This window comes from Campylobacter sp. BCW_4321 (genome assembly GCF_001763075.1).
Taxonomy (GTDB): domain Bacteria; phylum Campylobacterota; class Campylobacteria; order Campylobacterales; family Campylobacteraceae; genus Campylobacter_D; species Campylobacter_D jejuni.
In genome coordinates this window covers 1-57,401 of record NZ_MJYA01000063.1, presented here as the reverse complement: position 1 = coordinate 57,401, position 57,401 = coordinate 1, and the positions used below count along the sequence as shown (strand labels likewise).

Here is a 57,401-nt window from a genome sequence, read left to right as displayed (position 1 = left end):
TATTAAATGGGTAGATGATTTTTCAAAATTTAACGATCAAAAGAGCAATTTCTTTGAAAGTAAAGTAACGAATTATTCTAAGGGTAGTATAAGCTTTGATGACTTCTAAAACTTCTTTAGCCTTACTTTGTGATTTTTATGAATTTACAATGTCTCAAGGCTATTTCAAAAACAATAAAAAAGATCAAATTTGTTATTTTGATATATTTTTTAGAAAAATTCCAGATTCAGGATCTTTTGCTATTTTTGCAGGTCTTGAAGATATTTTAGACTTTGTTGAAAATTTGAGTTTTGATGCAGAAGATATAGAATTTTTAAGAAAACAAGGTATTTTTGATACAGAATTTTTAGATTTTTTAGCTAACTTTAAATTTAAAGGTGAAATTTATGCTATGCGTGAAGGAGAAGTGATTTTTCCAAACGAACCTTTGCTATGTATTAAAGCTACAACCATAGAAGCACAGCTTTTAGAAACTTTTTTACTTTTAAGTTTAAACCACCAAAGCCTTATTGCTACCAAAACCAATCGTATCGTGCGTGCAGCTAAAAACAGTAAAATTTTAGAATTTGGCTCACGCAGAGCACAAGGAAGTGAAGCGGCCTTAAAAGGGGCAAGAGCAGCTTTTATAGGAGGTTGCATAGGAAGTGCTTGTACTTTAGCAGGAAAAATTTATAATATCCCTATCAATGGAACTATGGCACATTCTTGGGTGCAAATGTTTGAAAATGAACTTGAAGCTTTTAAAGCTTATGTGAAAATTTATCCAAAAAATCCTGTTTTTTTGATTGATACTTATGATTGTCTAAATAGCGGACTTAAAAATGCAATTAAAGTTTTTAAAGAATTTGGTATCCAAGAAGGCGGTGTGAGAATAGATTCTGGAAATTTATTTGAGTTGAGTTTGAAAATCAGACAAGAACTTGATCAAGCAGGACTTCAAAAATGTAAAATCATAGTTTCTAACGCCCTTGATGAATGGAGCATTAAAAAACTCAAAGAACAAAACGCACCTATTGATATCTTTGGTGTAGGCGAAAGATTGATCACTGCTTCAAGCGATCCTATTTTTAGTTGTGTTTATAAACTCGCAGCCTTAGAAGATCAAGGTATAAAACCTAAAATAAAAATCAGTGAAAATAACGAAAAATCAACCCTACCTCATTTTAAAAAACTTTTTAGAGTTTATGATAAAAACACGCAAAAAATCCTTTTTGATGAGCTTTATGTTTTTGACGAAAACCCAAATCAAGATGAAAATTTAGAACGCAAAGAACTTTTAGAATTAGTCTACAAAGAAAAAAGACTTCTTAAAAAGTCATCTTTAAATACTATTCAAGATTATACAAAAGAGCAAATCTCAAAACTCGATGAGAGTTTTTTAGATCTTGATCGTTTTGTGAAATTTGAAGTAAAACTCTCGCCTAAACTTCAAAATATCACTGAAGATCTTTTAAAAACTCGTTTTTAAAATCCACATAATTTAAAGCGGATTGTTTTAGAAAGCTTATTTCTTCATCGTTTAATTCACGCACAAATTTTGCAGGATTTCCAAGTATCAAAGAGCGTGGCGGAAATTTTTTACCCTTTGTTACAACGCTTCCAGCACCCACTATGCTATCTTCTTCTATCAAAGCATTATCCATGACAACAGCATTCATTCCGATTAAAACACGATTTTTTATCACACAAGCATGGATAACGCAATTATGTCCTATGGTTACATCATCTCCTATTATTGTAGGAAAACCAGCATCTTTTAACTTTCCTTTTTCGTCAAATTCCCTATGCCAAACATGCACCGTGCTAAGATCTTGAATATTGGTTCTTTTGCCAATTTTTATAAAATTAACATCAGCTCTTAAAACACAATTAAACCAAATGCTACTTTCATCTCCTATTTCTATTTCTCCTATGATTTTAGCTCCCTCTGCAACAAAAACATTTTGACCTAGTTTGGGACTATGATTTTTAAATTTTATAAGCATTTTTTTCCTTTTTATTTAAGTATAGCTAAGTTTAACTCTATTTCAACTTTTTTAGTTACAATTTTTATTTAAATTTATAGGAGAAGTAATGAACGCATTTGAACAAAAAAGATGTCAAAATATGGCTGAAGAAATTGCACAAAAAGTTTTTATCAATGAAGAGCTTTTTAATGCTTTTTGTCAAATTCCGCGTGAAATTTTTTCTCCTTTAAAAGCCCATGCTTATCGCCTTGATGCTTTGCCTTTGGCAAATTCTCAATGGATTAGTTCACCTTTAACTGTAGCTAAAATGACTATGGCTTTAGATTTTAAAAATGCTGATAGTATTTTAGAGATAGGTTGTGGAAGCGGCTATCAAGCTGCGATTTTAAGCAAAGTCATAAGGCGTGTTTTTACCATAGAACGCATAGAAAATTTAGCCAAAAAAGCCGCTCAAACTTTCAGAGAATTAGAACTTTTTAATATCAATGTAAAATTTGATGATGGACAAAATGGCTGGAAAAATTATGCTCCTTATGATAGAATTTTATTTTCTGCTTATGCGACACAAATTCCTGAAATTTTACTCGATCAATTAAGCGATGGCGGGATTTTAGTCGCTCCTATTTTACACAATGGCAAACAATTCATCACACGCCTTAGAAAAAATGGCACAAATTTACAAAAAGAAATTTTAGAAGAATGTTTATTTGTGCCTATAGTAGATGGAAAAGAATAAACTTTTTTTACAAAATTTATTAAAAACTCTTTAGAGCCTTTCTTAACTTTTCACTCATTTCATCAATATGTTCTTTTTGCAAAATCAAAGGAGGTAAAAATCTCAAATCATTCTCCCCGCAACTTATCAGCAAAAGTGCATTTTCTTGGCATTTTTGAATGACCTTGGACACTTTTACACTTTTATCAAGACTAAGCCCTTGCATAAACCCTAAGCCTTTGCGTTTTTTACAAAAATCAAATTCTTTTATCAACTCATCTAAACTTTGCTCTAAATAAGGCGTGAGTTTATTGACATTTTCTAAAATTTTTTCTTCTTTAAAAATTTCAAAAACTGCATTCACTCCTGCGCAAACCAAAGGATTTCCCCCATAAGTGCTACCATGATCGCCTGCTTCTAAAGAATTGCTTGCTACTTTTTGATTTATTACAAAAGCACCCACACTAAGCCCACAACCTAAGGCCTTAGCTGAAGTCATAATATCAGGCAAAATTTGTGCGTGCTCATAGGCAAAAAATTTTCCACTTCTACCCATGCCACATTGAATTTCATCAGCGATTAATAATATATCTTTTTCATCGCAAAGCTTTCTTAAGGCTTTGTAAAAATCTTTATTTGCAGGATTTATCCCACCTTCTCCTTGCACGCTTTCTAAGATAATGGCGCAAGTTTTTTCATTTACTAGTTTTTCAACGCTTAAAATATCATTATATTTTGCAAATTTAACCCCTGAAATTAAAGGTTTAAAAGGCTTTTGATATTTTTCATTAGCAGTAAGCGATAAAGCCCCTAAAGTACGCCCATGAAAAGAATGCTTAAAAGCGATAAATTGTCCGCCCTTAATACCTTTGTTAAAGGCGTATTTTCTAGCTGTTTTCATCGCTCCTTCTATACTTTCTGTGCCAGAATTTGTAAAAAAAACACGCTCTAAAGCACTAGCTTTGGCTAAATTTTTAGCTGCAGCGGCTATGTTTTCATTATAATATAAATTGCTAGTATGTAAAAGCTTATCCACTTGAGCTTTGATTTTAGCATTAAATTTAGCATGATTATATCCTAAAGCACAAACGCCTATACCACTTGAAAAATCAAGATATTTTTTAGCCTTATCATCAAAAAGATAAACCCCCTGCCCTTTTTCTAAAACTATATCAAAACGCTTATAAGTAGGGATAATATGACTTTGTTCTTTATAATCCATTTTCATTCTTTAACCCACCAAAGTGCCTATACCTTCATCAGTAAAAAACTCAAGCAACAAAGAATGCTTCACGCGCCCATCTAAAATATGCACCTTTTTAACTCCATTTTCACAAGCATCAATGCAAGATTTTAATTTTACATGCATACCGCCTTCTATTTTAGGAGCTAAAATTTTAGCTTGTTCAAGACTGATTTTAGAAATCAAAGAATTTTTATCATTAAAATCCTCATAAAGCCCTGCAGTATCGGTTAAAAAAGCAAGTTTTTCAGCCCTTAAAGCCTTAGCAATCGCACAAGCTGCGTCATCAGCGTTAATATTATAAGTATTAAAATCCTCATCCATGCCAATAGGAGCAATGATAGGTAAAAAATCTTTTTCTAAAAGCTCTTCTAAAATTTTCGAATTTACCTTTTGTATCGTGCCAACAAAAGCTAAATTTACATCTTTTTTCACACATTCTAAAAGTGCACCATCTTTACCACAAAGCCCTATGGCTTTAACTCCTAAATTTTGCAAACTATGAACTAAATTTTTATTGATATGATTTAAAACCATGCTTGCTACTTCAGTAGTGGCTTTATCACTAACTCTAAGACCGTTTTTAAACTCACTCTTTACGCCTAATTTTTCACACATAGCAGAAATATCTTTTCCTCCGCCATGTACAATGATAGGCTTTAAACCCACGAGTTTTAAAAGAGCTATATCTTGCATCACACAATGCTTTAGCTCTTCATCTTCCATAGCTGATCCACCGTATTTTATAAGTATAATCTTAGAATTAAATTTGCGTATATAAGGTAAAGCTTCGATTAAGACATTGGCTTTTTCTAAATATTTTTGCATGATCATTCCTTAAACATTAAAGCTAGTTTGATTATACTCATTTAAAGAAAGATCGTAATAATTCGCATCTTCTCTTAAAGTAAAACCATAATGTTTCCAAAACTCATTGCCCAAATCATTGTTTTTAAAGGCGATTAAGGCGATTTTATTGATCTTTTGAGCTTTTAAAGCCTCAAGACAAAATTTCGTCATCTCGTGTGCTATACCCTTTTTTCTATGATCTTTATGTACACATACATGATAAAATCCCCCTGTGCGTCCATCATGCCCGCAAAGTATACTTCCTACAATTTCTTCATCAATCACTGCTACAACGCTAAGATTTGGGTTTCTATCTAAAAAATTTTCTATATTTTCTTTGCTATCATCAATGCTTCTTATCCCAAAGCCTTTTATCTCGCACCAAAGCTTATAAACGACTTCATAATCGCTTTTTTGCATAGCTCGTATTAACATTTTTATCCTTTACAAATTTGCAAAGAATTTAAGTCCTTCATCTTCATCAAAATCAAACATTAAATTCATATTTTGAACAGCTTGTCCTGCTGCGCCTTTAATTAAATTATCAATAGCACCAAGCACAATAACACGCCTTGTGCGTTGATCTATACTAACATTGATATCCGCAAAATTGCTTGATTTAACCCACCGAGTCTGCGGAAACGACTGCGGCGGTAAAAGCCTTATGAATTTATTGTTTTGATAGTATTTTGTATAAATATCGCGTATATCTTGTTCTTGCAAATTCTCTTTTAAATTTGCATAAGCACTGATTAAAATTCCTCTTTGCATAGGTACAAGATGAGGGGTAAATTGTAAAGTGATTTTCTCTTTGGCCGCATAGCTTAAATGTTCTTCAATTTCAGGAGTATGACGGTGTGAAGCCAAACCATAAGCTTTGATATTTTCATTAACTTCACAAAAAAGATTTTCCACCTTTGCACTTCTTCCTGCTCCGCTTACCCCACTTTTTGCATCAATAATAACTGAGTTAAAATCAATGATTCTTTCTTTAAAAAGCGGATAAAGACTTAAGATCGAACAAGTGGTATAACAACCTGGATTTGCCACTAAACTTGCTTTTTTTATCTCTTCTTTATAAAGCTCGCAAAGTCCATAAACCGCATTTTGCAAAAGCTCTTGATTAGGATGAGTGAATTTATACCAAAGCTCATAATCTTTAGGATTTTTAAGACGAAAATCTGCGCTTAAATCAATGATTTTCATCTTTTTTAACAAATTCTCATTTAAAAGCTTAGCGCTAAATTCATGCGGAGTAGCCAAAAACAAAAGATCAAGTTCAAGCTCATCTAAATTTTTATTTTCAAAACATAAATTTAAAGGGATATTAGGATAAAGATCTTGATAATTTTGCCCCACGCTAGAACTCGAACATAGATAAGAAATTTCAACTTTGGGATGATTAAGCAAAATGCGTACAAGCTCATTACCTGCATAACCACTCGCTCCTAAAATCCCAACTTTTATTTTCATCTTTATCCTTCAAATGTAAAAGCAAGTATTATAAACAAAAAAAGTTAAAAATTTTAACTATTATTCTCTTTAACCTTATCTTTATTGCTCGAAAATCAAAACATCTGAAAAAATAAAATTAATTTAATCATGCAAAATAAAAAATAATTTTAGCAACAAGAATTTAATTTTTAACTAAAATATAAAGTTGTTCATGAAGATGGATATTACGATTTTTAAGATTGCGAGAAGCTCTAAAAGTATTATATTTTTGTTCTAAAATCCGACATTTTCCAAGAGTACTTAAACGCTTTAAAAAAATTTCTTTTTTTACAAAACCTTCACAATTATAAGAAAGTAAAATCACTCTTGCTTTTAAATCATTAATAAGTTCAAATAAAGCATCTTGGGCAAATTTTGACTTATTAAAAGTACTACGATTCCAATCTTTTGGAATGCCACTGATTTTAGAAATTTCTTCAGGTTTTTTATAATTTGCGATTAAATTTAACATAAAGTAATTAGAGCTATAAGGATGTTGATTATAAGGAGGATCAAGATAAACCACATCAAAAAAATCAAGTTCTTTTGCAAGCATGCTTGCATCCTTTTGCATCACTTCAAATTCACAAGAAAAATTTGAAAAAATAGGCATTTTAAGCTCTATTTCCCCTTTAATGCGTTTAAGTGCATTTTGTCCTTCGCCACCAAATTTTCCGATGCCATCCTTACCCTTATAAAAACCTTTAAAAACTCCACTAGTATTTGAATGCACACTAGCTTCATAAATTAAAGGGGCTATAAAAAAATGCTTTAATTCTTTTGGAATTTCATTTTCAATTCTTTGTCTCATAGTATCAAGATATAAAGCATTTTTAAAAGTATAAAAAACCCTTTCATTTTTTTTAATATTATCATCATCTTTTGGAGCATAAAGCTCACTGATAAAACCTTTTTGAAAATCTAAATTTTGGGTTAAATTTTTATAACACTTTTTTAGATTTTGGAGCAAATCTTTATCTTTATTAGCAAGATAACACTTATTGATAAGTTTTGAATAATCTTCTAAATCATTAGCTAAAATATAACTCGAGTATGCCTTTGCAAAACGACTGACAACACCTGAGCCACTAAACATATCACAAAAACTAAATTTATCCTTGCCGAGTTCTTTTTTAGCTACATTAAAGCCCTTATTTAAAAAACTTAAAAGTGCTCTTTTATTTCCAAGATAAGTTATGATTTGCTCTTTTAAAAAAAAAGGATTTTCTTTCAAAATTTAAAACCTTTAAAAGCTTTATCCACAAAAATGGATTAAGCTTTTTTTGGAGTTACAAGCATATTTACATAGCGACCTTCAAAATTTGGCTCTTTATCACGATTAGCTTCATTTTCTATCATGATCCAAATTTTTTTAAGTAAGGCTACACCTGCTTCAGGAGTTGCCATTTCACGACCTTTTAAGAATACACGAAATTTCACATGCTTACCTTGTTCTAAAAATTCTAAAGCATGTTTTACCTTGTAATTAATATCATTTTGAGCAATTTTTACAGAAAGTTTGATTTCTTTTATATCAATCACTTTTTGTTTTTTCCTTGCTTCTTTTTGTTTTTTCTCTTGTTGATAACGGAATTTACCATAGTCCATGATCTTGCAAACAGGCGGCTTAGCGTCCGCGGCTATCATTACAAGATCAAGCCCTAAACGGTTTGCAATTTCTAAAGCTTCATTGCTACTGATAATACCATAAACCTTACCATCATCGCCAACACATCTGATTTCATCCGCTCTTATTTCTTCATTAAGCAATACTTCTTTTTCCTTACTCAAAAGTGCACCTCACTCATTTTCTCCTTAACTAATTTAATAAATTCGTCCAAGCTAAGATTTTTTTGTTCTTTAGCTCTTCTATCTCTTAAAGCAACGCTACGCTTTGTCACCTCATCATCACCTAAAACTAGAATCATAGGTAATTTTTGTTTTTCAGCGATACGAATTTTTTTACTCAAGCTCTCATTTTTTTCATACACCTCACTATCGATATTAAGCTCTAATAATTCTTTTTGAATTTCTTTTGCATAAGCAATATGTGCTTCGCCTATTGGTACTATACCCACAGCAGTTGGTGCAATAAAAAATGGAAACTCGCCCGCACAATGCTCGGTTAAAATTCCTATAAATCTTTCAAAAGAACCTAAAATCGCACGATGCAACATTACAGGTTGTTTTTTTTCATTATCACTATCAGTATATTCGAGTTTAAAACGACTTGGCAGGTTAAAATCTACTTGTATGGTTCCGCATTGCCACTTTCTTTTTAAAGCATCGGTGATTTTAATATCGATCTTTGGACCATAAAAAGCCCCACCACCTTCGTCAATACCGTATTTTAAACCTTGTTCATCTAAAGCTTCTTTTAAAGCCTTAGTTGCTACTTCCCAAATTTCATCATCACCTATGGCTTTTTCAGGTTTAGTTGAAATTTCCATCTCATAGCTAAAATCAAATAATTTCATCAAATTATCCACAAAAGCTAAAATTTCTAAAACCTGCTCTTTAATCTGACTTGGCATACAAAAAATATGTGCATCATCTTGAGTGAATTCTCTCACTCTAAAAAGCCCATGCAAAACCCCACTTTTTTCATGACGATGTACCACGCCATATTCAAAAAATTTCAAAGGCAAATCACGATAACTTCTTACATCACTTTGATAAATTTTAATATGTCCCACACAGTTCATAGGCTTAATGCCATATTCTTGTTCATCAATTTGTGTAAAATACATATTTTCTTTATAGTTTGCATAATGCCCACTGATTTTCCATGCATCTGCTTTTAAAAGTTCAGGCCCACGCACAGGCTCATAACCATGTAAACGATGGATCTTATAAAGCATATGTTCAAGTTTAGATCTAAGTCTTGCACCGTTACTCAACCAAATAGGAAGACCTCCTCCGATCTCATCATCAAAAGTAAAAAGCTTAAGCTCTGTTCCAAGCTTTCTATGATCGCGTTTTTTAGCTTCTTCGATAATGGTTAAATACTCTTTTAAACTTTCCTTATCTGCAAAAGCGGTACCATAAATTCGAGTAAGCATTTCTCTTTTTTCATCGCCACCCAAATACGCTCCTGCAACACGAGTGAGTTTAAAAAAGCGTAAAAATTTCGTATTTGGAACATGAGGACCACGACACAAATCTTCAAATTCACCTTGTTTATAAATACTTACAGCTCCATCAGGAATACGCAATAAAACTTCTTGTTTTAAATCATCATTTTGAAATTTAGCCAAAGCTTCGTTTTTTGTGATTTCATATTTTAAAATTTCAATCTTTGCTTCAGCAAGTTCTTTCATCTTTTTTTCAATTTTTACTAAATCTTCTTCGCCAATCTTACTTTCCACACGAAAATCATAATAAAATCCATCTTCTATAACAGGACCAACGAAAAATTTAGCCTCAGGATACAAACTCTTAATCGCCTGTGCCATTAAATGCGCACAAGAATGACGGATTACTTCTAAACTTTCTTTAGAATTATCAAAATAAATTTCTTTTAAATTTGTATTTTTCACACTTTGAGAGTCAATTATTGTCTCATTGTCCAAATACGCAATAACTTCTTTTTCCATATTTTTAACCCTTTGTCGCTCACTTACCCTGTGAGTGTTTATAAAGTTCTAATTTTAACTTTCTAAGACTTAATTATTTTTGAAATTCAGCTTATTTTTAAAAAAATCTTAGAATAAATTTAATATTTATTTATAGCTTAAATTCACTTCCAGCATTTAAAATCCCACTATAATACAAATAAAAGAAAACAAATCCTAAAATAATACGATAAATTCCAAAAGGGATAAAGTCGAATTTAGAAATAAATTTTAAGAAAAATTTTATAACTAAAACTGCAACAATAAAAGCAGTGATAAAACCTATGCCTAAAGGAATTAAAGAATTTGCATTGCTAAGAAGCTCAGGCTCTTTATAAATGCTATAAGCTGTAGCGATAATCATCGTTGGAATGGCAAGCAAAAAACTAAACTCAGCCGCAACTTTTCTATTAAATCCTAACAAAAGCCCACCAATAATACTTGCTCCACTCCTTGAAGTGCCAGGAATCATGGCTAAAGATTGAAAAATACCTATACAAAAAGCTTGTTTAAAGCTTATTTCTTCTAAAGAATTGATACGATATTGTTTATTTTTGTGCGCAAGTTCTATAAGAATAAGCACAACACCACCAAAAATGAGCATTCCAACCACAACCCAACCATTAAATAAAGCATTTAAGTATTTTGCCACAAAAAGCCCTATAACTCCAGTAGGAAAAAATCCCACTGCAAGTTTTAACCAAATATCAAGCCCTTGAAACAATTTACGCCAAAATACAAAAATTACCGCCAAAATAGAACCAAGCTGGATAATAATCAAAAAACTTTTCCAAAACTCATCTATATCAATACCTAAAATAGTCGTACCTAAAATCATATGTCCTGTTGAAGAAACAGGTAAAAACTCAGTCAGACCTTCTATAATTCCAAGTATTAAAGCATATAAATTTTCCATTTTAATCCTTGAATGATAATTGCAAAAGAAAAATTATATCAGAATGGATTAAATGGGGTTTTAACCCCAAAAATTAAGCATCTTTTTTAACAATACGCTTAATGAAATATAATACAACTCCCACAAAAAAGATAAGTGCTAAAAGCTCGCTATCATGAAAATTTGTTAAATTTAAAGCTAAAGGATTTTCACTACCACCCATGCTTACTGAAAATACAGTAATTCCTGCGATAATTACCCCAAAAATACTTTCACCCACTATAAGCCCTGAAGCAAAAAGCGTGCCTCTTTGCTCACAACTTGCAAGTTTTTCTTCTTTATGAGAATTTTTTGCATATTTTTTAGTTAAGTATTGCATTACAATATATTTTAAAATTCCGCCTATAACTAAAGGTATATTTACAGCAGGTGGAAGGTAAATACCTATTCCAACGGCTAAAGGTGGCAAAGACATCTTCTGTGTTCTTCTTAAAATTTTATCTATAATAATCATTAAAATTCCTACAAATACACCAAAAGCCATATAACCCCACTCTATATTGTGATGAAAAATTCCTTGAGCGATAGTACTCATTAAATTCGCTTGCGGTGCTGCTAAAGCCGATGAAGCATCCATACCTTCTCTTGGCATTGCCCCAACAAAACCATAGGCTTGATAAAGCAAATTTAAAACAGGAACTATAGCCAAAGCACCAAAAACACAGCCTACAAGTAAAGCAACTTGTTGCTTCCAAGGAGTAGCTCCGACTAAATGCCCTGTCTTTAAATCTTGTAAATTGTCATTCGAAATAGCAGCTGTAGCCAAAATAACACTAGTAGTAAAAATAGCTAACGCTACTGCAAATTTAGAAAGCATAGGATCTTGAAAAAGTTCCACACCTAAAACCAAAAAAACAATAGAAGAAATAATAACACCAATAAGTCCGATTCCAGAAATAGGACTAGAAGAAGATCCTACAAGTCCTGCCATATATCCGCAAGCTGCTGCAACAAAAAAACCTATTAAAACAGAAACTAAAGTTCCAACAAATGAAAATAGCATTTGATAATAAATGCTTAAGTTAGCATCTTCAACAAAACTATAAAAAGTAATAAATAAACCCACAACCATTAAAACAAAAAGTATAAAAATACTTTTTAAAGAAAGATCTATATTTGTTCTTTCATTTTTTTCTTGATTAGTAATTTTAACATTTTTAACAATTTCTTTAATACCTTCAATAACGGGTTTTAAAAGTTCTATTAAAGTCCAAAGCGCTGCTATAGCAATAGCTCCTGTTCCTATAAGCCTTACTTTAGAACTCCATACACTAGAAGCTAAATCTACGGCATTTTTTGCACTATCGAATTCAAAATTTGAAAGATAAGGAGTAAAAATACCCCAAGCTAAAAACATACCTACAAAAAGAGCTATAGCACCTGCTAAACCGACTAAATAACCTGCTCCTAAAAGTGCCAAAGAATATCCCATAGAAAAACCAAAAGCCATTTTATTCCAAATGAAAGCAAAATTACTCTCACTTGCAGTGAGTTTAAAACCATTGCTTAATAAACTAAAAATAGCAGCTATAAAAGAGCCTAATGCTATTTCTTTAATACCTTGTTTTCCTTTTTTATTACTCTGATCTTTATTGGCTACTTTTAAAATTTCAGCTGCGGCCCTACCTTCAGGATAAGCAAGTTTGCTTTCAACTACCATAGCCCTTCTTAATGGTATAGTAAAAAGCACTCCAAGTCCACCACCACAAAGACATATCATAAAAGTTTGCCAAAGTGGAAATTCACTCCAATACCCACACATAAAAAGTCCTGGGATAACAAAAATAACTGATGATAAAGTTCCTGCTGCTGAAGCTTGAGTTTGAACCATATTATTTTCTAAAATATTTGAAGTCTTAAAAAGACTCAAAACCGCCATGGAGATGACCACAGCTGGAATTGATGATGAAAAAGTAAGTCCCACTTTTAACCCCAAATATACATTTGAAGCTGTAAAAATAATAGTTAAAATACTTCCCAAAATCAAACCCCTTAAGGTAAGTTCTGGTAAATTTTGTTTTTTGTACATCATTTCTCCGTTTTAAAATTTACTTTCAACGTTAAAAAATATTCTTATAAGTTTAAATTTATAATTTTTCTCTAAAGCAAAATAAAATAATACAAAAAAACGCTTATATTTTTATAAATTTTTGACTCAAAAATATCATAAAACAATGAACCAATCATTGAAAAATCAAAAGTTTTTTTATTTTAATTATATTATCCCAGCTACCTCAGCAAAAATCAAGCAAATAATACTTATACCCCATATATAAAAAAAGCTTCTTTTGATATGATCTTTAATATTAACCTCTGCTAAACCGCAACCTAGCAAAGTTGCAGGCACAACAGGAGAAATAAATGTCGCACAATTTCTTGCTATCACCATGATAATAGCTATAGTCAAAGGTTCAGCGCCAAAAGCCTTAGTTACACTCAAAACTATAGGCATCACTCCATAAAAATAAGAATCTGTACAAAAAATAATTGCCATTGGAACAGCTAATATCCCTACCATCAAAGGAATATAAGCGCCTAAATAATCTGGAACAAAATTTAAAATCAAAACACCCATTTTCTCCATAATACCACTTTTATCAAATACGCCTATTAATATCCCAGCACCAATTAAAGTAATATACATAAGCATTGCACCAGCACTTGCACGATCTAAAACTTTTTTAGCTATTTTTAAATTAGGATAATTAAGCGGTAAAATTATTGCAAGTCCTATCATAAAGCAAATATAACTAGGAAAAATACCACTAATTAAAAGCCCAATAACCCCAATAGCTACAAGTAAATTTAACCAAAACCATTTTTCATTATGGTGTTCGCTTTTTTCTATATTTAAATTTATTCCCGACAAGTTACCTGCGCCTGCACCTCTTTTTATTTCTATCTTAGCAATCCAAATTGCCAAAAGAAGGGATAATACCAAACCTACAATCTGAATAGGTATAATATGGTGCCAAAGCAAATTTGCATCCATTCCTATATTAGTAGCCGCTCTTAAAGTAGGACCACCCCAAGGAATAACATTCATAACCCCCATAGCCGAAGTAATAATCAATAACATTGAAGTCTTTCTTATACCTAGACGCTCATAAATAGGTAATAATGCAGGTATTACAATAAGAAAAGTAGAAGCACCTGAACCATCTAAATGCACAGCAGCAGTAATAAAAACAGTAAGAATGCAAACTTGATATACATTAGCTTTCATTTTTGATAAAAACGCATTTAAAATTTTAGTAAAAAAACCACTTGCATTTAAAACACTAAAAAAGAGTATAGAAAAAACAAACAAAGCTGCCGTATCCGTTACGCTTTTGACTCCATCTTTAATAAAAGCAACCAATGTTTTAATATCAAAAACACCTCCTTCTTTAACCCCTAAAGCTGCACCCACGCCAAAACCAAGCTGTTCAAGAATAAGTAAAATACAAGCTACACTAATACTTACACTTATAAAAGCTAATGCTGGAGTAGCATAATCTTTTAGCAAAAGCCAAACTATCAATCCTAATGAGAAAAAACCCAATAAAGCTAAAAAAATTTCCATATCCTATCCTTTTGTATCATTTTTATTCAATAATAAAATGGATATTTTAAGTCCAACTTATATGTGTTTAAATTTATAGATTTTTGGAAAAAATATATTTTTTAATGTAACTATTTTAAACAAGAATAAAAAATAATTTTTAATTATTTTTGATAAAGTATTCACTCTTTTAAATTTACAACTAGAAGTAACGATTGGTAAATATGATAAATCACATAATCTTATCAAAACTAAAAAGTCAAAATTTTTAACTTCACATTCACTTCACTTAAAAAGTTTATAATGTTATCACTTTACATTGAAGGAGAAATAATTATGAAAAAAAGTATTTTATTTGCATCAGCACTTTTAGCTAGCTCAATGCTTTTTGCAGATAGTCTAAAACTTGAAGGTACTATTGCACAAATTTATGATAACAATAAAACCTTGCTTATTGACTCAATTTATGGCGGACAAATGGCTATAAAAGTTCTACCAAATACCGAAATAGAAATGGATGATTGTGGTATTTTTGGAACAGATAAAGATGGAACTTTTAAAGACTTAAAGGTTGGAAATTTTTTAGAAAGTAAAATTTCTTATGGAACACCTGCTACGCCAAATACTCAAGCTATTCCAGTAGCTAGAAAAATTGAAATTCAATGTTATAAAAAAGCTTATTAATATAAATCCCTTAACAAGGGATTTATAAAAATCATTCTTTACTAAACTACTTCATCACTCTTAAATAAAAATTTAAACTCTTTTTTAACAAGCAATTTATAAAATAACACTTATATTTTCATCTAAGGCAAATAATGAAAAAATGGATTTTTATTGTTTTTTGTTTTATATTAGGTTTTATTATTCATATATTTTATATAGGATACACTAACGAACTTTTATTTAATAAATTTATTAAAAACAGCAATCCTGATTATACAATTACAGATATTTACTTCAAAAAAGGTTTTTTAACCTCTAAAGGAAGTTTTACTTTAAATCACTCTCATACACAGCTTTCAACTAAAATCAACCTTAAATTTAATAATTATTTTTTCTTAAATAAAATTATAAAAGGAAATTTTACAAATCCTTTTGATTTTTTAGATGAAGTGTTAAAAAACAATAAATTAGGAACTTTTACTCTCAAATTACACGATAACAACTCTAAAATATTTCTAAATATTAAAGATATAAATTTAAGCAATGAAGGCGGAGATACCATCATAAACGGCGGATATATTGAAGCTTTAATAAATAAAAATTTAGAAATTAAAAACATTAAAATACATTTTGATATGATTAATTTTTCTCAATTTTATACTAAATTTGTATTGCAAAATTTAAATTACGAACAATTTTTTAACAATCCTGTACAATTTTATGAGTTAAATTTATTTAGTGATAGCCAACAACAAATCAACTTTGATTATCTTGTACTAGATAACAATAAAATCAATTCTTTTTATAGCAAAAACCAAGTAAATTTTAATGAAGAAAATTCAACAATAAACTTAAACATACAAGGAGAATCCAATGAAATTGATATTGATCTTAAATCTTTATTGGGTCAGAATTTAAATTTTGACAAAACAAAATTTAATATAACCATAAATAAATTTCTTAACTCAAATTTCAATATCTCTCATTTTATTCAAAAAAATCTTGATCTAAAAATACAAAATTTAATTCTTGAAAAAAATAAACAAAACATCAGTCTACAAGGCAATTTAAATATCAACAACTCTTATCAAGCAAAATTACAAGTTATCAGTTTAGATGAGCCTGATGAAATTTTTCCTTGGACAAAGGATTATGGAGGTTTAAATCAATATTTTTTAAAAGAAAATAATAACTTTTTTCTAAATTTATCTTATGATAGCTTAGCCAATCCTCAGCTAAAAATTAATGGTAGTGAATTTTCAAATATGGATTTAAATTAATGAGCCTAGCTTTGACCTTTCGCCCTGAAAATTTTGATGATATTTTAGGACAATATGAGCTTATAGAAATTTTCAAAAAATTTACTGCTTTACAAAAACTTCCTCATAGCATTTTTTTTGGAACAGCAGGTTCTGGAAAAACAACTTTTGCTAGAGTTGTAGCCAAAGAATTTGGCTTAGATTTTTATGAATTTGATGGAGGAAATTTTAAACTCGAAGAACTAAGAAAAATTTTAGATAATTACAAAAATAGTCTTTATAAACCTTTAATTTTTATTGATGAAATTCACCGCCTTAGCAAAACCCAACAAGAAATGCTTTTAATTCCTATGGAAAATTACCGTTTAATTTTAATCGGCGCAAGCACTGAAAATCCCTATTTTGTTTTAAGTTCTGGTATAAGAAGCCGTTCCATGCTTTTTGAATTTAAATCTTTAGGGGTAAAGGAACTTGAAACTTTACTCTTGCGTGTACAAGAAAAAATGAAATTTAATATTGATAAAGAAGCTAAAAATTTTCTACTTAAAAGTGCTGATGCAAGAGCTATGCTAAATTTGCTTGAATTTGTCTTGGTTTTAGATGAAAAACATATCAGTCTTGAAAATCTTAAAAAACTTCGCAACACCATAAGTAGCGAAGGTGCTAGCTCAAAAGATACACATTATATTTTAGCAAGTGCAATGATAAAAAGTTTACGTGGAAGTGACGTTGATGCAGCTATTTATTATCTTGCAAGACTTATTGATGCAGGAGAAAGTGCGGATTTTATCGCTAGGCGTTTGGTAATTTTTTCAAGCGAAGATATCGGAAATGCCGATCCAAATGCTTTAAATTTAGCAGTTTCGACTCTAGAAGCTGTTAAAAATATAGGTTATCCTGAAGCAAGAATTATCCTAGCCCAATGTGTAGTTTATTTAGCAAGCACAATCAAATCCAATGCAAGCTACAAAGCTATCAATGAAGCTTTAAACTATGTAAAAAATAATGAAGCTTTAGAAATACCTAATTATCTTAACAACAATCATCAAGAAAAACAAAACTATCTTTATCCACATGATTTTGGTGGCTGGGTAGAGCAAAAATATCTTAGTAAAAATTTAAAATTTTATCATAGCAAGGGCTTAGGAGAAGAAGCAAAATTGTTAGATAATTTATATAAATTAAAAAACCATAAAGCTTAATTTTATTATTTAAAATTTACAAAATAAATGCTAAAATCAATATTTTATTTTCAAGGAAAAAGATGATTAAAATAGGAATTTATGGCGCTAAAGGACGCATGGGAAAACAGATTGAAGAATGTTTAAAAGGCGAAACGCAAGCACAAAGTTCGATGCTTTATGATAAGGGTGGAAATTTAGAAGAACTTTTTGAAAAAAGCGATGTGATTATTGATTTTTCTTCCCCAAGTGGAACTCATGAACTTTTAAATTATGCAAGAACCATGCCTAAACCTTTGGTAATAGGTACAACAGGACTTGATGAGAAAATTTTACATTTGATGCAAAGTGCTAGTGAAGTGATGCCGATTTTTTATGCGACCAATATGTCTTTAGGTGTTGCAGTTTTAAACTATCTTGCTAGCAAAGCAAGTCAAATGTTAAAAAATTTTGATATAGAAATTTTAGAAATGCATCATCGCCATAAAAAAGATGCACCAAGTGGTACGGCTATGACTTTAGCCCAAAGTGTAGCAAAAGCTAGAAATTTAGAACTTGAAAAAGTAAGAGTAAGTGGAAGAGATGGCATTATAGGTGAAAGAAGCAAAGATGAAATTGCTGTGATGAGTTTAAGGGGTGGCGATATAGTAGGACGCCATACAGTAGGTTTTTATGAAGATGGTGAGTTTTTAGAACTTAATCATACCGCTACTTCAAGGGCGACTTTTGCTAAAGGTGCGATTAAAATCGCTATTTGGCTTAGTAAGCAAGAAGCAAAAATGTATTCAATCAATGATTTTTTAGGAATTTAAAATGTGTGCAGTTGTAGGAGTTATCAATTCAAAAAATGCTAGCACTTATGCGTATTATGCGCTTTTTGCTATGCAACACCGTGGGCAAGAAGCAAGTGGTATTAGTGTGAGTAATGGTAAAAATATTAAGACTATTAAAGCTAAAGGTGAAGTGAGTCAAATTTTTAATCCTGATAATCTAAAAACTTTAGAAGGTGAAATCGCTATAGGGCATAATCGCTATTCTACAGCAGGAAATTCAAGTTTAAACGATGCTCAGCCCATAGTGGCTACTTCAGTTTTAGGTGATATTGCTTTAGCACATAATGGAAATTTAGTCAATAAAGAAGAAGTAAGATCAAGACTTATTCAAGATGGGGCTATTTTTCAAACCAATATGGATACAGAAAATGTTGTTCATCTTATTGCAAGAAGTAAACAAGAAAGCCTAAAAGATAGATTTATTGAGAGTTTAAAAGAATGTATAGGGGCTTATTGTTTTGTTTTAGCAAGCAAAGATAAACTTTATGTTGTAAGAGATCCTCATGGGGTGCGTCCTTTATCTTTAGGCCGTTTAAAAGATGGAGGCTATATAGTTGCTAGTGAAACTTGCGCTTTTGATCTTATAGAGGCTGAATTTATTCGTGATGTTAAACCAGGGGAAATGCTTATTTTTACTCAAGGAAATGATAAATTTGAAAGCATAGAACTTTTTTCTCCAACTCCTAGAATTTGTGCTTTTGAATACATTTATTTTGCTAGACCTGATAGCATAGTAGAAGGCAAAAGCGTGTATGAAGTGCGTAAAAAAATGGGTGAAACTTTAGCTAAAAAATTTACTTATAAAGCAGACTTTGTTGTTCCCGTGCCAGATAGTGGAGTAAGTGCAGCTATAGGTTTTGCACAATATTTACAAATCCCTCTTGAAATGGCAATAGTAAGAAATCATTATGTAGGAAGAACCTTTATAGAGCCAACTCAAGAGCTTAGAAATTTAAAAGTAAAATTAAAGCTTAATCCTATGCGTAAAGTTTTAGAAGGTAAAGAAATTGTAGTCATTGATGATAGCTTGGTGCGTGGCACTACTTCTAAAAAAATAATTTCTTTGCTTCGTGCTGCAGGAGCAAGCAAAATCCATCTTGCCATAGCTTGTCCTGAGATCAAATTTCCTGATACTTATGGCATAGATACTCCAACTTTTGAAGAACTTATCAGCGCAAATAAAAATACTGAAGAAGTGCGTGAATATGTAGAAGCTGATACGCTAAGTTTTTTAAGCATAGAAGAATTAACCCAAAGCATAGGCGATGAAAGGAAATATTCTTTAATCAGTTTTGATGGAGATTATTTTATTAAATAATTTTATTTTAAATTAGGATTAGGCAAGGTTGCACTTGCACTTCCTACATTTATATTTTGAGTTGGTGGCAAAGGAGTATTTGGTGTATCAATTTGACTTAAAAGCTCTAAAGTTTGATTAAATTCAAAACTTTCTTCAGGATTTTGCCCTAAGAATTTTTGCATAAATTCTTTTTTAGAAATAGCTTCATCAAGTTCTTTATCACTTCCTTTTTGATAGGCGCCGATGCGAAGCAATACTTCATTTTCTTTTAAAAGCGAGTTTAAACGCTTAAATTTTCTTGCCCAAAGTTTATGCTCAGGACTTATAATATCGCTCATTACCCTTGAAGCGGAGTTTTGTATATTGATAGGAGGATAAATTCCAAAGTCTGTTAATTCACGACTTAAAACAATGTGTCCATCTAAGATAGAACGACTTTGATCGGCGATTGGATCACTCATATCATCGCCATCCACCAAAACGGTAAAAAAGGCCGTTATAGTGCCTTTACCTTCTTCTTTACCCGTTCTTTCCATGAGTTGAGGCAAAAGACTTAAAACACTTGGTGGATAACCTTTGGTTGTAGGAGGCTCCCCAAGAGCTAGTCCTATTTCTCTTTGCGCCATAGCAAAACGTGTTACACTATCCATGATAAAAAGTACATCTTTACCTTGTTCTTTAAAGTACTCTGCCACACTCATTGCGCAAAAAGCACCGTATTTACGCATTAAAGCACTATCATCACTTGTAGCAACAATAATCACTGTATCATCGAGCTTTCCACCTAAATTTTTTTGTATAAATTCAGGAATTTCACGCCCCCTTTCTCCTATGAGTGCCACTACTTTTATAGGAGCTTTGGAATTTTTAACTATCATTCCCATAAGAGTGGATTTTCCCACTCCGCTTCCTGCAAAAATACCAAGTTTTTGCCCTACACCACAAGTTAAAAGTGCATCTATGGTTTTAACCCCAACAGGAAAAACTTCTTCTATAAGCCCTCTTTTCATCGCATCAATAGGTGCACGCATTATAGGCATATATTTACTTACTTCTATAGCTCCTTTACCATCTTTTGGACGCATAAAAGGATCTACTACCCTGCCTAAAAGTTCATCGCTAACGCCTATTTGCATACCTGCATCACTTATGAAAGCACGATCGCCTATTTTAAAACCTTCTATAAAAGAAAAAGGGCTTAAATAGCTAAATTGTTCTTTGATTTCTACAACCATAGCTAGAGTGTTTAAATTTTCATTTTCATTGGAAACTAACTTCACTATATCTCCAACCCCTGTTTTAAGCCCACGAATTTCTATACTTGTAGCAGAAATTTTTGTAATCTCTCCAAAAATAGCACTTAAATTTTCTTTACCAAGTTTGGAACGTAGTTTTTCAAGATTCATTAAAATCTTACCTGTTTAGCAGAGTTTATGAGAGAAAAAAATTCCTCTCTAGTTTTTTCATTTTTCAAGAAAATTCCACGCAAAGCTGAAGTTGTAGTGGTGGAATTAGCTTTTTGTACTCCACGCATTTCAACACACATATGTCTTGCTTCTATGACTACACCCACACCTTTTGCATCGACATTTTCCATTAAAGCTTGTGCGATTTGTTCGGTAAGTTGTTCTTGAATTTGAAGTCTTCTTGCAAACACTTCTACAAGGCGTGGAATTTTGCTTAAACCTACTACTTTTTTATTAGGGATATAGGCTACATGAGCACGCCCAAAAAAAGGTAAAAGATGATGTTCGCAAAGACTGTAAAATTCTATATCACGCACCAAAACCATTTCATTATTAGAGCTTTCAAATAAAGCATTATTTAAAATATCTTTGACATTTTGCGTATAACCACTAGTAAGAAATTCATAAGCTTTAAAAACACGATTTGGTGTTTTAATCAGTCCTTCACGATTTGGATTTTCTCCTATAATTTCAAGCATAGTTTTAACACAATCTTCAAATTTTTTTTGCAAACTTTTCTCCAAAAATATTTTTATTATTTTAATAATAATGTAATATTGCAATTTTATCATAAATTACTTTAAAATTTTATGCAAGTAATAAGGAAAAATTTGCTATGATTGAAAGCAAATTTTATTTTATAAGGAAAAAAACTATGGAAGTAAAGGCAAAGCAACTAGATTCTGTTAATGCGACTGCTAGTGTAAAAATTCCTTCAGGAATCATTAAAAATGAAGTAGAAAATTTAGCAAAAAAAGCTTCTAAAAGCGTAAAAATGGATGGGTTTAGACCAGGAAAAGTTCCTGTAAGTGCTGTGCTTAAAAGATATGAAAGAGAACTCACTCAAGACGCGGAACAAAATCTTTTTAAATCTGCTGTAAATAGTGCTTTACAAGAACTTAAAAAAGAAAGTAAAGAGCTTGTAGGTGAGCCATATTTTGAAAAATTTGATCGTAAAGATGGAGAAATTATTGCTGAGTTAATACTTTCTTTTAAACCTGAAATTAAACTTGAGGGTTATGAAAAACTCATCCCTGAATATCAAACTCCAAAAGTAAGTAAAAAAGAAATTGATGAGAAAAAAGACGAACTTTTAAAGCGTTTTGCTACTCCTGAAGCTATAAAAACAAAAAGAGCTTTAAAAGAAGGTGATTTTGCAAAATTTGATTTTGAAGGTTTTGTAGATGATAAAGCTTTTGAAGGTGGTAAAGCTGAAAATTATGTTTTAGAAATTGGTTCTAAGCAATTTATTCCAGGTTTTGAAGATGGTATGATAGGAATGAAAATAGGTGAAGAAAAAGATATCAAAGTAACTTTCCCTAAAGAATACGGTGCAGCGCATTTAGCGGGTAAAGATGCGGTATTTAAAGTAAAACTACATGAAATTCAAGAGCTTAAAATTCCAGAGCTTGATGATGAAATGCTTAAAAAACTTTTACCAGGAGAAGAAAAAACTAGTGTTGAAGTTTTAGATGAAAAATTAAAAGAGCAAATCAAAAATGAAAAACTTTTTAAACTTGTAAATGACGAATTAAAAGGTAAATTTGCAGATGCTTTGATTGAAAAATATAATTTTGATTTACCTAAAGGGATAGTAGAACAAGAAACTGATATGCAAATGCGTGCAGCTTTTAATACTTTTAGTGAAAAAGAAATTGAAGAGCTTAAAGCAAGTAAAGAAAAATATCAAGAAAAACGTGATTCTTTTAAAGAAGAAGCGCAAAAAAGTGTAAAACTTACTTTTATTATTGATGAGCTTGCAAAATTGCGTAAGATTGAAGTAAATGATCAAGAATTGATCCAAGCGATTTATTTTGAAGCATATCGCTATGGTATGAATCCAAAAGAGCATTTAGAAAACTATAAAAAACAAGGAGCTTTACCTGCTGTGAAAATGGCTTTAATTGAAGAAAAACTTTTTAATGATATTTTTATGCCAAAAACAGAAAAATCGGAAAAAGCGAGCAAAAAAGAGAAAGAAGATAAATAATGTTTATTCCTTATGTTATTGAAAAATCCAGTCGTGGTGAAAGAAGTTATGACATTTATTCACGCCTTTTAAAAGATAGAATTATTATGCTAAGTGGCGAAATTCATGATGAACTTGCTGCTTCTATCGTAGCACAACTTCTTTTTTTAGAAGCTGAAGATCCTACAAAAGATATTTATCTTTATATTAATTCTCCAGGCGGTGTCATTACAAGTGGTTTTAGTATTTATGATACTATGAACTATATCAAACCTGATGTTTGTACGATTTGCATAGGACAAGCTGCTTCTATGGGAGCATTTTTGCTTAGTTGTGGCGCAGAAGGAAAACGTTTTGCTTTGCCTAATTCACGCATTATGATTCATCAACCTTTAGGTGGAGCTAGAGGTCAAGCCACAGATATTGAAATTCAAGCTAAAGAAATTTTAAGACTTAAAACTATACTTAATGATATTTTGGCAAAAAATACTAAGCAAAAAGTTACAAAAATAGCAAAAGATACAGAAAGAGATTTTTTCATGTCAGCACAAGAAGCTAAAGAATATGGACTGATTGATAAGGTTTTGGAAAAAAGTTTTAAATGATTTCTTTGGAGATCATTTAAAACAAAGGTTTTTTAATGGTTAGAAAAATTATCACTTATCCTAATCCTAGACTTTTTTTAAACTCTGAAATTGTAAATAAATTTGATACAGAACTTCACACCTTGCTTGATGATATGTATGAAACTATGATAGCAAGTAATGGAGTAGGTTTAGCAGCTATTCAAGTGGATATTCCTTTGCGTGCTTTACTTGTGAATATTTTTGATGAAAATGATGAACAAAAAAAAGAAGATTTGCTAGAGATTATTAATCCTGAAATTATTCCTTTAGATGAAGAAATGATCACTTGCACAGAAGGGTGTTTGAGTGTGCCAGATTTTTTCGAAGAAGTAAAACGCTATAATCATATCTTACTTAAATATCAAGATCGCTTTGGAGAATTTAAAGAGCTTGAAGCAAAAGGTTTTTTAGCTGTGGCCATTCAACACGAAAATGATCATTTAAATGGACATTTATTTATAGAAAAAATTTCTTTTGCTAAGCGTCAAAAATTCGATAAAGAATTTAAGAAAAAGAAGAAAAATCATAAAAAAGAGAAATGAAAAAACTAAAGTGCATAAGCTTTCATGAAGGCTTAGACATTATAGAGGTAGAATCCACTTTTACAAGAGGTTTGCCAAATTTAAGCATAGTAGGACTTGCAAGTGCAGCGATTAAGGAAAGTATCGAACGCATCAAAGCCACGCTTTTAAGTTGTGATTTTGCTTTTCCTGCTAAAAAAATTACTATCAATCTTAGTCCTTCAGGCATCCCAAAAAAGGGATCGCATTTTGATTTGGCTATTGCTTTATTAATCCTTTTGCAAAATGAAGAATTAGATGACTTTTTTGTAGTAGGAGAATTAGGACTTGATGGAAGTATTAAAAGCACAAATGAGCTTTTTTCTTTACTTTTGTTTCTCTCTGCTAAAATTAAAAAAGCTAAAATCGTTGTTCCAAAAAGCATAGCGCAAAAAGCTTCCATGATACCAAATTTGGAGGTTTATGGACTTGAAAATTTAAATGAAGCAATAGAGTTTTTTAAAGAAAAAAATTATGAAAATTTTCACTTCTCGCACAATCATCCTTTATTTACAAACCCTTTGCAAATAGAAAATGAAATTTTTTTACAAAATATGGATTTTAAACTTGATTTTAAAGACATCAAAGGGCAGGAAAAGGCTAAAAGAGCTTGTATGATAGCTGCTTTAGGTATGCATAATATCTTATTTGAAGGAAGTCCAGGAAGTGGTAAAAGTATGTGTGCTAAACGCCTTGTTTATATCATGCCTCCTCAAAGTTTAAGTGAAATTTTAATGCAAAATGCTTATATGTCTTTAGATTCAAAAGATTGTGAATTTACTAAAATTCGTGCTTTTCGTCATCCTCATCATACTTCTACAAGAGCAAGTATTTTTGGCGGAGGAACAAAAAATGCTAGAATTGGAGAAGTCGCACTTGCAAATGGTGGAGTATTGTTTTTTGACGAATTTCCACATTTTAACAAGCAAATCATAGAGAGTTTAAGAGAGCCTTTAGAGGATCATAAAATTCATATTTCAAGAGTAAATTCCAAAATCACTTATGAAACAAAATTTAGCTTTATAGCTGCTCAAAATCCTTGTCCTTGCGGAAATTTATTTTCTAAAAATCTTTCTTGTGTTTGTAGTGAAAATGAGATTAAAAAATACAAAAATCACATTTCAGCTCCTATTATGGATAGGATTGATCTTTATGTAGCTATGGATGAGATTAGTAAGGATGATAAAACAAGTATAAGTTCTAAAGAAATGAGTGAAAAAATTTTGCAAGCTTTTATTTTTGGTAAAAAACGAGGGCAAAAAGAATTTAATGGGAAATTAAAAGATGAAGATTTAAGTCGTTTTTGTGTATTGGAAAAAGATGCTAAAGATACGCTAGATTTAGCAATTTCACGTTATAATCTTTCTTTGCGATCGCTCAATAAAATTTTAAAAGTTTCAAGAAGTATAGCGGATTTAGAACAAAGTTTTAATATTAACAAAACCCATATTTTAGAAGCTTTAAGCTTTAGAGCAAGGAGTTAAAATGGAAAATAAAAGTATAGCTATCTTTATAGATGCAGAAAATATCCCTGCAAAATATGCTAAAAGTATTTTTGATATCGCTTCAGATTACGGAGAGGTTATCATTAAACGCATTTATGGAGACTGGACTCAAAAAAATATACAAGGTTGGAGAGAGCAAATTGCTGAATATTCTTTAATCGCTATGCAACAATTTAATTTTGCAGCCAATAAAAACTCAAGCGATATGTATTTAATCACTGAAATCATGTCTATATTTTATGAAAAAAACATAGATATTTTTGTTATTGTTTCAAGCGATAGTGATTATACTTCACTTATTCAAAAATTAAGAGAAAATAAAAAACAAGTTATAGGAATGGGGCTTGAAAAGTCTATAAAATCCTATGTAAATGCTTTTAGTGAATTTTTTTATTTAGATAAAGATAAAGAAGATATTTTAAGCAAGGATTATTTAAGAGCTTTAATCAATATCACCGAACAGCTCATCGATGAAAAGGGGCGTGCCGAATACGCACTAATACGCACTAATATGAACCGCAAATACTCGGATTTTCATCCGCAAAATTATGGTTTTAAGAATTTTCGTGCTTTGATCCAGAAATTTTTACCTAAAATGAAAAAATTTGAAGAAGAAAGAGAAAAAAATATATATTTTTTGGTGAAAAAAGATTATGAAAGCTATTATTGATAATATAAACATTTTAGAACAAAATACTATAAATAAAGGCTTAGATGAGCTTATTTTAATGGAAAATGCGGGATTAAATTTAGCCAAACTAATTAAAAAAGAAGCTAAAAAAATCTGCATTCAACGCAAGATTAAAAAAGTAAAAATACTTTTTTTATTAGGCGGGGGTAACAACGCTTCAGATGGCTTGGTGGCTTTAAGAAATTTAAAACACGCTAAAGCTTATAAAATAGGATTTAAAGAAAATACGCTTTTTAAAAAACAAGAGCAAATTTTACAAAATTATGCTTTTAAATTTTGTAAAAAAGAACCCAATTTTAAAAAATTTCATATTATTATTGATTGTATTTTAGGTACAGGCTCAAATCGTTGTTTAGATGAAAAAACAAGTTTAATAATTCAAAAAGTTAATCAAAGCAAGGCTTTAAAAATAGCTTGTGATATGCCTACAAATTTGGGATTTTATCCTTGTTTTAAAGCTGATATTACACTTTGCATGGGAGCTTTAAAGGAAATTTTACTTGAAGATTTTGCTAAGGAATTTGTAGGAAGGATTAAAATAGCCAATTTAGGCATTAGCTCTAAGAAATTTTACCCTAATTCTCAAGCTTTTTTGCTTGAAAAAAAAGATTTAAAAACTATAGATAGAAAAATCAACACTAATAAAGGAAATTTTGGCCATATTTATATAGTTGCCAATGCAAGCGCTGGAACTTTAGCAGGACTTGGAGCCTTAAATTTTGGAGCAGGTCTTGTTTCTTTAGTAGCACAAAAAAGTTTCTCACCTCTTTTGATGTTAAAAGAAAAAATTGAAAATAATGCAAGTGCTATTGCTTTAGGTATGGGGCTTGAAAATTTGGATTTTCTAAAAGATGAAATTTTGCAAAACACTCCTTTGATCTTGGATGCAAACTGCTTTTTAAGTGAAGCTTTGCTTTGGTATTTAAACAGAAAAGATGTTGTTATAACCCCTCATCCAAAAGAATTTATAAAACTTTATAAAATGTGCTTTGATGAGGATTTAGATATAGAAGCATTGCAAAAAAATCGCTTTTTCTATGCTAGAAAATTTTCGCAAAATTATGATTGTGTTCTTGTTTTAAAAGGAGCAAATCCTATTATTGCGCAAAAAGAAAAATTATTTGTTGTAAATTTGGGAAATCAAGCCTTAGCTAAAGGTGGGAGTGGAGATGTTTTAAGTGGAATGATTGCTGCACATTTAGGTTTTGGTTTTAGTGCTTTAGAAGCAGCAAAAAATGCTACTTTAGCTCATGGGCTTGTTGCAAAAAAATATAAATTTAATAAAAATAGCTTTGACGCTTTAAAACTTATCAAAGGATTAAAATGCTTGTAAAATTAGCTGTACTTTTTAGCGGAAATGGAAGTAATTTAGAAAATATTTTAGAAAAACTTCATAAAAAAACCATAGGGGAAAATACCTATGAAGTAGTACTTTGCCTTTGCAATAAAAAAGATGCTTTTGGTATACAAAGGGCAAAAAAATTTGGTCTTGATACTGTCATTGTTGATCATAAGGCTTATAATACTCGTGAAGAATTTGATACGATTTTAGTACAAAAAATCAAAGAAAGTGGAGCAAATCTTACTGTATTAGCAGGTTTTATGAGAATTTTAAGTCCTGTTTTTACAAAAAATATTAAAGCGATCAACCTTCATCCTTCTTTATTACCCCTTTTTAAAGGAGCACATGCAATTAAAGAAAGCTATGAAAGTGATATGAAAGTGGCTGGCGTGAGTGTGCATTGGGTCAATGAAGAACTTGATGGTGGGATGATTATAGCTCAAAAAGCTTTTGAAAAAAGAAATTTGAGTTTTGAAGAATTTGAAGAAAAAATTCATAGCCTAGAACATGAAATTTTACCCTTAAGTGTGATTGAAATTTTTTCTTAAAGAATTAAAGGCATTTGCTTTAAAACTATAAAATATCGCTTTAAAAAAATTTTAAAATTTTCAAGGAAATTTATGTTTGAATGGATATTTAGTATTGATGCTTGGATTACTTTAGCTACTTTAAGTGCTCTTGAAATTGTACTAGGGATAGATAATATCATTTTTTTAGCTATTTTAGTAAGTAAACTACCCCCTGAACATCGCGATAAAGGACGTATCTTAGGTTTAGCTTTTGCAATGATTACAAGAATTTTACTTCTTTTGTCTCTTTTTTGGGTGATGAAACTTGTAACACCTTTGTTTAGTGTATTGGGCAATGAAATTTCAGGTAGAGATCTAGTTCTTTTACTAGGTGGGCTTTTCTTGATTGTAAAGTCTATTAAAGAGATTAAAGAGCAAATTTCTCATCAAGAAGAAAGCCAAAGTCATTTTAAAGCAAGCAATAAACTTTGGATAGTTGTAGCTGAAATTGCTGTGATTGATATAGTATTTTCACTTGATAGTGTTATTACCGCAGTAGGAATTGCTCAAGATGTAACCATCATGATTATCGCTGTTATTATCGCAGTAGCTGTGATGCTTTTTGCTTCTAAACCTATAGCAGATTTTGTTGAAAAATATCCAAGCATTAAAATTTTAGCCTTAGCCTTTTTGGTGCTAATAGGCGTAGTTTTAGTTGCTGAAAGTTTTGATATTCATATTGATAAGGCATATATTTATACTGCTATGGCTTTTGCTTTAGTGGTGCAAATTTTAAATATTTTAGATCAAAGAAAGGAAAAAAATGGCTAAAGACGCTAATGGAACAGAACTTAACGCAGGTGATAGCGTGAGTGTAATAAAAGATCTTAAGGTTAAAGGTGCAAGTACAACTTTAAAACGTGGAACTACTATAAAAAATATTAAGCTCACTTCTAAAGAAGGTGAAATTGAGGCTAGAGTAGATAAATTTGGCGTTATTGTTTTAAAGACTGAATTTTTAAAGAAAATCTAGGCAAAGAATGTGCGAATCTTACTTGTTTTAAGAGGGAATTATTACGCAGGACAAGAAGAATTTATCAAAAATAATAAACTTCAAAATTATACACTTGATTTAAATGCTTTGCGTCTTTTATCAGGAAGCGTTAAAAATATAGTCAGTGAATATAAAATTTTAAATGTTAAAAATGATGAAGATTTGAGTAAAATTTTACTCAAACTTCTAGAAATGCGTATGCAAAAAGGTGAGTTTTGCATCATAAACGCTTACAATGAAACATTAAAAATTTACAAAGACTTAGCTAAACAATATCGCTATAAAATGTATGTTATTGTTTTTGATAGCTCTTTAAAACAATGTCAAGAAAAAAATCTTTTAGAAGCTAAAAAAAATGGATATATCATCCCTTATGCTCTTTTGGAAAAAACTCAAGATTTACTCAAAAAAAATCCAAAAAAATATCCAATTTTAGACTCAAATGACTGGAAAAAATGTCTTTACCAAATGCCAAATTTAAGTAAATATAAAAAAATTCATCATATAGGAGATTTACAAGGTTGTTATAGTGTTTTAAAAGAATACATTAAAACAATCAAAGAAGATGAATTTTATATATTTTTGGGAGATTATATCAACAGAGGTATAGAAAATGGCAAAGTAATAAAATTTCTTTTAAAAATTTGCGAAAAAGAAAATGTATGCTTATTAGAAGGAAATCACGAAAGACATCTTATAAAATGGGCTAATGGAGAATTGTCAAATTCCAAAGAATTTAATGAAAATACTTTAAAGGATTTTAGAAAAGAAAAACTTACTCCAAGAGATGCTAGAAAACTCTATCCTCATCTAAAAGAATGTTTATACTACAAATTCCAAAATAAATTCATATTTTGTTCACATGGAGGAGTAAATTTTATACCCTCCAAACCTGAAAAAATAAGCTTTATACCAAGCCATGATTTTATTTATGGTGTAGGTGGATATGAAGACAGTCAAAAAGTGGCAAATCAATTTTGTAATTTCACCTCGGACAATCTTTATCAAATCTTTGGACACAGAAATAAAGAAAAACTTCCTATGAAAATAGCCAAAAGGGTATTTTTATGCGAGGGTAAAATAGATGATGGTGGATATTTACGCGTAGTTACACTAGATAAAAAAGGTTTTGAGTGTATAGAAATTAAAAACCAAATTTACAAAAAGAAATAAGCCTAAAGAGACTTATTCTTCATCTTTATTGGTTTTTTTAACCACCTTAACACGCTCTATAGAATTCCCATTCATTTTTTTAACTTCATAGTAACAAAGTTCATCTTCAATGCGATCTCCTACCATAGGTAAGCGTCCTAAAAGATTAAATACATATCCACCTATAGTAACTTGTTCTAAATCCTCATCATAGTTTATTACAAGCATTTCTTCAACAGTTTCTATATCGCATCGTCCTTGAAATTCATAGATATTTTCAGCAAGTTTTTTATAGCTGTCTTCTTCATGCTCGCTTTTAATTTCACCAATAATTTCTTCCATGATATCTTCCATGGTTAAAATTCCAGCAGTTCCACCATACTCATCAACTACTAATGCAGTATGAGAGCGTTCTTTATTCATCATTACAAGTACTTTTGAAATGCTGATATTTTCAGGAACCAAAATCAAAGGTTTAACAAAAGTATCTAAATTTTGACTTTTATGGTTTAATTCATTTTGTATTATATCTCGTATGTGTATCATCCCTAAAATAGTATCTTTAGAACCGTCAATATAAGGAAAGCGAGTATGTTTATATTCACAAATGATTTGCATATTTTCTTTGTAACTTTTTTGTTTATTTAGACAAATCATATCTTTTCTAGGAGTCATAATCTCTTTAGCAACAGTATCTGAAAAATCAACAGCATTGCGTATGATCTCTGTTTCAAATTCATCTAAAACTCCACCTTTTTGACTCTCACTTGCTATGATTTTAATTTCTTCTTCGCTATGAGTTAGCTCGCTTTCTTTAGCAGGTTTTATTCCAAAAAGTTTCAAACTTATAGCTGCTAAAAAATCGAAAATTTTAATACAAGGCAAAAAGAGTATCCAAAACCAATGAAGCGGTCTAGCTATAAATAAAACCGCTTTATCCGCAACTGCAATAGCTATACTTTTTGGCACAAGTTCTCCTAAAACCACATGTAAAAGAGTAATAATGCTAAAAGCAATAATAAAAGCTATAGTATGGATAACAACAGTGTTAAAACCAAGATTAATAAGCGGAATTTCTAGCATTTTTGCAATAGCAGGCTCACCTATCCAACCAAGAGCTAGAGAACTTAAAGTGATTCCTAATTGACAAGCACTAAGATAAGTATCAAGTCTTGAAGTAACCTCCAAAGCTTTCTTGGCACCAGCTTTTTTTTCTTTTACCATCTCTTCAAGCTTGGAACGACGTACTTTAACAATACTAAATTCAGACAAAACAAAAAAACCATTTAAAAACACTAGAGCAAGTGCAACAACAACCATAAGTATAGAATATCCTGCATCAAAAGATGCTGTAGAAGTTTGGTTTAAATCCAAAACCTGACTGGGGTCCAATGAAGCTCCTTAAGAAATAAAATATTATTAAACCTTATTATACACAATTAAAAGTAAATTTAATATTTGAATTTTTTCTTGTATTTTATAAGAAAAAACTAAGACTTATAAGAAATATTTTTCTCAAATTCTTTTAAACGCTTATATATACTTCTAAGTTGAGTGATAGTTGTCCAGTTTGTGATAAAAACACTAAAAGAGCTTCGTACTTGATCAAAAGCATTGTTAATCTGCATTACAATACCAAGTCCTATAGCTCCAGCAAAAAGCCCTGGTGCCATGATTAAAAATGGCACTATAACTATCATTTGCTCAAATAAAATGAGCCAAATATTAAAATATCCATAATGTAAAAAAAGTCTTTTATAGTTAAATTTAAGCCCTGTAAAAAGCTCTATCATAGTCTCATTTTTAGCGTATTCTTTGCGATTATCCTCAGCATAAACAAGCTCTTTTCTAAAAGCTGCTTCAGCTTTTTGATTGTTATATTCAAGTCCAGGAAGTTTAATACCTACAAACCATGACACAACCAAGCCTCCTAAAGAAATCAAAAGTGCAACATAAACAAGCAAACCATCAATATTTTTTAAAAAATAAAAAGAAGAATTTTCGCTTAAATTTGCAAATAAAGCTTTACTCACAACATCACTTAAACTCCATAAAATCGGAATAAATGCTACAAGGGTCATCAAAGCTTTTATAAAACTAAGTCCTAAACTCTCTACGATTTTGGAAAAATTATAAGTATCTTCTTGAATTCTTTGCGAACTTCCTTCTATATTGTCATCTTTATTTTTCCAAAATTTTAAATAAGAAAAAGTCATAGCCTCACGCCACTTAAAAGCATAGACACTAGCAAAATAGATATTAATCGTAGCGATTAAAACATAAGGAATAGCAATAGCCAAAAAAACTAAAATCAAAGCATAAAAATCATTTGCTGAATAATTTGGCTTTTCAATCATAGCCCTAGAGTTGAAAAAATATTCTAATAAATTTTGATAATAATACAATGCGCCTTTATTGATAAAATTAGCTTTTTGGAAATTTTGCTCAGCTCTTTGATTAGCCTCTTGGATTAAAGTGGCATTATTTTCGAAATTAGTTTCTATTTTTTGCGTAGAATTAGAATCCAAAAGTTCTATTTTTGGCTTTTGTAAAACATTGTAAAAATCACTATACCATGAATTTATAGCAACATTAAGACTTGTTTGAATAAAAAGAAAAAATAAGAGTAAAAAAAGTCCTAAATAAGCCCATAAAGCCCATTTTTTACTTTTAAAAAATGAAGAAAACATGCTACCACCTTTTAAAAGAAAAATTTTAATCAACTTTATTTAATCAAGAGTTTATTAAAAATCATAAATTTATCAATATATGTGTCAAAAATAAACCTCTTTATTCTTTAAAGAAATATAAAAATATAAATATTACGTCATATTTACTTTTTAATATTAATATTTCTTATCAAAATATCTAAAAAAGGAATTAATGTCTATGAAAAAAAATAATTTTATTTTTACTATGCGTTGGCTTTGCTTTTGCTTGCTCTGAACATTCTCATACTGATTTTAAAGATCTTAATAAAACCAAGTATAATTCTCAATAAAGGATAAAATATGAAAAAAATCTTCTTTATGTTTTTAACGGCTTTTTCATTGTTAGGTGCTAGCGAGCTTAATATTTACTCAGCAAGACATTATGATGCTGATTTTGAAATCATAAAAAAATTCGAAGAAAAAACAGGCATTAAGGTCAATCATACTCAAGCTAAAGCTTCAGAACTTATTAAAAGGCTTTCTCTTGAAGGAAATAACTCTCCTGCTGATATTTTCATCACAGCTGATATTTCAAATCTTACAGAAGCTAAAAATTTAGGACTTTTATCCCCTGTTTCATCAAAATATTTAGAAGAATTTATACCTGCTCATTTAAGAGATAAGGATAAAGAATGGTTTGCGATTACAAAAAGAGCAAGAATTATTGCTTACAATAAAAACGCAAATATCGACATTAGCAAAATGAAAAATTATGAAGATTTAGCAAAAGCTGAATTTAAAGGAGAAATTGTCATGAGAAGTGCTACAGCTCCTTATAGCAAAACTCTTTTAGCATCTATTATAGCTAATGATGGAAGTAAAGAGGCTAAAGCATGGGCTAAAGGTGTACTTGAGAATCTTGCGACAAACCCAAAGGGTGGGGATAGAGATCAAGCCAGACAAGTATTTGCAGGCAAAGCTAAATTTGCAGTTATGAATACTTATTATATAGGGCTTTTAAAGAATTCTAAAAATCCAAAAGATGTAGAAGTGGGGAATTCTTTGGGTATTATTTTTCCTAATCAAGACAATAGAGGAACGCATATTAACATTAGCGGTATTGCTATGACAAAATCAAGTAAAAATCAAGATGCGGCTAAAAAATTTATGGAATTTATGTTAAGTCCTGAAATTCAAAAAATTCTTACTGATAGTAATTATGAATTTCCTATAAGAAATGATGTAGAATTAAGCCAAACGGTAAAGGATTTTGGAACTTTTAAAGAAGATCAAATTCCTGTGAGTAAGATAGCAGAAAATATTAAAGAAGCTGTTAAAATTTACGATGAAGTCGGTTTTAGATAATGTATAAAACCTTAAAATACTATAAACTCGGGGCAATTTTACTTGCCCTTTTTCTTGCTTTGCCTATTTTTGGTATTTTTGCTGAACTTTTTTATATTTTATTTCAAAATTTTAACACAAGTGATTTAACCCAATTTTCATCTATTAAAGAAAATTTGAGTCATTTTTTTGATTATTTATTTTTAAAATTCATCAAAGATACTTTTATAATTAGCGTGGGAGTATTGTGTTTAAGCTTGATTTTGGGTGTGAGTTCTGCTTATTTGATCGCAAATTATGATTTTTATTTCTGTAAAATTTTAGAAAAATTACTCATTTTACCCTTGGCCATACCTGCTTATATTTTAGCCTTTGTTTATGTGGGAATTATGGATTTTCAAGGATTTTTTCATGAAAATTTTGGCTTTAGGATAGATTTTTTCAATCATTATGGTGTTATTTTTGTTTTGGCTATTTCTTTATATCCTTATATTTATTTATTTGCTAAAACAGCTTTTAAAAGTGAAGCTAAAGAGGCTTATGAAGTAGCTAAAATCATGAAATATTCTGAATTTAGAATTTTTACACGCGTGGCACTTTTGAGTGCAAGACCTGCCATTTTTTCTGGAGCTTTATTGGTTTTAATGGAAACTTTGAGTGATTATGGTGCAAGTGCTTATTTGGGAGTGGATACTTTTTCGGCTGGAATTTTTAAACTCTGGTATGATTTGAATGATTCTTATTCTTCTAGTGTTTTATCGGGTATTTTAATGCTTTTTGTATTTTTGATTATGTATGTGGATTATTATTATAAAAATAAACATCATTATAGTTTTAATCAAAATTTAGCTCTTTTTATCAAAAAAAGAAAATTAAATCCTATTAAACAAATTCTATCCTGTATTTATTGTTTTATGATTGCTTTTGTAGGTTTTATTTTACCTTTTATTTGGCTAGTTTATTGGGGACTAAAAGATCATAAGCTTTTTGAATCGCAATTTTATATTATCAGTTTTCAAACTATAATCTTAGCTTTAATCACTGCTTTAATTACCACTTTTTTAGCTTATTTTTTGATGTTTAGCTCTAGGATAGTTAAAAATCATTTTTTTAATTTATTTATTTTAAAAATAAGTTCTTTGGGTTATTCTATACCTGCTGCTGCTTTAGGGATTAGCATTATAGTGCTTTTTGTATTTTTGGATAAATTTTTTCACATGAGTTTATTGGAAAATTCTTTACTTGTTCTTGTTTTTGCTTATATAATTCGTTTTTTAGCGAGTGCAATTTATTCTTTAGAGGGAGGATATAATAAAATTCATCTAAATATTGATGAAGCAAGTTTAAATTTAAGAACGAGTTATTTTATTTTATTTTTTAAAATTCACGCACCTTTAATGAAACATTTTTTATTTTTGGCTTTTATTATTGTTTTTATTGATACGATTAAAGAACTTCCTTTAAGTAGAATTTTAGCGCCTTTTGGCTTTGAAACTTTAAGTGTTAAAGCTTTCTGGTTTGCAAGTGATGAAAGAATTTATGATGCAGCTTTGCCTTCCTTGTTTATCGTTTTTCTTTCTTTAATGGTTGTTGTTTGGATGGATAAAATCACAAGGAAAGATGATGTTAGAAATTAAAAATTTATCTAAAAATTTTGGAAAAATACAAGCTTTAGAAAATATCAATCTTCATGTCAAAGAAGGAGAATTTTTAAGCATTTTAGGAGGTAGTGGAAGCGGAAAAAGCACGCTTTTAAGGATTATTGCTAAGCTTGAACAAGCTAGTTCTTATGATTTGTTTTCTTGCAAAGGTGAAGTGGCTTTGATGTTTCAAAATTATGCTTTATTTCCTCATTTAAATGTTGAGAAAAACATACTTTTTGCACTTTACGATAAAAAAGATAAAAATCAAATTTTAAATCATTTGCTTAAAACTTTTGAAATTGAAGATTTAAGATATAAAAAAATCGATGAAATTTCAGGAGGGCAAGCGCAAAGAGTGGCTTTTGCTAGAGCTATAGCAAGAGGATGTCAGCTTTTGCTTTTAGATGAACCTTTTTCTAATTTGGATCAAAATTTAAAACAGGATTTAAGAAGAGAATTGAAAAAAATGATAGAAAATCAAGGCATTACGGCTATTATGGTAACTCATGATATTGAAGATGCTTATTGTATGTCTGATCAAATCGCTTTTTTAGAAAAAGGAAAAATTTTAGCTCATGCAAATCCTAAAGAGCTTTATTTTAAGCCCGATTTTAAAAGTGCGCAAATTTTACCTGATTTAAATATCATAGAAGAAAAACTTGATTTAGAAGATGAATTTTTTGCTTGGATAGCTTCAAAAAATTATATTTTTGGTTATGCAGAACTTAAAATAGGAAATCGCTTTGAGGCTAAAATTTTACAAAAAGAATTTTTAGGGGCTTTTTATAGACTTAAGTTAAGATATAAAAATATAGAATTTTTTATGTTATTAAGCTCAAATTATAACTTAGAAGAAAAAATAAATTTTGATATTATCAATTTTTAGTTAAAATTCCTAAAAATCTTTTAAGGACAAATTTCATGAAAAATCTTTTAATCATAGGCGCAGGTGGAGTAAGTCGTGTGGCTACTGTAAAATGCGCAATGAATTCTGATACTTTTAGCAAAATCACTTTAGCTAGTAGAACAAAAAGCAAATGTGATGAAATCGCTGCTTTTATCAAAGAGCGTTTAGGGGTTCAAATCGAAACAGCGCAAATTGATGCTGATGATAGCAATGCGGTTGTAGAACTTATCAAGAAAACAGGAGCACAAATTTTACTCAATGTTGCTTTGCCTTATCAAGATTTGAGTTTAATGGATGCTTGTATAAAAGCAAGGATTGATTATGTAGATACGGCAAATTATGAACATCCTGATTTAGCTAAATTTGAATACAAAGAGCAATGGGCAAGAAATGATGAGTTTAAACAAGCAGAAATTTTAGGACTTTTAGGAAGTGGATTTGATCCTGGTGTAACTAATGTTTTTTGTGCTTATGCACAGCAAAATTTATTTGATGAAATTTCTTATATAGATATTTTAGATTGCAATGCAGGTGATCATGGCTATGCTTTTGCGACGAATTTTAACCCTGAAATCAATCTGCGTGAGGTTTCTGCTAAAGGGCGTTATTGGGAAAATGGCAAGTGGATAGAAACAGAGCCGATGGAAATAAAAATACAGTGGGATTATCCAGAAGTAGGTGTGAAAGATAGCTATTTGCTTTATCATGAAGAACTTGAAAGCTTGGTAAAAAATATCAAAGGTTTAAAAAGAATACGCTTTTTTATGACCTTTGGACAAAGTTATTTAACTCACATGAAATGTCTCGAAAATGTTGGAATGCTAGGGATTAAACCTGTGATGCACCAAGGAAAAGAAATCATTCCTATAGAATTTTTAAAAACCTTGCTTCCCGATCCTGCGAGTTTGGGGCCACGTACTAAAGGTTATACCAATATAGGTTGCGTAATTCGTGGTAAAAAAGATGGAAAAGATAAGCAAGTTTATATTTATAATGTTTGTAATCATGAAGAATGCTACAAAGAAACTGGCGCACAAGCTGTAAGCTATACTACAGGTGTTCCTGCTATGATAGGCACGAAATTAGTCGCTAAAGGAATTTGGCAAGGAAAAGGCGTATTTAATATGGAAGAATTTGACTCTAAGCCTTTTATGGAAGAGCTGAATTCTCAAGGACTTCCTTGGAAGATTATCGAAATGACTCCAAGTTTAGGAGAGTAAGTGCTTTAGCACTTACTTTTGTCCTATATAAATAAAGTGCTCCACACTGCCTTCAAAATTATACAGATTAATTAATTCATAATCTCCCCAAAATAAAGGTTTAAAAGGCTTAAAATCTTCTTTTAATTCTTCTATGTCTTTAGTAAAGCGTATATATGAAGAACCGCTCAATCTACCACTTGGACATCCTTTTACTTCACGTAATCCATTATCCATAAGTTCTCCTCTTTCATACATACTATAGCCTTTATCACTCATCATAGTTGCAAATATAATAGCTCCTTCATTGCATAATTCATAAAATTCTTGCACAGCTTCTTTAAAAGCTTGCTTTGTAAGATAATATAAGCTTTGATTTGCAAATATAAAATCCATTTTTGTATTGAAGAGTTTTTTAAAGCTAGAATTAGGAGATATGATGTGAAAATTTTTAGAATCTAAGCAAGGATCTTTTTCCCAAAACTTTTTTAAACTAGGAACTATATCAATACCATAAGGCTCTATACCCCCCCCCGTTATATTTTTAAAATACTTAGAATGCACTCCATTTCCACAACCAAAATCAAGTAATTTTCCACTTGTTTTACTTAGTTTGTATTTTAAGATTCTCTCGTAAAATCTTATAACATGACCATCAGGATATTGAAGTCCATAACCTTCTTTGTCATATTTTTGAGTATATGCAGATAAGGAATTATCCATTTTTTGCTCCTTTTCGTATAGAATTTTGACATTAAGCCAAAATTCATTCTAACACAAAAAGGATTAAAATTATTTTACAGGGTGAAGTTCATTTGCATAAAAACTAACTGATCCCATACCTTCTTTTAAAGCCCATTCATAAGCTTTTGCAACAAATTCCCAATTGATATGAGCATAGAATTTCTCTAAATAAGCAGGGCGTGCATTACGATGATCTACATAATAAGCATGTTCCCAAACATCTACAACAAGTAAAGGAACTTTATCTTCAGTAATCGGTGTAGCTGCGTTTGAAGTGCCTACAAATTCTAGTTTTTGATTTTTAGTATTATAAACTAACCAAAACCATCCTGAACCAAAAACTCCTGTAGCACCTTTGATGAATTCAGCTTTGAAATTTTCTAAAGATCCAAATTCTTTTTCTAGTGCCGCTTGTAAATTAGCATCTATACTTTGACATGAACCGCCACAACCACAGCCTGTACTTGGCTTAATGCAATCAAAATAAAAATCATGATTATAAACTTGAGCTGCGTTATTAAATACGCCCCCATTTGAAGTTTTGATAATACTTACAAGATCTTTACCTGCAAATTCAGTATCTTTAATAAGATTATTTAGATTTGTAACATAAGTATTGTGATGTTTTCCATGATGATAGCTAAAAGTTTCAGCACTCAAAAAATCACCAAAAGCATTGGTATCATAAGGTAATTTTCTTAATTCAAACATAATTTCTCCTTTATTTTTAGTTTGATATTGAAAATATTACCATAATAATATTAAAAAGAGTAAAAATATCTTAAAAGCTTAGTGGGTAAAATTTCTATTTATTTAATCTAAATAAAATAAGATATATTTATAATATATTTTAATAATAATTTAAATGTATATAAAAAATTATATTTTTTTGAAATATTTTTACAAAAAATATCTATTTGTTGGTTTTTAATAATTACAATTAATTTGCAACTAAAAATTATTCATAAGGAGGAAAATATGAAAAAAGTTGTACTAATCTCAGCATTACTAGGTGCTCTCGTAGCTAATGTTTTTGCAGCTAATACTCCAAGCGATGTGAATCAAACACATACAAAAGCTCATCATTCAAAAGCTAAAGCTGATAAAAAACATGAAGCTAAAACTCACAAAAAAACAAAAGAGCAAACACCAGCTCAATAATGCCCAGCCTTGATATAAGTCTATAATAGACTTATATCAAAAGCTATCCGTATTCTACAAAATAAATTATTAATATTTATTAAATTTTAATAGAAAAATGAAAAAATAGTTATTTTAAAAGAAAAATTAAAAAGTGGTGACCCATACGAGACTCGAACTCGTGTTACCGCCGTGAAAGGGCGATGTCCTAACCGCTAGACGAATGGGCCACTTTTAAGGAGTAAAAAATAAAAATGAAATTGAATTATATATATTTATTTCTTAAAATTTAATTAAATATATCAAAATTATGTGATTTTTATCTTTGTTTGATTATAATTTCATCTTCAATTTTTTATAAAATTTTAGGATTTATTATGGATTTTTATAGTCTTATTTTTTTATCCTGTGCTTTAGGAATGGATGCTTTTGCTGTATCACTATGCAAAGGTTTTAGTGTTAAAAAACTACATTTAAAACATTATCTTATTGTTGGAATTTATTTTGGTGGATTTCAAGCCTTGATGCCAACTATTGGTTATTTTATAGGTATAACTTTTGCATCTTTTATTGCGAGTATTGATCATTGGATAGCTTTTATTTTACTTTCTTTAATAGGATTAAAAATGATCAAAGAGTCATTGGAAAATGAAAATTGCGATAGTAATGCCAACCAATTTGGCTTTAAAACCATGCTAGCTTTAGCAATTGCTACGAGTATCGATGCACTAGCAGTTGGTGTGAGTTTTGCATTTTTAAATGTAAATTTATTATTAGCCATATTTTTAATAGGTATTATTACCTTCATTTTATGTATCATTGCTCTAAAAATAGGAAATAAATTTGGAATTTATCTTAAAAATAAAGCTGAACTTTTAGGCGGATTGGTTTTAATTATATTAGGAGTAAAAATTCTAGTAGAACATTTATTTTTCGATTGAAAATTTCATTCTTAAAGTAGCTAAAGCTTTATCAAATTCCAAGGCTTTACTTTGAAATTTTTTATTAAAAGTTCTTTGTCTTTTGGCAAGTTGCGTAGTATGTATCGTGATTAAATTTTCAAGCTCTTTAAAGGAAATTTCTCCATCTAAATATTCTTTACACTCTTTCAAACCTATAGAATTTAATGCTTTAAGCTTATGATCAAATTTAGAAAAAAGAATTTTTGCTTCATCTAAAAGTCCATTATCAAGCATTTCTTTTGTTCTAGTTTGAATACGTTTTTTTAAAATTTCTTTATCCCACTCAAGCTCATAAATTTCTATATCTTTAAGCACCCCAGTTTTTTGTGTTCTTTTTAAAAATTCACTAGGAATTTCTCTTGTTTGCTCATAAATACCCAGCCATTTTTTTAATCTATAAGTATCATTTTTTTCTATTTTATAGTTTGGATCAATATTTAATAAAAGAGCATAAATTTCATCGTTATTTAAAGAACTCTTTGACTCTAAGGTTTTTTCACTTAAACCATCTATCATAGTTTTTAAATAAAATCCAGTTCCACCTACTATAATTAGAGGTAAATTTCTAGCTAAAGCAAATTCTTTTGCTTTTTGATATTCTCTTATGAATAACTCAACATTAAAATGTTCATTCACGCTCAATAAATTTACCCCAAAGTATTTTATACTCGCAAGATCATCTTGTGAAGGCTTGGCACTTGCTATATTAATCTCTTTATAAACACAAAGACTATCAAGACTTAAAACAACAGCATTAAATTCTCTTGCTAAAGTATTGGCTATGTATGTTTTTCCACTCGCGGTTGTTCCTATTAATGCTATTTCAAAAAACATTTTAATATTTATCCTAAAATTTATAAAAATTTTAGTAAAATCATAGCAAAAAATATTTTAAAGTAGAAAAATGAACACATTCTGGATAAAATTTAAAGATATTTTAGAACTTGTAGTATTTAAGCATTCTATTTTTGCTTTGCCTTTTTTATTTTCCTCTATGATTGTAGCATCAAAACTTGCAAATGACACTGCTTGGTTTGGTTTTAAGGCGTTGATTTTAGGCATTATTTGTGCAGTAAGTGCAAGAAATTTTGCCATGGCTACAAATCGTTTAATGGATGAAGATATAGATAAGGATAATCCTCGTTGTGCAAATCGCCCTAATGTCAGTGGAAAAATAGGTAGAAAAAGTGTATGGATTTTTATTATTATTAATGCACTTATTTTTATATCATGTTCTTATTTTATTAATACCTTGGCTTTTTATTTGTCTTTTCCTGTGCTTTTGGTATTGGCTATTTATTCAGCTTTTAAGCGCTTTAGTTCTTTAGCACATTTAGTTTTAGGATTTTGTTTAGGACTTGCGCCTATTGCAGGAAGTGTTATAATTATGGGTGAAATTCACATTTATAGCGTTATTTTATGTTTAGGTGTAACTTTTTGGACAGCTGGGTTTGATCTGCTTTATTCTTTACAAGATATGGAGTATGATAAAAAAATAGGACTTCACTCTATTCCTGCTAAATTTGGTTCAAAGGCTACTTTATTTATATCATCTTTTTGCCATATTTTAGCGGTATTATTTTGGCTTCTTTTTGTGTGGGAAGTTTGGGGTGTAGCACTTGGAAAAATAGCACTTATTGGGGTAATTATAAGCGGTATTATTTTAGCCTTGGAACATAAAATTGTTCATAAGAATTTTGCTCATATTGATAGAGCATTTTTTACTCTAAATGGTTATTTAAGTATTATCTTTTTTATTTTTATTTGGATTGATTTATTATGGAATTAGCACTTTTTAAAGCAGGATTTGAAGCTCATTTAGAATGTTGTGAAATAGAAAATAACCGTTTTCTTGGAGAATACCTAAAACTTGGAGCAATTTCTCAAATTTTAAAATGGAAAAAACTTGCTTTACGCATTGATTTTGACGAGGGTGAAAAAATTATTTTTGATCTTCTTTTAAGTCTAAAAGAAGATATTTTAAGACTTGAAAATTCTTTAGATAAAAATAAAGAACTTATACCACTTAAGCAAAAAGGGGTAATAGAATCTTTAAATTTTGAGTATCTAAATTTTTTGGATACTATTTTAGAAGAAGATAAAGAATATTATTTAAGATTTGATTTAAATAATCAAAAAATAGCTATTTTTATCAAAGCTCAAAGTCAAACATTGGCAAAAATTATCAAAATTAAGCCTGAAGACAAAATGGCTTTTGATGCTTTTGTTGTTGAAATCCAAAGAAATATGATAAGAAATAAGAAAGGCCAAGAATGAGTGATGATGTACTTTATTTAGTTTTTATAATTGTGCTTTTAATTGCAATGCTAGCCTACATGAATATCAAAGAAAGAGAAAATAATGCAAAAATAGCAAAACTTCAAAATGTGATAGAAGATATTACCAAAGAACTTCATTATTTTCGTAAAGAATTAGGAGTTAAAGATGATAGCGAAGAGGATGAAGACTATAAAACCTCTCTTTTAAAAGAAGAAATTATGATTGAACTTGATAAACAAATCAGTTCAAAAATCACTCCTGTTTTAAGAACACTAAAAACTATGGAACATATCATAGAAGATTTTCAAAATGAACAACAAAATCGTCTTTTAAATTTGGAACAAAAAGCACAAAGCATGGCTAAACTTACACCAAATTACGATACAGAAGAACAAAAAATAGAAAATCTTTTCAAAGAAGGAAAAAGCATAGAACAAATCGCTAAAGATTTACGCATTGGCACTGGAAATGTAGAACTTGTCTTAAAATTTAAGAAATTAATAAAATAGAATGGAAAATAAATGCTTATAGATCAATTCGGTAGAAAGATAAATTATCTTAGAATTTCAGTTACACAAAGATGTAACTTTCGCTGCCTTTATTGTATGCCAAAAATTCCTTTCGATTATCAGCCAAAAGAAAATTTATTAAGCTTCGAAGAACTTTTTTTATTTGTTAAAGCAGCTATAGACGAAGGAATTGAAAAAATCCGTATAACAGGTGGAGAACCTTTATTAAGAAAAGATTTAAGTATTTTTATAAAAATGATTAGCGATTATAAAAGCGATATTGACCTTGCTATAACTACAAATGGATTTTTACTAAAAGACTTTGCTAAAGACCTAAAAAATGCTGGACTTAAACGACTTAATATTTCACTTGATACCCTAGATCACAAAAAAGCAAAAACTCTTGCGCAAAAAGATGTATTAGATAGTGTTTTATCTGGAATTGATGAAGCTTTAAATCTAGATTTGAAAGTAAAACTTAATACTGTAGCTCTTAAAAATTTAAACGATGATGAACTGATATCTCTTTTGGAATTTGCAAAATCAAAAAAAGCTCAAATTCGCTTTATAGAATTTATGGAAAATACTCATGCTTATGGTAAATTACAAGGATTAAAAAGAGATGAAATTATACAAATTTTGAGTCAAAAATATCAAATTCAACTTATAAAAAAAGATGAAAAAGCACCTGTGAGTATTTACAAGGCAGATGATTATGAATTTGGAATTATAGATCCTCATAGCCATGAATTTTGCGATTCTTGCAATCGCATACGCTTAAGTGCTGAAGGCTTGTTAATACCTTGCCTTTATTTTGATGAAGCATTAAGCATAAAAGAAGCGGTTCGAAAAGGTGATATTAAAGCCGCTGTAGAAATATTACAAGAAGTATTAAGAAATAAACCAGAAAAAAATAAATGGAGTGTTGTTGATAATGAAACCTCATCTCGTGCTTTTTATCAAACTGGAGGTTAATTTTGCAACTTGTTGAAAGTTTCTTAAGCATTCAAGGAGAAGGCAAATATAATGGAAAATTAGCTATTTTTATGCGTTTTGCTGGTTGCAATTTCAACTGTTTAGGTTTTAATGTAAAAATATCAAAAAACGATAAAACTCTCATTGGATGTGACACGATAAGAGCTGTTTTCACAAAAGATTTTAAAGAAAGTTATGAAACTTTAAATGCTAATGAACTTTTAAAAAGAGTGATAAAATTAAAAAAAGACTTTGATCCTATAGTTGTTATCACAGGTGGAGAGCCATTAATCCATTATGAAAATCCTGAATTTATAGAATTTATCCAAATGTTATTAAAAAATAAATTCGAAATACACTTTGAAAGCAATGGAAGCATAGAAATTGATTTTGATAGATATCCTTTTTACAAAGAATGTATTTTTGCTTTAAGCGTTAAACTCCAAAATAGTGGGATAAAAAAAGATAAACGATTAAATTTTAAAGCTTTAAAAGCATTTAAAAATTACGCAAAAGATAGTTTTTATAAATTTGTTTTAGATGCCAATACTCTTGATAATTCATTTTTAGAAATCAATGAAATTCTAAAAGAAGCTCCAAATCAAATTTTTTGTATGCCTATGGGTGAAAATGAGCAAAACCTTAAAAAAAATGCTCAAAAAATTGCTGAATTTTGTATTAAGAATGGTTATAATTATTCTGATAGAATTCATATTCGTCTTTGGAACGATAAAGAGGGTGTATGATTATAAGAAAATTATTTGAATTTGAAAACGCACACATTGTTAGATTTTGTTCTTCTAAGCGTTGCAAAAGTAGCATTCATGGACATTCTTACAAAGTTGAAGTTTTACTTGAAAGCAAATATTTAGATAATGCTGGAATGGTCTATGATTTTGGACTTTTAAAAACCTATATACGCCAAATTATTGATAGTTTTGATCATGCTATCACTCTTTTTAAATATGATGACGCAAAATATTTAGAAGAAATGAAAAAATATTCAAGTCGTTGGATTTGCCTGCCTGTTAATGTAAGTGCTGAAAATTTTTGTCGTGTATTTTTCATACTTATAGATGCTTTATTAAAACAAACAAAAATGGTAAATGGAGAACAAGGAGTGACTTTACAAAGCATCATTGTTCATGAAACAAGAACAGGCTATGCACAAGGTTTTAGAGAAGATGCCTATAGTGAGCTAATGCCAAAAATTTCACTTCAAGACATAGAATTTTCCAATGGCATTAAAGCAGAATGGAATGATATAGATTTTTATAACAAATTAAAAAATGAAGAAATTTTTATAAATCCAAAGGAGATTTAATGCAAAAAGCTAAAATTTTAATTGCCTTAAGTTTTTTTTTATTAGTTTTATCTGCCTGTTCTAATGATGAAAAAAATATTTCCAAGACTCAAAATACAGATCAAGAAGTAGTCCAAATAGAACAAAACGATGAAAAAACAGAATTAAGTGACTCCAACCTGCCTTTACCTGTAGATGATGAAGCACAAAGTTCAAATGATGAACATGAAGTCAATCCTAGTATTATCAACTCTTTATATAAACAAAAATGCGCCACTTGTCATGGAGAAAAAGGGGAATTAAAACCTAAAAACAGCACGGCCATTAAAACCTTGAGCAATAAAATTTTTATACAAAAAATAAAAACGATAAAAGATAAAAACCATAGTTTTTTAAGTGATGAACAAATTCAAAATTTAGCTGATTTTATAAACAAAGGAAAATAATGGATCAAAGTTACGAATTCTTTTTAGCTTTACATCTTTATAGTCTTTATGCGAGCGGTTTTTTAATGCTTTTTTATCTTATACTAACACAAGGAAATTTTAAAACCGAATTCATTTTTATTCGCAGAATACGATTATTTTTACCAATTTATTATTTATTTTTAGCTTTGATTATTTTTACAGGTTGTTTGTTATCAGCAATGAAACAATTTCAAATGAATGTCAATATCTGGGTAATGATTTTTTCTTGGATCTTAATTTTTGCCTTAGCAATTTTTCACTTTGTTTGTTTTAAAAAAGCAAGAAGATTTAGAAAATATGCCACTTTTAGATGGATTAGTTGTTTGATTTTACCTTTTGAAATTTTTTTATTGTTTTTGCCTTTTTTAATAGAAAGATATCTATAAAATGCAATTTTTGTATAACAAGCAAGCTGGAGAAGAGTTTATACAACTTCAAGGTGAAAACTTTAACCATTTAAAAGTAAGAAGAGTAAAGGAAAATTCGGAGCTAAATCTTAGAAATTTACAAGATAATTTTCTTTACAACTATACAATCACAAATTTAACAAGAAATTCTTGCACTTTAAAATTTTTAAACAAAAAATCACAAAATATAAAACAAAGTGAATTAAACTTAGCCTTAGCCATTATAGATATTAAAATTTTAGAAAAAACTCTACCTTTCTTAAATGAACTTGGAGTAAAAAAGTTACATTTGGTTTTTACAAATTTTTCACAAAGAAATTTTAAAATCGATTTAGAAAGATTTGAAAAAATCATTATTTCTTCTTGTGAACAATGCGGTAGAAATACTAAAATGGATTTAATTATCCACCAAAGCACTCAAGAATTTGTTCAAAAATTTCCAAATGCAATTATGGTTGATTTTCAAGGAGAACAACAAAGTCATTTCGATGAAAAAGAATTATATTTTATAGGTCCTGAAGGTGGATTTAACAATGATGAGAGATTATTGTTTAACCGGAAAATCTCTCTTAAAAGCTCTAATATTCTAAAAAGTCAAACAGCTATTATAGCTATAGCTTCAAAAATTTTGCTTTAACTTTTCTTAAATTAATCTCTTTTTTATGTTAAATAATTTATAATCACGGCTTATTGTTTTAATTTTTAAGGAAAACTAATGAAAAAAGAAATTCACCCAGAATATATAGAATGCAAAGTAAGTTGTGCTTGTGGAAATACTTTTACAACAAAGTCAAACAAAGCAGAATTAAGAGTAGATATTTGTTCAAATTGCCATCCTTTTTTTACAGGCAGTGAAAAAATTGTAGATGCTGCAGGTCGTGTAGAGAAATTTAAGAAAAAATACGCAATGCAATAATTATGCTTTATTTTATTCCTACTCCCATAGGAAATTTAAGCGATATTTCTTTTAGAGCCTTAGAACTTTTAAAGACTTGCGATCTTGTGTTTTGCGAAGATACAAGAGTAAGTAAGTCTTTGATTTCGTTATTAAATACCAAATTTCACACTGATATACATATTTCTAAATTTATAGCCTTACACTCCCATAATGAAAAAGAAGTTTTAGCAAGTATTGATTTAAAGATATTTGAAAAAAATGTAGCTTATTTAAGCGATGCAGGAATGCCAGGGATTAGCGACCCTGGAAAGGCTTTGGTAGAATTTGCACAAGAAAATAATATCACCTATGAAATTTTACCAGGTGCAAATGCAGCCTTAGTTGCTCTTGCAAGCTCAGCATTTTGTCAAAAAGAATTTATCTTTATTGGTTTTTTAGCAAATAAAGGCAAAGAAAGACAAAAAGATATAGAAAAAATTTTAAACTTTCCTTATCCAAGTATTATTTACGAATCCCCCAAGCGTATTTTATCTTTGATAGAACAAATTATGATTCTAGACAGCCAAAGAGAAATTTTTTTGATTAAAGAAATCAGTAAAAAATTTGAAAATAAATTTAAAGGCAATGCCAAAGAGCTTTTTGAAATTTTAAAAAAGTCTAATTTAAACGGCGAATGGGTTGTAGTACTGCAATCAAAAGAACAAAATTTTTTGCAAAATACTCTTTGTGAAAAAGATATTATGGATTTAGAGCTGCCTTTAAAAGCAAAAGCAAAATTATTATCAAAGTTCAATGGAAAAAATGCAAAAGAAATTTATCAAAAACTGCTTTTAAGTCAAGATTAGGTAAAATTTTAATATGATAGTTTATGGGAAGCAAATATTTTTTTATATTTTAGAATATCATAAAGACTATATCAATGAGCTTTATTTAGCAAAAGAATGTGATAAAACTACTTTTTCCAAAATCGCAAAATCAGGTTTTAAAATCAAAAAACTTGATTTTAAAACTGCTCAAGCTTATGCGAAAGGTGGAAATCATCAAGGTTTTTTGCTAGATATTAAAGAAAGTTCTTTTGCGAATTTAAATGAGATTAAAAAAAATGATTTTATTGTTATGCTTTATGGAATTAGCGATGTAGGAAATATAGGGGCTATCACGCGTACAGCTTATGCTTTAGGGGTTGGGGCTTTAATTTTTATTGGTGAAAAATTAGCCATGGAAGGAGTAATTCGCACAAGCAGCGGAGCGGCTCTTGATTTACCTATTGTGATAAGCAACGATGCTTTAAGTGTAATAAATGAACTAAAACAAGTGGGTTTTTATTTTTATGCGAGCGATGGCTCGGGAAAAGAAATTCACAGTGTAAAAATAAGCAATGGTAAAAAAGTTTTAGTTTTGGGTAGTGAGGGTTTTGGTTTAAGCTCTAAAATTGTAAAAAAATGCGATGAATGTGTGGGCATTGCGATGAAAAATAATTTTGATAGTCTTAATGTCAGCGCTGCTTTTGCAATACTTTGTGATAGGATGTTAAATGCTTAATTGGAAAAAAATACAAGAATTAAATTTAAAAGAAGTTGCAGCAAAAACGCAAATTGAACTTGATTTTCTTGAAGCTTTAGCAGAAAAGAATTTTGCTGTTTTAAGTCGTTTTAATGTTAAAGGTTTTGTTAAAATTTTAAGCAGAGAATACGAACTCGACTTTAGTGATTTTAATGAAGAGTATGAAGCTTATCTTAACGAAAACAATCCTACTCCACAAACAAAATCAAAAATGATAACCCCAAAACTAGATGCTTATAGTCAAAAATCCTCTAATGCTTGGCCTTTTTTGATTGTTCTTATTGTTTTAGTGATTATAGGAAGTGGAATTTATTATTTTGATACACTTAAAACTTTTTTCAAAGATGAACAAAATAATACTAGCACAACAGTTATAGATATCATAGGACAAGCACAAGAAAATTTAAAATCTTTAGGTGGAAATAATGTTGTTGTTATAGACAACAATAAAGCACAAGAAACAAATCAAACAGAGAGCGTTTTACCAAGCCAAAACATCTCGTTACAAGAAAATGATAAAAACATAAGCATAGAAAATAATATCAGTGAAAATAACACAACCTTACTCGATGAAGAAAAAAATACCCAAATCCAAGAAGACATAAATACACCAAAAACTAATTCTTTAAAAGAAGCACATTTTAAAACCTCTACCAAGATTTGGATAGGTTTGATAGATTTAAAAAGCCTTAAAAAAACAAGCTTTGTTAAAGAAAAAGATTTTAATATTTCTTTAGATAAAGATCAGTTAATTTTAACAGGAGCTGCAGCTTTAACAATATTTGATCAAGAAAATAAAGAACAAAAATTTCCTGCAGGAATTTCAAAACGTTTCTTGATTAAAGACGGAAAAATTACAAGTATTTCAGCTGCTGAATTTGCAAAATTAAATAAAGGTAAAGAATGGTAAAAAAAATTATTATTCTTACTCTTTATGTTAATATATCTTTTGCAATCTCAAGTCTTGATTTGGCAAAAAATTTAATAAACAATCCTAGTAAAAATTCTCAACTAGAATTATTATTTTCAAATAATTCTTACATAGATAATAATGGAAATTGTGATATTGCAAAAATATCTCAAATATTAAAAACCAACTCTTTAATTACCTTAACACTATCAAATCCTCAAAGTCTAAGACTAAATTTTAAAGCAAAAGCTGATGAAGTTATGTTTTTTAAAATTTTATCCGATGTTTTAACAGATGCCGGATATATATATTTTATCCCTACAGATTTGATTTTAAGAGAAGGAAATATTGACTATACCATACAAGTAGAATCTCAATATGTTTTAGATCCTGGAACGCTTTACAATCTCTTAAAAGAAAATTCTGTCTATATAAATAATATTAAGCGTATTGGGGCATATGATTATGAATATGATTTAAATTTTTCCAATGCTGTATTAAAAACCAATACAAATGTTAATTTAAATACTCCAAAATCATTAGAAAAACCCCTTAAAGACTATGTGCTTGATTTAAAAAATGCTACAAATTTGATTATTGATGCAAATGATTTAGACAATTGGTTTCCTAAAATCTTCTTTTTAGATAAAAATCTAAATCTAATTAAAGCAGTAAAAAGTGAAAATAAAAATAATCATTTTTCAGAACTTATTCCAAATGGTGCTATATATGCTATTGTAAGCGATATGTATAGTTTAGATAATATACGCAGGGGTTTAAAAATCACACTTAAAAAATAAAGGATTAAGAAATGTTTGATGAAATCCGTTTTAATACCATAGAAAGACTTCCAAATTATGTTTTCGCAGAAGTAAATGCGATAAAAATGGCAGCAAGACGTGCTGGAGAGGATATCATCGACTTTTCAATGGGAAATCCCGATGGTAAAACTCCACAACACATTATAGATAAACTTTGTGAAAGCGCTAACAAAGATAAAACCTCGGGATATTCTACATCCATGGGGATTTATAAACTTCGCTTAGCAATTTGTAATTGGTATAAAAGAAAATATAATGTCAATCTAGATCCTGAAAATGAAGTTGTAGCTACCATGGGTTCAAAAGAGGGTTTTGTAAATCTTGCAAGAGCGATTATAAATCCTGGAGATGTTGCTATTGTGCCAACTCCTGCTTATCCTATACATACTCAAGCTTTTATTATAGCAGGAGGCAATGTAGCAAAAATGCCTTTAGCTTATAATGAAAAATTTGAGCTTGATGAAAATCAATTTTTTGAAAATTTACATAAAACTTTAAATGAAAGCATCCCGCGTCCAAAATATGTCGTTGTTAATTTCCCGCATAATCCAACAACAGTAACTTGTGAGAAAAGTTTTTATGAAAGATTGATAGCAACGGCAAAAAAAGAAAGATTTTATATTATTTCAGATATTGCATATGCAGATTTAACTTATGATGACTATAAAACTCCTTCTATTTTGGAAATTGAAGGTGCAAAAGATGTAGCGGTAGAAACTTACACTCTTTCAAAATCTTACAATATGGCAGGCTGGCGTGTAGGTTTTGTAGTAGGAAATAAACGCTTAGTCAGTGCGCTTAAAAAAATAAAATCTTGGTTTGATTATGGTATGTATACGCCTATTCAAGTATCAGCTACCATAGCTTTAGATGGAGATCAAACTTGTGTGGATGAAATCCGTGCAACTTATGATAAAAGAATGCACATTTTACTTGAAGCTTTTGAAAACGCAGGCTGGAAACTTCAAAAACCAAGAGCAAGTATGTTTGTTTGGGCAAAACTCCCTGAAAGCAAAAGACATTTAAAAAGTTTAGAATTTTCAAAGCAACTTTTACAACGTGCTAGTGTTGCAGTAAGTCCTGGGGTAGGTTTTGGCGAAGCAGGTGATGAGTATGTAAGAATTGCTTTAATTGAAAATGAAAATCGCATACGCCAAGCTGCACGCAATATCAAAAAATATTTAAAAGAGTAAGTTATGAAAGTAGCAATTCTTGGTTATGGCACTGTTGGAAGTGCAGTGGTTAAATTTCTTTTAGAAAACAATAAACTTATTCGTGCGAGATGTGGGCAAAGCATAACTCCTGTGATCGCTCTTGCTAGAAGTCCTAAAAAAAACGCTTTAATTCCAATTACTCATAGCGTTGAAGAAATTTTAAATGCTGATGTAGATGTTTTTGTAGAGTTAATGGGTGGAGTGGATGAAGCTTTTAAAATAGTGAGTGAAATTTTAAAAAAGAAAAAAGCTGTTGTTACTGCAAATAAAGCTATGCTTGCTTATCATCGTTATGAACTTGAAAATTTGGCTAAAAATTTAGCCTTTGGTTATGAAGCAAGTGTGGCTGGGGGAATTCCTATTATAAAGGTTTTAAAAGAAGGTTTAAGTGCAAATAATATTTTGGCTATAAAAGGGATTTTAAATGGTACGAGTAATTATATTTTAAGTTCTATGAGTCAAAAAAATATGAGTTTTAAACAAGCCTTACAAATAGCTCAAAATTTAGGCTATGCAGAAGCTGATCCAACTTTTGACATAGAAGGACAAGATGCAGCTCATAAACTGCTTGTTTTATCAAGTATCGCTTATAATCTTAAAGCTAAACCTGAAGATATTTTGATCGAGGGTATTAGCGAAATTGCGCCTGAAGACATGTATTTTGCTAATGAGTTTGAATTTACCATAAAACTTTTAGGTATAGCCAAGGTGCGTGAAGATAAAGTAGAATTAAGAGTGCATCCTACTATGATAGATAAAGAAAAAATGCTTGCAAAAGTCGATGGAGTGATGAATGCTATAAGTATTAATGGAGATTTGTTGGGTGAAAGTTTGTATTATGGAGCAGGAGCAGGAGGAGAGGCCACTGCAAGTGCTGTGATTTCAGATCTTATGGATATAGCAAGAGATCAGGTAAAAGCACCAATGCTTGGTTTTGTGAATACTTTAGAATACGAGCTTTTAAGCAAAGATGAAATTTATACAAAATATTATTTAAGGGTGAAAGTTGAAGATAAAATAGGGGTTTTATCTAAAATCACACAATTGATGAGTGAAAATAATATTTCTATCGATAGTTTTTTACAAAAACCTAAAAAAAATGATGAAAATTACAGCACTTTATTTTTTACTACGCATTTAACTTATGAAAAAAGCATACAAAATTTGCTTGAAATTTTGCGCAAACAAGATTTTATAAAAACCAAGCCTTTTATGATGCGTATAGAATAATGGGTGTAAAAGCTTATTTAGATGGAATTTTAGGTGAAGATAAGGCTTGTAAATTTTTAAAAAAACAAGGCTTTGAAATTTTAAAAAGAAATTTCCATTCTAAATTTGGAGAAATCGATATAATAGCCAAAAAAGATGAAATTTTACATTTTATAGAGGTTAAATTTACTCAAAATGATTATGAAGTTTCTGAGCGTTTGGATAGAAAAAAACTTGAAAAAATTTTAAAAACTATAGAATTTTATCATCTTAAAAATGGAATTTCATCGGATTTTCAGATTGATCTGATTTGCATTAAAAATGATGTGATACAATTTTGCGAAAATATAAGTTTTTAAGCTGATATTTAAAAAAATAAAATACAATTAGACAAAAATTAAAGAAAGGAAAAATTATGGGAAAATATATTGAATTAACAAGTGATAATTTTGCTCAAGCAAAAGAAGGTGTAGCTTTAGTTGATTTTTGGGCTCCATGGTGCGGACCTTGTAGAATGCTTGCTCCAGTTATTGATGAACTTGCAAACGACTTTGATGGTAAAGCTAAAATTTGCAAAGTAAACACAGATGAACAAGGTGATTTAGCAGCTGAATTTGGTGTTCGCTCTATTCCTACGCTTATTTTCTTTAAAAATGGTGAAGTTGTAGATCAACTCGTTGGTGCACAATCTAAACAAGCAATTAGTGATAAACTAAACTCTTTACTATAAACTAAAGGCTAGTATAACTAGCCTTCTTCTTAAAAATTTCAAATTTATACTAAATAATAATTTTTATTAACTACTATTAAGAATAATTTTTATATCATTATTAATAATAAAATTCAATATAAAGGAAATGTAAATGTTAGATGTAGCAATCATAGGTGGAGGTCCTGCTGGACTTAGTGCCGGACTTTATGCAACTAGAGGTGGTCTTAAGAATGTAGTAATGTTTGAAAAAGGTATGCCTGGCGGACAAATTACCTCAAGTTCTGAAATAGAAAATTATCCAGGTGTAGCCCAAGTTATGGATGGAATTTCTTTTATGGCTCCTTGGAATGAACAATGTATGCGCTTTGGTTTAAAACATGAAATGGTTGGAGTAGAACAAATTTTAAAAAATAGTGATGGAAGTTTTACCATCAAATTAGAAGGTGGTAAAACAGAACTTACTAAAGCTGTGATAGTTTGTACAGGTTCAGCTCCAAAAAGAGCAGGTTTTAAAGGCGAAGATGAATTTTTTGGAAAAGGTGTAAGCACTTGTGCAACTTGTGATGGATTTTTTTATAAAAATAAAGAAGTTGCAGTTTTAGGTGGTGGAGATACGGCTTTAGAAGAAGCTTTGTATCTAGCAAATATTTGTTCTAAGGTTTATCTTATCCACCGCAGAGATGAGTTTAGAGCAGCTCCATCTACAGTAGAAAAAGTTAAGAAAAATGAAAAAATAGAACTCATTACTAGTGCAAGTGTAGATGAAGTATATGGTGATAAAATGGGTGTTACTGGTATAAAAGTAAAATTAAAAGATGGTAGTATTAGAGATTTAAATGTTCCAGGAATTTTTACTTTTGTTGGTCTTAATGTAAGAAATGAAATTTTAAAACAAGACGATGGTAAGTTTTTATGCAATATGGAAGAAGGTGGGCAAGTAAGCGTTGATCTTAAAATGCAAACTAGTGTTGCTGGACTTTTTGCCGCAGGAGATCTTAGAAAAGATGCACCTAAGCAAGTGATTTGTGCTGCAGGTGATGGAGCTGTAGCTGCATTAAGTGCTATGGCTTATATAGAAAGCTTGCATTAAGATTTTATAAAGTTGCTAAAAGCAACTTTATTTTTATTTAGCTTCCTATCACTCCACCATCAAGTTTTCTTATCATCATTACACTTGATCTTGGCGTTTTTCCATAAGGAAAAGTACTACCTTTTAAACCTTCTCCTGGATGTTGTATGCCTACAAACATTGTAGTATAATCCTCACTAAAAGCAATCCCTGTTAATTCACAAGCAATAGGTCCTGTTAAAAAGCGTCTGATTTCCCATGCCTTCGTATTCATCTTTATTAGAATAAGATCCATCTATTTGTATCCAAAGTCTTCCATCTCTATCAAATTTAAGTCCATCAGGAGAATTAAATTTATTTTCACTTGTAATATTATTTGAGCCTTTATATAAGCCTTGTTGGTTATCAGGATTTCCAGCAAGAGCAAAAATTTCCCAAGTAAAATCATCGTCTTTATGAGAATTTCTTGGCATCCATTTTAAAATTTGTCCATAAACATTTTTAGTTCTTGGATTTGCTGCATTAGGTTTTTGGCGATTTTTGTTGTTCGTTAGTGTTGCAAATACCTCTTTAGAACCACTTTGTCTATAGCTTGCTATCCATTCACATCTATCCATGGGAGTTGCACCTACAATGCTTGCGGCAAGACGCGTATTGATGAGTACTTGAGCTTGAGACTTAAAACCATTTTTTTCATCTAGGTCGTTTTTGCCATATTCTAAGGCTATCCATTTTCTCTGTCCTTTAAAATCTCCCACATTGCCGTTAAACTGTCCTACATACAAAGTGCCTTCATCTAAAATTTTACTTGTATCAGCACCTTTTTTGTATTTATGTTTGCTAACAAATTTATAAATAAATTCATTCATCTCATCATCACCCATATAAACTATAACAGAACCATCTTTTTCTACGATAATTTCTGCATTTTCATGTTTAAAACGCCCTAAAGAAGTTCTTTTAACAGGTGTGCTTTTTGCATCAAAAGGATTGATTTCCACTATCCAACCAAAACGATTGGCTTCATCGATATTTTTAGCTCAATCGAATCTTTCATCAAATTTTTCCCATCCATAAAGACTAGTTTTGTTAAATCCATAGCGCTTAAAGGCATCATTAAATTCTAGATTTTCATCTGAACTTCCAAAAAAATCGTCAAAATTTTCTTCACAGGTGATATAAGCTCCCTAAGGTATTTGTCCATTTGCATAATTTGCAAAAGTTCCATGAATAAATTTTTCATTTTTTAAAACTTCTTTTTTAGCTGCTCACTTACTTGCATTTTAGTGTTTACATCGATTCTGTGGTTATACTTAGAGTCTAAAAACAGTCCAATCATCATCTTTTTTTCGATTTCTAAGATACTCACACCCACACTAGCTTGCTCATATAAAAAAATATCTTCTTTGCTTAATTTTTACCATGATGATTAAATATGATTTCAGGATTTATATATTCATTATTAACGGCTAAAATTCCTCTGTTTTTTGAAAGTGGAAAAAATTCATACCATCATCATTATCTCCAAAAAACCAAATGAGCATTTTTAACCGCATTCATATCGATGATTTTATTTTTATCATAAGGTTTTGCTTTGCTAAAAAGTGGATCATCTCAAGAAATTAAAACCCTTGCTTCATAACCTTGTGGTGCTATAACTTTATCTTGTGTGCTTGCATCAACAACTTTAAAACCTAGAAAATCCTTATCCTTAAGCATAGCAGCACTTAAATTTGAACTTAAAAAAAGCCACCACAGAACCTAAAGCTGAACCTTTTAAAAACAATATTCTTTCCATTTATTTTTACTCCATTTAAAATTTAAAACAATGTCTTGAAATCAAAAGTGTTTCAAATTGGCAGAATTTATGTAAGAGTAAAAATCAAATTTTAAATCAATAAGTAAATTTATTTTATAGATAACTAGCTTTTTAGCTAGTTATCTAAGGTTAAAACCTCTTCTTCTTAACATCTTCTAAG

61 protein-coding genes, 1 tRNA gene and 3 pseudogenes (1 of these 65 running past the window's edge) are annotated in these 57,401 nt (G+C 29.9%); 45 read left to right on the top strand and 20 right to left on the bottom strand.

All coding sequences use genetic code 11. The annotated features are described in order from the left end of the window. Together AJN58_RS07960 and AJN58_RS07955 are read left to right on the top strand one after the other, a co-directional pair. A protein-coding gene (locus AJN58_RS07960; protein WP_002870660.1) for a ribonucleotide-diphosphate reductase subunit beta crosses the window boundary here: on the top strand, positions 1-109 show its 3' end. The gene continues 914 nt to the left of window position 1, outside the view; the window shows 109 of its 1,023 coding nt (coding positions 915-1,023); the start codon falls outside the window, past its left edge; the stop codon is at positions 107-109. Then, on the top strand, positions 96-1,469 hold the full coding sequence (locus tag AJN58_RS07955) for a nicotinate phosphoribosyltransferase (RefSeq protein WP_074470018.1): 1,374 nt from the start codon (positions 96-98) through the stop codon (positions 1,467-1,469). Before AJN58_RS07960 ends, AJN58_RS07955 begins: the two co-directional genes overlap by 14 nt. Here the strand turns inward: AJN58_RS07955 and AJN58_RS07950 are convergent. Continuing rightward, entirely contained in the window at positions 1,438-1,986 is a 549-nt protein-coding gene (locus AJN58_RS07950; RefSeq protein ID WP_002861022.1) for a gamma carbonic anhydrase family protein, read from the bottom strand. The two genes, AJN58_RS07955 and AJN58_RS07950, sit on opposite strands and share 32 nt — an antisense overlap. Before the next feature lie 88 nt (positions 1,987-2,074). Here AJN58_RS07950 and AJN58_RS07945 point away from each other — a divergent pair, with 88 nt between their 5' ends. Continuing rightward, positions 2,075-2,704 (top strand): protein-L-isoaspartate(D-aspartate) O-methyltransferase, encoded by a 630-nt coding sequence (locus tag AJN58_RS07945; protein WP_002861021.1) that lies wholly within the window; start codon positions 2,075-2,077, stop codon positions 2,702-2,704. Positions 2,705-2,723: 19 nt separating this feature from the next. On the opposite strand, the gene AJN58_RS07940 is transcribed toward AJN58_RS07945, so the two are convergent. From AJN58_RS07940 to AJN58_RS07895, 10 genes are all read right to left on the bottom strand, one after another. Next, entirely contained in the window at positions 2,724-3,911 is a 1,188-nt protein-coding gene (locus tag AJN58_RS07940) for an aspartate aminotransferase family protein (protein ID WP_079860136.1), read from the bottom strand. A gap of 3 nt (positions 3,912-3,914) precedes the next feature. Continuing rightward, a complete protein-coding gene (gene argB / locus AJN58_RS07935; protein WP_079396354.1) occupies positions 3,915-4,760 on the bottom strand; it encodes an acetylglutamate kinase in 846 nt (281 codons plus the stop codon). A gap of 3 nt (positions 4,761-4,763) precedes the next feature. Then, positions 4,764-5,210, bottom strand: a complete 447-nt coding sequence (locus AJN58_RS07930; protein ID WP_070233473.1) for a GNAT family N-acetyltransferase — start codon at positions 5,208-5,210, stop codon at positions 4,764-4,766. A 9-nt stretch (positions 5,211-5,219) separates the two neighbouring features. Further along, positions 5,220-6,248: an N-acetyl-gamma-glutamyl-phosphate reductase gene (gene argC / locus AJN58_RS07925; RefSeq protein ID WP_070233474.1), complete on the bottom strand. Its 1,029-nt coding sequence runs from the start codon at positions 6,246-6,248 to the stop codon at positions 5,220-5,222. 163 nt (positions 6,249-6,411) lie between these two features. Further along, a complete protein-coding gene (locus tag AJN58_RS07920) occupies positions 6,412-7,503 on the bottom strand; it encodes a DNA adenine methylase (RefSeq protein WP_070278514.1) in 1,092 nt (363 codons plus the stop codon). Positions 7,504-7,541: 38 nt separating this feature from the next. Then, positions 7,542-8,060, bottom strand: a complete 519-nt coding sequence (gene infC / locus AJN58_RS07915) for a translation initiation factor IF-3 (RefSeq protein WP_070233476.1) — start codon at positions 8,058-8,060, stop codon at positions 7,542-7,544. Next, positions 8,057-9,865 (bottom strand): threonine--tRNA ligase, encoded by a 1,809-nt coding sequence (gene thrS, locus AJN58_RS07910; protein ID WP_070233477.1) that lies wholly within the window; start codon positions 9,863-9,865, stop codon positions 8,057-8,059. Before thrS ends, infC begins: the two co-directional genes overlap by 4 nt. A 130-nt stretch (positions 9,866-9,995) precedes the next feature. Further along, the gene (locus AJN58_RS07905; RefSeq protein WP_002860630.1) at positions 9,996-10,799 is read right to left on the bottom strand and encodes an undecaprenyl-diphosphate phosphatase; all 804 of its coding nucleotides are present in this window, start codon (positions 10,797-10,799) and stop codon (positions 9,996-9,998) included. Positions 10,800-10,872: 73 nt separating this feature from the next. Next, positions 10,873-12,870 (bottom strand): OPT family oligopeptide transporter, encoded by a 1,998-nt coding sequence (locus tag AJN58_RS07900; protein ID WP_074470014.1) that lies wholly within the window; start codon positions 12,868-12,870, stop codon positions 10,873-10,875. A gap of 183 nt (positions 12,871-13,053) precedes the next feature. Next, positions 13,054-14,403 carry a CitMHS family transporter gene (locus AJN58_RS07895; protein ID WP_070233478.1) on the bottom strand — a complete coding sequence of 450 codons (1,350 nt, stop codon included), beginning with the start codon at positions 14,401-14,403 and terminating at the stop codon, positions 13,054-13,056. Positions 14,404-14,718: 315 nt separating this feature from the next. Here AJN58_RS07895 and AJN58_RS07890 point away from each other — a divergent pair, with 315 nt between their 5' ends. The 5 genes from AJN58_RS07890 (at position 14,719) to purF (ending at position 19,639) form a co-directional block, all read left to right on the top strand. Continuing rightward, positions 14,719-15,066 carry a hypothetical protein gene (locus AJN58_RS07890; protein ID WP_002915799.1) on the top strand — a complete coding sequence of 116 codons (348 nt, stop codon included), beginning with the start codon at positions 14,719-14,721 and terminating at the stop codon, positions 15,064-15,066. A 134-nt stretch (positions 15,067-15,200) separates the two neighbouring features. Then, positions 15,201-16,328: a hypothetical protein gene (locus tag AJN58_RS07885; RefSeq protein ID WP_002915802.1), complete on the top strand. Its 1,128-nt coding sequence runs from the start codon at positions 15,201-15,203 to the stop codon at positions 16,326-16,328. Next, a complete protein-coding gene (locus AJN58_RS07880) occupies positions 16,328-17,509 on the top strand; it encodes a replication-associated recombination protein A (RefSeq protein ID WP_057036093.1) in 1,182 nt (393 codons plus the stop codon). Before AJN58_RS07885 ends, AJN58_RS07880 begins: the two co-directional genes overlap by 1 nt. 62 nt (positions 17,510-17,571) lie before the next feature. Further along, a complete protein-coding gene (dapB, locus tag AJN58_RS07875) occupies positions 17,572-18,300 on the top strand; it encodes a 4-hydroxy-tetrahydrodipicolinate reductase (protein ID WP_070233479.1) in 729 nt (242 codons plus the stop codon). 1 nt (position 18,301) lies between these two features. Beyond that, complete coding sequence (purF, locus tag AJN58_RS07870; protein ID WP_070233480.1) at positions 18,302-19,639, top strand: amidophosphoribosyltransferase; 1,338 nt, start codon at positions 18,302-18,304, stop codon at positions 19,637-19,639. Positions 19,640-19,641: 2 nt separating this feature from the next. Here the strand turns inward: purF and fliI are convergent, their stop codons facing one another. Both fliI and folE read right to left on the bottom strand, forming a co-directional pair. Beyond that, complete coding sequence (gene fliI, locus AJN58_RS07865) at positions 19,642-21,027, bottom strand: flagellar protein export ATPase FliI (RefSeq protein WP_002854283.1); 1,386 nt, start codon at positions 21,025-21,027, stop codon at positions 19,642-19,644. Next, positions 21,027-21,599: a GTP cyclohydrolase I FolE gene (gene folE, locus AJN58_RS07860; protein WP_002880936.1), complete on the bottom strand. Its 573-nt coding sequence runs from the start codon at positions 21,597-21,599 to the stop codon at positions 21,027-21,029. Before folE ends, fliI begins: the two co-directional genes overlap by 1 nt. Before the next feature lie 143 nt (positions 21,600-21,742). Here folE and tig point away from each other — a divergent pair, with 143 nt between their 5' ends. The 10 genes from tig (at position 21,743) to AJN58_RS07810 (ending at position 30,516) form a co-directional block, all read left to right on the top strand. Beyond that, positions 21,743-23,077 (top strand): trigger factor, encoded by a 1,335-nt coding sequence (tig, locus tag AJN58_RS07855; RefSeq protein WP_070233492.1) that lies wholly within the window; start codon positions 21,743-21,745, stop codon positions 23,075-23,077. Further along, entirely contained in the window at positions 23,077-23,661 is a 585-nt protein-coding gene (clpP, locus tag AJN58_RS07850) for an ATP-dependent Clp endopeptidase proteolytic subunit ClpP (protein ID WP_002861003.1), read from the top strand. Before tig ends, clpP begins: the two co-directional genes overlap by 1 nt. A 35-nt stretch (positions 23,662-23,696) precedes the next feature. Further along, the gene (def, locus tag AJN58_RS07845) at positions 23,697-24,224 is read left to right on the top strand and encodes a peptide deformylase (RefSeq protein ID WP_002861002.1); all 528 of its coding nucleotides are present in this window, start codon (positions 23,697-23,699) and stop codon (positions 24,222-24,224) included. Continuing rightward, positions 24,221-25,726: a YifB family Mg chelatase-like AAA ATPase gene (locus AJN58_RS07840; protein ID WP_070233481.1), complete on the top strand. Its 1,506-nt coding sequence runs from the start codon at positions 24,221-24,223 to the stop codon at positions 25,724-25,726. The genes def and AJN58_RS07840 overlap by 4 nt, the downstream gene beginning before the upstream one ends. A 1-nt stretch (position 25,727) precedes the next feature. Next, positions 25,728-26,417 (top strand): NYN domain-containing protein, encoded by a 690-nt coding sequence (locus tag AJN58_RS07835; protein ID WP_070233482.1) that lies wholly within the window; start codon positions 25,728-25,730, stop codon positions 26,415-26,417. Then, positions 26,401-27,771: a bifunctional ADP-dependent NAD(P)H-hydrate dehydratase/NAD(P)H-hydrate epimerase gene (locus AJN58_RS07830; RefSeq protein ID WP_070233483.1), complete on the top strand. Its 1,371-nt coding sequence runs from the start codon at positions 26,401-26,403 to the stop codon at positions 27,769-27,771. The genes AJN58_RS07835 and AJN58_RS07830 overlap by 17 nt, the downstream gene beginning before the upstream one ends. Continuing rightward, positions 27,762-28,328: a phosphoribosylglycinamide formyltransferase gene (gene purN / locus AJN58_RS07825; protein WP_002870679.1), complete on the top strand. Its 567-nt coding sequence runs from the start codon at positions 27,762-27,764 to the stop codon at positions 28,326-28,328. The genes AJN58_RS07830 and purN overlap by 10 nt, the downstream gene beginning before the upstream one ends. Positions 28,329-28,400: 72 nt before the next feature. Next, complete coding sequence (locus tag AJN58_RS07820; RefSeq protein WP_002851673.1) at positions 28,401-29,120, top strand: TerC family protein; 720 nt, start codon at positions 28,401-28,403, stop codon at positions 29,118-29,120. Then, positions 29,113-29,322, top strand: a complete 210-nt coding sequence (locus tag AJN58_RS07815) for an alkylphosphonate utilization protein (protein WP_002857271.1) — start codon at positions 29,113-29,115, stop codon at positions 29,320-29,322. Before AJN58_RS07820 ends, AJN58_RS07815 begins: the two co-directional genes overlap by 8 nt. A gap of 9 nt (positions 29,323-29,331) precedes the next feature. Next, positions 29,332-30,516, top strand: coding sequence for a metallophosphoesterase (locus AJN58_RS07810; RefSeq protein ID WP_070233484.1), 1,185 nt, complete (start codon positions 29,332-29,334; stop codon positions 30,514-30,516). A 12-nt stretch (positions 30,517-30,528) separates the two neighbouring features. On the opposite strand, the gene AJN58_RS07805 is transcribed toward AJN58_RS07810, so the two are convergent. Next, the gene (locus AJN58_RS07805; protein WP_070286469.1) at positions 30,529-31,887 is read right to left on the bottom strand and encodes a hemolysin family protein; all 1,359 of its coding nucleotides are present in this window, start codon (positions 31,885-31,887) and stop codon (positions 30,529-30,531) included. A gap of 98 nt (positions 31,888-31,985) precedes the next feature. Then, on the bottom strand, positions 31,986-33,185 hold the full coding sequence (locus AJN58_RS07800) for a putative transporter (protein ID WP_070210606.1): 1,200 nt from the start codon (positions 33,183-33,185) through the stop codon (positions 31,986-31,988). A gap of 209 nt (positions 33,186-33,394) precedes the next feature. On the opposite strand from AJN58_RS07800, the pseudogene AJN58_RS07795 reads away from it, so the two are divergent. The 5 genes and pseudogenes from AJN58_RS07795 (at position 33,395) to AJN58_RS07775 (ending at position 38,260) form a co-directional block, all read left to right on the top strand. Next, positions 33,395-33,510: pseudogene (locus AJN58_RS07795) on the top strand (hypothetical protein). After that, a complete protein-coding gene (locus tag AJN58_RS07790; protein ID WP_070210605.1) occupies positions 33,507-34,511 on the top strand; it encodes a Fe(3+) ABC transporter substrate-binding protein in 1,005 nt (334 codons plus the stop codon). Before AJN58_RS07795 ends, AJN58_RS07790 begins: the two are co-directional and overlap by 4 nt. Next, positions 34,511-36,127 (top strand): ABC transporter permease, encoded by a 1,617-nt coding sequence (locus AJN58_RS07785; RefSeq protein ID WP_070210604.1) that lies wholly within the window; start codon positions 34,511-34,513, stop codon positions 36,125-36,127. Before AJN58_RS07790 ends, AJN58_RS07785 begins: the two co-directional genes overlap by 1 nt. Then, the gene (locus AJN58_RS07780) at positions 36,111-37,019 is read left to right on the top strand and encodes an ABC transporter ATP-binding protein (RefSeq protein WP_002860649.1); all 909 of its coding nucleotides are present in this window, start codon (positions 36,111-36,113) and stop codon (positions 37,017-37,019) included. Before AJN58_RS07785 ends, AJN58_RS07780 begins: the two co-directional genes overlap by 17 nt. Before the next feature lie 35 nt (positions 37,020-37,054). Continuing rightward, entirely contained in the window at positions 37,055-38,260 is a 1,206-nt protein-coding gene (locus AJN58_RS07775) for a saccharopine dehydrogenase family protein (RefSeq protein ID WP_070210603.1), read from the top strand. 12 nt (positions 38,261-38,272) lie between these two features. Here AJN58_RS07775 and AJN58_RS07770 read toward each other — a convergent pair whose 3' ends face one another. Beyond that, complete coding sequence (locus AJN58_RS07770) at positions 38,273-38,962, bottom strand: class I SAM-dependent methyltransferase (RefSeq protein WP_070211435.1); 690 nt, start codon at positions 38,960-38,962, stop codon at positions 38,273-38,275. Between the two features lie 69 nt (positions 38,963-39,031). Beyond that, positions 39,032-39,694 carry a superoxide dismutase [Fe] gene (gene sodB, locus AJN58_RS07765; RefSeq protein ID WP_002851662.1) on the bottom strand — a complete coding sequence of 221 codons (663 nt, stop codon included), beginning with the start codon at positions 39,692-39,694 and terminating at the stop codon, positions 39,032-39,034. A 267-nt stretch (positions 39,695-39,961) separates the two neighbouring features. Between sodB and AJN58_RS07760 the strand changes: the two genes are divergently transcribed. After that, the gene (locus AJN58_RS07760) at positions 39,962-40,144 is read left to right on the top strand and encodes a hypothetical protein (RefSeq protein WP_070210602.1); all 183 of its coding nucleotides are present in this window, start codon (positions 39,962-39,964) and stop codon (positions 40,142-40,144) included. A gap of 134 nt (positions 40,145-40,278) precedes the next feature. On the opposite strand, the gene AJN58_RS07755 is transcribed toward AJN58_RS07760, so the two are convergent. Then, positions 40,279-40,353: transfer RNA gene (locus AJN58_RS07755), tRNA-Glu, on the bottom strand. A gap of 147 nt (positions 40,354-40,500) precedes the next feature. Between AJN58_RS07755 and AJN58_RS07750 the strand changes: the two genes are divergently transcribed. Then, on the top strand, positions 40,501-41,064 hold the full coding sequence (locus AJN58_RS07750) for a manganese efflux pump MntP family protein (RefSeq protein WP_070210601.1): 564 nt from the start codon (positions 40,501-40,503) through the stop codon (positions 41,062-41,064). Here AJN58_RS07750 and miaA read toward each other — a convergent pair. Beyond that, a complete protein-coding gene (miaA, locus tag AJN58_RS07745; protein ID WP_070233486.1) occupies positions 41,050-41,919 on the bottom strand; it encodes a tRNA (adenosine(37)-N6)-dimethylallyltransferase MiaA in 870 nt (289 codons plus the stop codon). The genes AJN58_RS07750 and miaA overlap by 15 nt on opposite strands. Positions 41,920-41,989: 70 nt before the next feature. Between miaA and mqnP the strand changes: the two genes are divergently transcribed. The 19 genes from mqnP (at position 41,990) to trxB (ending at position 55,443) form a co-directional block, all read left to right on the top strand. Then, positions 41,990-42,874, top strand: a complete 885-nt coding sequence (gene mqnP, locus AJN58_RS07740; RefSeq protein WP_002851905.1) for a menaquinone biosynthesis prenyltransferase MqnP — start codon at positions 41,990-41,992, stop codon at positions 42,872-42,874. After that, entirely contained in the window at positions 42,865-43,362 is a 498-nt protein-coding gene (locus tag AJN58_RS07735; protein WP_002851641.1) for a hypothetical protein, read from the top strand. Before mqnP ends, AJN58_RS07735 begins: the two co-directional genes overlap by 10 nt. Next, positions 43,359-43,874, top strand: a complete 516-nt coding sequence (locus AJN58_RS07730) for a DUF6115 domain-containing protein (RefSeq protein ID WP_002851715.1) — start codon at positions 43,359-43,361, stop codon at positions 43,872-43,874. The genes AJN58_RS07735 and AJN58_RS07730 overlap by 4 nt, the downstream gene beginning before the upstream one ends. A 12-nt stretch (positions 43,875-43,886) precedes the next feature. Then, positions 43,887-44,849, top strand: coding sequence for a GTP 3',8-cyclase MoaA (gene moaA / locus AJN58_RS07725; protein WP_002868437.1), 963 nt, complete (start codon positions 43,887-43,889; stop codon positions 44,847-44,849). 2 nt (positions 44,850-44,851) lie between these two features. After that, positions 44,852-45,595: a 7-carboxy-7-deazaguanine synthase QueE gene (locus AJN58_RS07720; RefSeq protein WP_002851883.1), complete on the top strand. Its 744-nt coding sequence runs from the start codon at positions 44,852-44,854 to the stop codon at positions 45,593-45,595. Further along, positions 45,592-46,173 (top strand): 6-pyruvoyl trahydropterin synthase family protein, encoded by a 582-nt coding sequence (locus tag AJN58_RS07715; RefSeq protein WP_002858675.1) that lies wholly within the window; start codon positions 45,592-45,594, stop codon positions 46,171-46,173. The genes AJN58_RS07720 and AJN58_RS07715 overlap by 4 nt, the downstream gene beginning before the upstream one ends. Next, complete coding sequence (locus tag AJN58_RS07710) at positions 46,173-46,598, top strand: c-type cytochrome (protein WP_002851842.1); 426 nt, start codon at positions 46,173-46,175, stop codon at positions 46,596-46,598. The genes AJN58_RS07715 and AJN58_RS07710 overlap by 1 nt, the downstream gene beginning before the upstream one ends. Beyond that, positions 46,598-47,005, top strand: coding sequence for a membrane protein (locus tag AJN58_RS07705; protein ID WP_002851635.1), 408 nt, complete (start codon positions 46,598-46,600; stop codon positions 47,003-47,005). Before AJN58_RS07710 ends, AJN58_RS07705 begins: the two co-directional genes overlap by 1 nt. Before the next feature lies 1 nt (position 47,006). Next, positions 47,007-47,663: a 16S rRNA (uracil(1498)-N(3))-methyltransferase gene (locus tag AJN58_RS07700; RefSeq protein ID WP_002851903.1), complete on the top strand. Its 657-nt coding sequence runs from the start codon at positions 47,007-47,009 to the stop codon at positions 47,661-47,663. Positions 47,664-47,741: 78 nt separating this feature from the next. After that, the gene (rpmE, locus tag AJN58_RS07695; protein WP_002860655.1) at positions 47,742-47,942 is read left to right on the top strand and encodes a 50S ribosomal protein L31; all 201 of its coding nucleotides are present in this window, start codon (positions 47,742-47,744) and stop codon (positions 47,940-47,942) included. Between the two features lie 2 nt (positions 47,943-47,944). Next, positions 47,945-48,769, top strand: a complete 825-nt coding sequence (rsmI, locus tag AJN58_RS07690; RefSeq protein ID WP_070233487.1) for a 16S rRNA (cytidine(1402)-2'-O)-methyltransferase — start codon at positions 47,945-47,947, stop codon at positions 48,767-48,769. Between the two features lie 13 nt (positions 48,770-48,782). Continuing rightward, on the top strand, positions 48,783-49,466 hold the full coding sequence (gene rlmB / locus AJN58_RS07685) for a 23S rRNA (guanosine(2251)-2'-O)-methyltransferase RlmB (protein WP_070210175.1): 684 nt from the start codon (positions 48,783-48,785) through the stop codon (positions 49,464-49,466). Then, positions 49,459-50,397, top strand: a complete 939-nt coding sequence (locus AJN58_RS07680; RefSeq protein WP_070233488.1) for a hypothetical protein — start codon at positions 49,459-49,461, stop codon at positions 50,395-50,397. The genes rlmB and AJN58_RS07680 overlap by 8 nt, the downstream gene beginning before the upstream one ends. Beyond that, the gene (locus tag AJN58_RS07675) at positions 50,391-51,197 is read left to right on the top strand and encodes a hypothetical protein (protein ID WP_070233489.1); all 807 of its coding nucleotides are present in this window, start codon (positions 50,391-50,393) and stop codon (positions 51,195-51,197) included. Before AJN58_RS07680 ends, AJN58_RS07675 begins: the two co-directional genes overlap by 7 nt. An 11-nt stretch (positions 51,198-51,208) precedes the next feature. After that, positions 51,209-52,411: an LL-diaminopimelate aminotransferase gene (locus AJN58_RS07670; protein WP_070233490.1), complete on the top strand. Its 1,203-nt coding sequence runs from the start codon at positions 51,209-51,211 to the stop codon at positions 52,409-52,411. A gap of 3 nt (positions 52,412-52,414) precedes the next feature. Further along, positions 52,415-53,662, top strand: a complete 1,248-nt coding sequence (locus AJN58_RS07665; protein ID WP_044778705.1) for a homoserine dehydrogenase — start codon at positions 52,415-52,417, stop codon at positions 53,660-53,662. Then, complete coding sequence (locus tag AJN58_RS07660) at positions 53,662-54,000, top strand: YraN family protein (RefSeq protein WP_002851874.1); 339 nt, start codon at positions 53,662-53,664, stop codon at positions 53,998-54,000. Before AJN58_RS07665 ends, AJN58_RS07660 begins: the two co-directional genes overlap by 1 nt. A gap of 56 nt (positions 54,001-54,056) precedes the next feature. Further along, entirely contained in the window at positions 54,057-54,371 is a 315-nt protein-coding gene (trxA, locus tag AJN58_RS07655; RefSeq protein WP_002778629.1) for a thioredoxin, read from the top strand. A gap of 133 nt (positions 54,372-54,504) precedes the next feature. Further along, entirely contained in the window at positions 54,505-55,443 is a 939-nt protein-coding gene (gene trxB, locus AJN58_RS07650; RefSeq protein ID WP_070233491.1) for a thioredoxin-disulfide reductase, read from the top strand. Between the two features lie 37 nt (positions 55,444-55,480). Here the strand turns inward: trxB and AJN58_RS07645 are convergent. Further along, positions 55,481-57,220, bottom strand: a pseudogene (locus AJN58_RS07645) (PhoX family protein). Positions 57,221-57,239: 19 nt separating this feature from the next. Here AJN58_RS07645 and AJN58_RS10585 point away from each other — a divergent pair. Further along, a pseudogene (locus AJN58_RS10585) lies at positions 57,240-57,323 on the top strand (hypothetical protein); the annotation flags it as partial. Positions 57,324-57,401: the final 78 nt, after the last annotated feature.

Coding starts and splice junctions, on each gene's coding strand:
- purF (WP_070233480.1), top strand. CDS start 18,302: ATGTGTGCAGTTGTAGGAGTTATCAATTCAAAAAATGCTAGCACTTAT.
- AJN58_RS07880 (WP_057036093.1), top strand. CDS start 16,328: ATGAGCCTAGCTTTGACCTTTCGCCCTGAAAATTTTGATGATATTTTA.
- mqnP (WP_002851905.1), top strand. CDS start 41,990: ATGAACACATTCTGGATAAAATTTAAAGATATTTTAGAACTTGTAGTA.
- moaA (WP_002868437.1), top strand. CDS start 43,887: ATGCTTATAGATCAATTCGGTAGAAAGATAAATTATCTTAGAATTTCA.
- clpP (WP_002861003.1), top strand. CDS start 23,077: ATGTTTATTCCTTATGTTATTGAAAAATCCAGTCGTGGTGAAAGAAGT.
- AJN58_RS07705 (WP_002851635.1), top strand. CDS start 46,598: ATGGATCAAAGTTACGAATTCTTTTTAGCTTTACATCTTTATAGTCTT.
- purN (WP_002870679.1), top strand. CDS start 27,762: ATGCTTGTAAAATTAGCTGTACTTTTTAGCGGAAATGGAAGTAATTTA.
- argB (WP_079396354.1), bottom strand. CDS start 4,760: ATGATCATGCAAAAATATTTAGAAAAAGCCAATGTCTTAATCGAAGCT.
- AJN58_RS07885 (WP_002915802.1), top strand. CDS start 15,201: ATGAAAAAATGGATTTTTATTGTTTTTTGTTTTATATTAGGTTTTATT.
- AJN58_RS07760 (WP_070210602.1), top strand. CDS start 39,962: ATGAAAAAAGTTGTACTAATCTCAGCATTACTAGGTGCTCTCGTAGCT.
- def (WP_002861002.1), top strand. CDS start 23,697: ATGGTTAGAAAAATTATCACTTATCCTAATCCTAGACTTTTTTTAAAC.
- AJN58_RS07930 (WP_070233473.1), bottom strand. CDS start 5,210: ATGTTAATACGAGCTATGCAAAAAAGCGATTATGAAGTCGTTTATAAG.
- AJN58_RS07835 (WP_070233482.1), top strand. CDS start 25,728: ATGGAAAATAAAAGTATAGCTATCTTTATAGATGCAGAAAATATCCCT.
- AJN58_RS07675 (WP_070233489.1), top strand. CDS start 50,391: ATGGTAAAAAAAATTATTATTCTTACTCTTTATGTTAATATATCTTTT.
- AJN58_RS07735 (WP_002851641.1), top strand. CDS start 42,865: ATGGAATTAGCACTTTTTAAAGCAGGATTTGAAGCTCATTTAGAATGT.
- AJN58_RS07700 (WP_002851903.1), top strand. CDS start 47,007: ATGCAATTTTTGTATAACAAGCAAGCTGGAGAAGAGTTTATACAACTT.
- AJN58_RS07670 (WP_070233490.1), top strand. CDS start 51,209: ATGTTTGATGAAATCCGTTTTAATACCATAGAAAGACTTCCAAATTAT.
- rsmI (WP_070233487.1), top strand. CDS start 47,945: ATGCTTTATTTTATTCCTACTCCCATAGGAAATTTAAGCGATATTTCT.
- AJN58_RS07800 (WP_070210606.1), bottom strand. CDS start 33,185: ATGTTTTCTTCATTTTTTAAAAGTAAAAAATGGGCTTTATGGGCTTAT.
- AJN58_RS07715 (WP_002858675.1), top strand. CDS start 45,592: ATGATTATAAGAAAATTATTTGAATTTGAAAACGCACACATTGTTAGA.
- AJN58_RS07830 (WP_070233483.1), top strand. CDS start 26,401: ATGAAAGCTATTATTGATAATATAAACATTTTAGAACAAAATACTATA.
- AJN58_RS07945 (WP_002861021.1), top strand. CDS start 2,075: ATGAACGCATTTGAACAAAAAAGATGTCAAAATATGGCTGAAGAAATT.
- AJN58_RS07710 (WP_002851842.1), top strand. CDS start 46,173: ATGCAAAAAGCTAAAATTTTAATTGCCTTAAGTTTTTTTTTATTAGTT.
- trxA (WP_002778629.1), top strand. CDS start 54,057: ATGGGAAAATATATTGAATTAACAAGTGATAATTTTGCTCAAGCAAAA.
- dapB (WP_070233479.1), top strand. CDS start 17,572: ATGATTAAAATAGGAATTTATGGCGCTAAAGGACGCATGGGAAAACAG.
- AJN58_RS07785 (WP_070210604.1), top strand. CDS start 34,511: ATGTATAAAACCTTAAAATACTATAAACTCGGGGCAATTTTACTTGCC.
- AJN58_RS07770 (WP_070211435.1), bottom strand. CDS start 38,962: ATGGATAATTCCTTATCTGCATATACTCAAAAATATGACAAAGAAGGT.
- rlmB (WP_070210175.1), top strand. CDS start 48,783: ATGATAGTTTATGGGAAGCAAATATTTTTTTATATTTTAGAATATCAT.
- AJN58_RS07840 (WP_070233481.1), top strand. CDS start 24,221: ATGAAAAAACTAAAGTGCATAAGCTTTCATGAAGGCTTAGACATTATA.
- AJN58_RS07790 (WP_070210605.1), top strand. CDS start 33,507: ATGAAAAAAATCTTCTTTATGTTTTTAACGGCTTTTTCATTGTTAGGT.
- AJN58_RS07780 (WP_002860649.1), top strand. CDS start 36,111: ATGATGTTAGAAATTAAAAATTTATCTAAAAATTTTGGAAAAATACAA.
- AJN58_RS07750 (WP_070210601.1), top strand. CDS start 40,501: ATGGATTTTTATAGTCTTATTTTTTTATCCTGTGCTTTAGGAATGGAT.
- AJN58_RS07890 (WP_002915799.1), top strand. CDS start 14,719: ATGAAAAAAAGTATTTTATTTGCATCAGCACTTTTAGCTAGCTCAATG.
- AJN58_RS07950 (WP_002861022.1), bottom strand. CDS start 1,986: ATGCTTATAAAATTTAAAAATCATAGTCCCAAACTAGGTCAAAATGTT.
- AJN58_RS07680 (WP_070233488.1), top strand. CDS start 49,459: ATGCTTAATTGGAAAAAAATACAAGAATTAAATTTAAAAGAAGTTGCA.
- argC (WP_070233474.1), bottom strand. CDS start 6,248: ATGAAAATAAAAGTTGGGATTTTAGGAGCGAGTGGTTATGCAGGTAAT.
- fliI (WP_002854283.1), bottom strand. CDS start 21,027: ATGAATCTTGAAAAACTACGTTCCAAACTTGGTAAAGAAAATTTAAGT.
- AJN58_RS07900 (WP_074470014.1), bottom strand. CDS start 12,870: ATGATGTACAAAAAACAAAATTTACCAGAACTTACCTTAAGGGGTTTG.
- sodB (WP_002851662.1), bottom strand. CDS start 39,694: ATGTTTGAATTAAGAAAATTACCTTATGATACCAATGCTTTTGGTGAT.
- rpmE (WP_002860655.1), top strand. CDS start 47,742: ATGAAAAAAGAAATTCACCCAGAATATATAGAATGCAAAGTAAGTTGT.
- AJN58_RS07940 (WP_079860136.1), bottom strand. CDS start 3,911: ATGAAAATGGATTATAAAGAACAAAGTCATATTATCCCTACTTATAAG.
- AJN58_RS07665 (WP_044778705.1), top strand. CDS start 52,415: ATGAAAGTAGCAATTCTTGGTTATGGCACTGTTGGAAGTGCAGTGGTT.
- AJN58_RS07730 (WP_002851715.1), top strand. CDS start 43,359: ATGAGTGATGATGTACTTTATTTAGTTTTTATAATTGTGCTTTTAATT.
- miaA (WP_070233486.1), bottom strand. CDS start 41,919: ATGTTTTTTGAAATAGCATTAATAGGAACAACCGCGAGTGGAAAAACA.
- trxB (WP_070233491.1), top strand. CDS start 54,505: ATGTTAGATGTAGCAATCATAGGTGGAGGTCCTGCTGGACTTAGTGCC.
- AJN58_RS07775 (WP_070210603.1), top strand. CDS start 37,055: ATGAAAAATCTTTTAATCATAGGCGCAGGTGGAGTAAGTCGTGTGGCT.
- AJN58_RS07905 (WP_002860630.1), bottom strand. CDS start 10,799: ATGGAAAATTTATATGCTTTAATACTTGGAATTATAGAAGGTCTGACT.
- AJN58_RS07820 (WP_002851673.1), top strand. CDS start 28,401: ATGTTTGAATGGATATTTAGTATTGATGCTTGGATTACTTTAGCTACT.
- AJN58_RS07815 (WP_002857271.1), top strand. CDS start 29,113: ATGGCTAAAGACGCTAATGGAACAGAACTTAACGCAGGTGATAGCGTG.
- thrS (WP_070233477.1), bottom strand. CDS start 9,865: ATGGAAAAAGAAGTTATTGCGTATTTGGACAATGAGACAATAATTGAC.
- AJN58_RS07660 (WP_002851874.1), top strand. CDS start 53,662: ATGGGTGTAAAAGCTTATTTAGATGGAATTTTAGGTGAAGATAAGGCT.
- tig (WP_070233492.1), top strand. CDS start 21,743: ATGGAAGTAAAGGCAAAGCAACTAGATTCTGTTAATGCGACTGCTAGT.
- AJN58_RS07895 (WP_070233478.1), bottom strand. CDS start 14,403: ATGGAAATTTTTTTAGCTTTATTGGGTTTTTTCTCATTAGGATTGATA.